57 protein-coding genes and 1 pseudogene are annotated in these 55,640 nt (G+C 63.8%); 43 read left to right on the top strand and 15 right to left on the bottom strand.

All coding sequences use genetic code 11. The features are described 5' to 3' along the window. From FFS45_RS28805 to FFS45_RS28845, 9 genes are all read left to right on the top strand, one after another. Positions 1 to 494 (top strand): CoA-transferase (locus FFS45_RS28805; protein ID WP_137958039.1); only part of this gene is annotated, 494 nt, incomplete at its 5' end. A gap of 130 nt (positions 495 to 624) precedes the next feature. Next, positions 625 to 2,016 carry a lysine 2,3-aminomutase gene (locus FFS45_RS28810; protein ID WP_249362972.1) on the top strand — a complete coding sequence of 464 codons (1,392 nt, stop codon included), beginning with the start codon at positions 625 to 627 and terminating at the stop codon, positions 2,014 to 2,016. Next, on the top strand, positions 2,013 to 2,885 hold the full coding sequence (locus tag FFS45_RS28815; RefSeq protein WP_137958040.1) for an N-acyl homoserine lactonase family protein: 873 nt from the start codon (positions 2,013 to 2,015) through the stop codon (positions 2,883 to 2,885). Before FFS45_RS28810 ends, FFS45_RS28815 begins: the two co-directional genes overlap by 4 nt. Beyond that, complete coding sequence (locus FFS45_RS28820) at positions 2,882 to 4,795, top strand: FAD/NAD(P)-binding domain-containing protein (RefSeq protein ID WP_137958041.1); 1,914 nt, start codon at positions 2,882 to 2,884, stop codon at positions 4,793 to 4,795. Before FFS45_RS28815 ends, FFS45_RS28820 begins: the two co-directional genes overlap by 4 nt. A 2-nt stretch (positions 4,796 to 4,797) precedes the next feature. Further along, complete coding sequence (maiA, locus tag FFS45_RS28825) at positions 4,798 to 5,454, top strand: maleylacetoacetate isomerase (protein ID WP_137958042.1); 657 nt, start codon at positions 4,798 to 4,800, stop codon at positions 5,452 to 5,454. 2 nt (positions 5,455 to 5,456) lie between these two features. Further along, positions 5,457 to 5,975, top strand: coding sequence for a cupin domain-containing protein (locus FFS45_RS28830; protein ID WP_171029786.1), 519 nt, complete (start codon positions 5,457 to 5,459; stop codon positions 5,973 to 5,975). A gap of 65 nt (positions 5,976 to 6,040) precedes the next feature. After that, entirely contained in the window at positions 6,041 to 6,862 is an 822-nt protein-coding gene (locus FFS45_RS28835; RefSeq protein WP_137958044.1) for an acetoacetate decarboxylase family protein, read from the top strand. Between the two features lie 105 nt (positions 6,863 to 6,967). Next, the gene (locus FFS45_RS28840; protein ID WP_137958045.1) at positions 6,968 to 7,402 is read left to right on the top strand and encodes a thioesterase family protein; all 435 of its coding nucleotides are present in this window, start codon (positions 6,968 to 6,970) and stop codon (positions 7,400 to 7,402) included. A gap of 66 nt (positions 7,403 to 7,468) precedes the next feature. Then, complete coding sequence (locus FFS45_RS28845) at positions 7,469 to 8,797, top strand: MFS transporter (protein WP_137958106.1); 1,329 nt, start codon at positions 7,469 to 7,471, stop codon at positions 8,795 to 8,797. Positions 8,798 to 8,835: 38 nt separating this feature from the next. Here the strand turns inward: FFS45_RS28845 and FFS45_RS28850 are convergent, their stop codons facing one another. Next, entirely contained in the window at positions 8,836 to 9,291 is a 456-nt protein-coding gene (locus FFS45_RS28850) for a carboxymuconolactone decarboxylase family protein (RefSeq protein WP_137958046.1), read from the bottom strand. Positions 9,292 to 9,316: 25 nt separating this feature from the next. Next, positions 9,317 to 9,457: pseudogene (locus FFS45_RS28855) on the bottom strand (cupin domain-containing protein); the annotation flags it as partial. Between the two features lie 134 nt (positions 9,458 to 9,591). Here FFS45_RS28855 and FFS45_RS28860 point away from each other — a divergent pair. Then, positions 9,592 to 11,013 (top strand): PLP-dependent aminotransferase family protein, encoded by a 1,422-nt coding sequence (locus tag FFS45_RS28860; protein ID WP_249362973.1) that lies wholly within the window; start codon positions 9,592 to 9,594, stop codon positions 11,011 to 11,013. A 381-nt stretch (positions 11,014 to 11,394) separates the two neighbouring features. Further along, a complete protein-coding gene (locus FFS45_RS28865) occupies positions 11,395 to 12,006 on the top strand; it encodes a 2'-5' RNA ligase family protein (protein WP_137958047.1) in 612 nt (203 codons plus the stop codon). A gap of 51 nt (positions 12,007 to 12,057) precedes the next feature. Here FFS45_RS28865 and FFS45_RS28870 read toward each other — a convergent pair whose 3' ends face one another. After that, entirely contained in the window at positions 12,058 to 13,410 is a 1,353-nt protein-coding gene (locus tag FFS45_RS28870) for an epoxide hydrolase family protein (protein WP_137958048.1), read from the bottom strand. Positions 13,411 to 13,926: 516 nt separating this feature from the next. Here FFS45_RS28870 and FFS45_RS28875 point away from each other — a divergent pair. Then, positions 13,927 to 14,253, top strand: coding sequence for a DUF4148 domain-containing protein (locus FFS45_RS28875; protein ID WP_137958049.1), 327 nt, complete (start codon positions 13,927 to 13,929; stop codon positions 14,251 to 14,253). 173 nt (positions 14,254 to 14,426) lie between these two features. On the opposite strand, the gene FFS45_RS28880 is transcribed toward FFS45_RS28875, so the two are convergent. Then, positions 14,427 to 15,785: an MFS transporter gene (locus tag FFS45_RS28880; protein ID WP_137958050.1), complete on the bottom strand. Its 1,359-nt coding sequence runs from the start codon at positions 15,783 to 15,785 to the stop codon at positions 14,427 to 14,429. Between the two features lie 243 nt (positions 15,786 to 16,028). Between FFS45_RS28880 and FFS45_RS28885 the strand changes: the two genes are divergently transcribed. From FFS45_RS28885 to ligD, 4 genes are all read left to right on the top strand, one after another. Continuing rightward, positions 16,029 to 16,580, top strand: coding sequence for a ferritin-like domain-containing protein (locus tag FFS45_RS28885; protein ID WP_137958051.1), 552 nt, complete (start codon positions 16,029 to 16,031; stop codon positions 16,578 to 16,580). Between the two features lie 147 nt (positions 16,581 to 16,727). Then, the gene (locus FFS45_RS28890) at positions 16,728 to 16,889 is read left to right on the top strand and encodes a DUF1328 family protein (RefSeq protein ID WP_137958052.1); all 162 of its coding nucleotides are present in this window, start codon (positions 16,728 to 16,730) and stop codon (positions 16,887 to 16,889) included. An 18-nt stretch (positions 16,890 to 16,907) separates the two neighbouring features. Beyond that, on the top strand, positions 16,908 to 17,852 hold the full coding sequence (locus tag FFS45_RS28895; RefSeq protein ID WP_137958053.1) for a Ku protein: 945 nt from the start codon (positions 16,908 to 16,910) through the stop codon (positions 17,850 to 17,852). Positions 17,853 to 17,885: 33 nt separating this feature from the next. Next, on the top strand, positions 17,886 to 20,492 hold the full coding sequence (gene ligD, locus FFS45_RS28900) for a DNA ligase D (RefSeq protein ID WP_137958054.1): 2,607 nt from the start codon (positions 17,886 to 17,888) through the stop codon (positions 20,490 to 20,492). Here the strand turns inward: ligD and FFS45_RS28905 are convergent. Beyond that, entirely contained in the window at positions 20,489 to 21,814 is a 1,326-nt protein-coding gene (locus FFS45_RS28905) for a cation:proton antiporter (protein ID WP_137958055.1), read from the bottom strand. The two genes, ligD and FFS45_RS28905, sit on opposite strands and share 4 nt — an antisense overlap. A gap of 70 nt (positions 21,815 to 21,884) precedes the next feature. Next, on the bottom strand, positions 21,885 to 22,475 hold the full coding sequence (locus tag FFS45_RS28910) for a TetR/AcrR family transcriptional regulator (RefSeq protein ID WP_137958056.1): 591 nt from the start codon (positions 22,473 to 22,475) through the stop codon (positions 21,885 to 21,887). A 76-nt stretch (positions 22,476 to 22,551) separates the two neighbouring features. Here FFS45_RS28910 and FFS45_RS28915 point away from each other — a divergent pair, with 76 nt between their 5' ends. Next, complete coding sequence (locus FFS45_RS28915) at positions 22,552 to 23,814, top strand: FAD-dependent monooxygenase (RefSeq protein WP_212745773.1); 1,263 nt, start codon at positions 22,552 to 22,554, stop codon at positions 23,812 to 23,814. 107 nt (positions 23,815 to 23,921) lie between these two features. Here the strand turns inward: FFS45_RS28915 and FFS45_RS28920 are convergent, their stop codons facing one another. After that, entirely contained in the window at positions 23,922 to 24,749 is an 828-nt protein-coding gene (locus FFS45_RS28920; RefSeq protein WP_137958057.1) for a helix-turn-helix transcriptional regulator, read from the bottom strand. A 158-nt stretch (positions 24,750 to 24,907) separates the two neighbouring features. Here FFS45_RS28920 and FFS45_RS28925 point away from each other — a divergent pair, with 158 nt between their 5' ends. Then, on the top strand, positions 24,908 to 25,606 hold the full coding sequence (locus FFS45_RS28925) for a class I SAM-dependent methyltransferase (RefSeq protein WP_137958058.1): 699 nt from the start codon (positions 24,908 to 24,910) through the stop codon (positions 25,604 to 25,606). On the opposite strand, the gene FFS45_RS28930 is transcribed toward FFS45_RS28925, so the two are convergent. After that, positions 25,595 to 26,857, bottom strand: coding sequence for a DUF6596 domain-containing protein (locus FFS45_RS28930; RefSeq protein WP_137958059.1), 1,263 nt, complete (start codon positions 26,855 to 26,857; stop codon positions 25,595 to 25,597). The genes FFS45_RS28925 and FFS45_RS28930 overlap by 12 nt on opposite strands. Beyond that, positions 26,854 to 27,225: a YciI family protein gene (locus FFS45_RS28935; RefSeq protein WP_137958060.1), complete on the bottom strand. Its 372-nt coding sequence runs from the start codon at positions 27,223 to 27,225 to the stop codon at positions 26,854 to 26,856. Before FFS45_RS28935 ends, FFS45_RS28930 begins: the two co-directional genes overlap by 4 nt. A gap of 254 nt (positions 27,226 to 27,479) precedes the next feature. Between FFS45_RS28935 and FFS45_RS28940 the strand changes: the two genes are divergently transcribed. The 14 genes from FFS45_RS28940 (at position 27,480) to FFS45_RS29005 (ending at position 39,369) form a co-directional block, all read left to right on the top strand. Beyond that, positions 27,480 to 28,166 carry a GntR family transcriptional regulator gene (locus tag FFS45_RS28940; RefSeq protein ID WP_171029787.1) on the top strand — a complete coding sequence of 229 codons (687 nt, stop codon included), beginning with the start codon at positions 27,480 to 27,482 and terminating at the stop codon, positions 28,164 to 28,166. A 284-nt stretch (positions 28,167 to 28,450) separates the two neighbouring features. Then, positions 28,451 to 29,038, top strand: a complete 588-nt coding sequence (locus FFS45_RS28945; RefSeq protein WP_137958061.1) for an amino acid synthesis family protein — start codon at positions 28,451 to 28,453, stop codon at positions 29,036 to 29,038. After that, on the top strand, positions 29,028 to 29,909 hold the full coding sequence (locus tag FFS45_RS28950; RefSeq protein WP_137958062.1) for an alpha/beta fold hydrolase: 882 nt from the start codon (positions 29,028 to 29,030) through the stop codon (positions 29,907 to 29,909). The genes FFS45_RS28945 and FFS45_RS28950 overlap by 11 nt, the downstream gene beginning before the upstream one ends. Beyond that, entirely contained in the window at positions 29,902 to 30,870 is a 969-nt protein-coding gene (locus FFS45_RS28955; protein WP_137958063.1) for a flavin reductase family protein, read from the top strand. Before FFS45_RS28950 ends, FFS45_RS28955 begins: the two co-directional genes overlap by 8 nt. Before the next feature lie 78 nt (positions 30,871 to 30,948). Beyond that, the gene (locus FFS45_RS28960; RefSeq protein ID WP_137958064.1) at positions 30,949 to 31,992 is read left to right on the top strand and encodes an LLM class flavin-dependent oxidoreductase; all 1,044 of its coding nucleotides are present in this window, start codon (positions 30,949 to 30,951) and stop codon (positions 31,990 to 31,992) included. Between the two features lie 40 nt (positions 31,993 to 32,032). Then, positions 32,033 to 33,505 (top strand): aldehyde dehydrogenase, encoded by a 1,473-nt coding sequence (locus FFS45_RS28965; RefSeq protein WP_137958065.1) that lies wholly within the window; start codon positions 32,033 to 32,035, stop codon positions 33,503 to 33,505. A 92-nt stretch (positions 33,506 to 33,597) separates the two neighbouring features. Continuing rightward, entirely contained in the window at positions 33,598 to 33,912 is a 315-nt protein-coding gene (locus tag FFS45_RS28970) for an NIPSNAP family protein (RefSeq protein WP_137958066.1), read from the top strand. 66 nt (positions 33,913 to 33,978) lie between these two features. After that, positions 33,979 to 35,010: an ABC transporter substrate-binding protein gene (locus FFS45_RS28975; protein WP_137958067.1), complete on the top strand. Its 1,032-nt coding sequence runs from the start codon at positions 33,979 to 33,981 to the stop codon at positions 35,008 to 35,010. Between the two features lie 50 nt (positions 35,011 to 35,060). Then, positions 35,061 to 35,945, top strand: coding sequence for an ABC transporter permease (locus FFS45_RS28980; protein WP_137958068.1), 885 nt, complete (start codon positions 35,061 to 35,063; stop codon positions 35,943 to 35,945). 86 nt (positions 35,946 to 36,031) lie between these two features. After that, entirely contained in the window at positions 36,032 to 36,826 is a 795-nt protein-coding gene (locus tag FFS45_RS28985) for an ABC transporter permease (protein WP_137958069.1), read from the top strand. Positions 36,827 to 36,842: 16 nt separating this feature from the next. After that, positions 36,843 to 37,934, top strand: a complete 1,092-nt coding sequence (locus FFS45_RS28990) for an ABC transporter ATP-binding protein (RefSeq protein ID WP_137958070.1) — start codon at positions 36,843 to 36,845, stop codon at positions 37,932 to 37,934. Between the two features lie 17 nt (positions 37,935 to 37,951). Continuing rightward, positions 37,952 to 38,656 (top strand): GntR family transcriptional regulator, encoded by a 705-nt coding sequence (locus FFS45_RS28995; protein WP_137958071.1) that lies wholly within the window; start codon positions 37,952 to 37,954, stop codon positions 38,654 to 38,656. Between the two features lie 75 nt (positions 38,657 to 38,731). Continuing rightward, the gene (locus tag FFS45_RS29000; protein ID WP_137958072.1) at positions 38,732 to 38,977 is read left to right on the top strand and encodes an AbrB/MazE/SpoVT family DNA-binding domain-containing protein; all 246 of its coding nucleotides are present in this window, start codon (positions 38,732 to 38,734) and stop codon (positions 38,975 to 38,977) included. Further along, the gene (locus FFS45_RS29005; protein WP_137958073.1) at positions 38,974 to 39,369 is read left to right on the top strand and encodes a type II toxin-antitoxin system VapC family toxin; all 396 of its coding nucleotides are present in this window, start codon (positions 38,974 to 38,976) and stop codon (positions 39,367 to 39,369) included. The genes FFS45_RS29000 and FFS45_RS29005 overlap by 4 nt, the downstream gene beginning before the upstream one ends. A gap of 104 nt (positions 39,370 to 39,473) precedes the next feature. Here FFS45_RS29005 and FFS45_RS29010 read toward each other — a convergent pair whose 3' ends face one another. Beyond that, complete coding sequence (locus tag FFS45_RS29010; protein ID WP_137958074.1) at positions 39,474 to 40,589, bottom strand: hypothetical protein; 1,116 nt, start codon at positions 40,587 to 40,589, stop codon at positions 39,474 to 39,476. 411 nt (positions 40,590 to 41,000) lie between these two features. On the opposite strand from FFS45_RS29010, the gene FFS45_RS29015 reads away from it, so the two are divergent. Beyond that, positions 41,001 to 41,315 carry a DUF4148 domain-containing protein gene (locus FFS45_RS29015; RefSeq protein ID WP_137958075.1) on the top strand — a complete coding sequence of 105 codons (315 nt, stop codon included), beginning with the start codon at positions 41,001 to 41,003 and terminating at the stop codon, positions 41,313 to 41,315. 622 nt (positions 41,316 to 41,937) lie between these two features. Further along, positions 41,938 to 43,155 (top strand): PepSY-associated TM helix domain-containing protein, encoded by a 1,218-nt coding sequence (locus FFS45_RS29020; protein ID WP_137958076.1) that lies wholly within the window; start codon positions 41,938 to 41,940, stop codon positions 43,153 to 43,155. A 112-nt stretch (positions 43,156 to 43,267) separates the two neighbouring features. Here FFS45_RS29020 and FFS45_RS29025 read toward each other — a convergent pair whose 3' ends face one another. Then, the gene (locus FFS45_RS29025; RefSeq protein WP_137958077.1) at positions 43,268 to 44,146 is read right to left on the bottom strand and encodes a LysR substrate-binding domain-containing protein; all 879 of its coding nucleotides are present in this window, start codon (positions 44,144 to 44,146) and stop codon (positions 43,268 to 43,270) included. 146 nt (positions 44,147 to 44,292) lie between these two features. On the opposite strand from FFS45_RS29025, the gene FFS45_RS29030 reads away from it, so the two are divergent. The 3 genes from FFS45_RS29030 to FFS45_RS29040 all read left to right on the top strand — a co-directional run bounded on the left by FFS45_RS29030 (position 44,293) and on the right by FFS45_RS29040 (position 46,633). Then, on the top strand, positions 44,293 to 45,336 hold the full coding sequence (locus FFS45_RS29030; protein ID WP_137958078.1) for a nitrilase-related carbon-nitrogen hydrolase: 1,044 nt from the start codon (positions 44,293 to 44,295) through the stop codon (positions 45,334 to 45,336). Positions 45,337 to 45,439: 103 nt separating this feature from the next. Beyond that, positions 45,440 to 46,120 (top strand): HAD family hydrolase, encoded by a 681-nt coding sequence (locus FFS45_RS29035; protein WP_137958079.1) that lies wholly within the window; start codon positions 45,440 to 45,442, stop codon positions 46,118 to 46,120. 33 nt (positions 46,121 to 46,153) lie between these two features. Next, complete coding sequence (locus FFS45_RS29040; RefSeq protein ID WP_137958080.1) at positions 46,154 to 46,633, top strand: hypothetical protein; 480 nt, start codon at positions 46,154 to 46,156, stop codon at positions 46,631 to 46,633. Positions 46,634 to 46,660: 27 nt separating this feature from the next. Here the strand turns inward: FFS45_RS29040 and FFS45_RS29045 are convergent, their stop codons facing one another. The 3 genes from FFS45_RS29045 to FFS45_RS29055 form a co-directional block, all read right to left on the bottom strand. After that, a complete protein-coding gene (locus tag FFS45_RS29045; RefSeq protein WP_137958081.1) occupies positions 46,661 to 47,752 on the bottom strand; it encodes a phosphoserine transaminase in 1,092 nt (363 codons plus the stop codon). After that, a complete protein-coding gene (locus tag FFS45_RS29050) occupies positions 47,749 to 49,146 on the bottom strand; it encodes a hypothetical protein (protein ID WP_137958082.1) in 1,398 nt (465 codons plus the stop codon). Before FFS45_RS29050 ends, FFS45_RS29045 begins: the two co-directional genes overlap by 4 nt. Positions 49,147 to 49,264: 118 nt before the next feature. Beyond that, a complete protein-coding gene (locus FFS45_RS29055; RefSeq protein WP_137958083.1) occupies positions 49,265 to 49,522 on the bottom strand; it encodes a hypothetical protein in 258 nt (85 codons plus the stop codon). Positions 49,523 to 49,760: 238 nt separating this feature from the next. Here FFS45_RS29055 and FFS45_RS29060 point away from each other — a divergent pair, with 238 nt between their 5' ends. From FFS45_RS29060 to ldcA, 3 genes are read left to right on the top strand one after another with little or no spacing between them, the layout of a single operon-like run. Further along, a complete protein-coding gene (locus FFS45_RS29060) occupies positions 49,761 to 50,189 on the top strand; it encodes a DnaJ family domain-containing protein (protein ID WP_137958084.1) in 429 nt (142 codons plus the stop codon). Positions 50,190 to 50,230: 41 nt separating this feature from the next. Continuing rightward, positions 50,231 to 50,806, top strand: a complete 576-nt coding sequence (gene tadA / locus FFS45_RS29065; protein ID WP_249362974.1) for a tRNA adenosine(34) deaminase TadA — start codon at positions 50,231 to 50,233, stop codon at positions 50,804 to 50,806. A 27-nt stretch (positions 50,807 to 50,833) separates the two neighbouring features. Further along, the gene (gene ldcA, locus FFS45_RS29070; protein ID WP_137958085.1) at positions 50,834 to 51,760 is read left to right on the top strand and encodes a muramoyltetrapeptide carboxypeptidase; all 927 of its coding nucleotides are present in this window, start codon (positions 50,834 to 50,836) and stop codon (positions 51,758 to 51,760) included. Positions 51,761 to 51,831: 71 nt separating this feature from the next. Here the strand turns inward: ldcA and FFS45_RS29075 are convergent, their stop codons facing one another. Continuing rightward, positions 51,832 to 52,044 (bottom strand): hypothetical protein, encoded by a 213-nt coding sequence (locus tag FFS45_RS29075; RefSeq protein WP_137958086.1) that lies wholly within the window; start codon positions 52,042 to 52,044, stop codon positions 51,832 to 51,834. A 32-nt stretch (positions 52,045 to 52,076) separates the two neighbouring features. Between FFS45_RS29075 and FFS45_RS29080 the strand changes: the two genes are divergently transcribed. The 3 genes from FFS45_RS29080 (at position 52,077) to FFS45_RS29090 (ending at position 55,467) form a co-directional block, all read left to right on the top strand. Further along, positions 52,077 to 52,790, top strand: a complete 714-nt coding sequence (locus FFS45_RS29080) for a GntR family transcriptional regulator (protein WP_137958087.1) — start codon at positions 52,077 to 52,079, stop codon at positions 52,788 to 52,790. Between the two features lie 382 nt (positions 52,791 to 53,172). Next, positions 53,173 to 54,648 (top strand): NCS1 family nucleobase:cation symporter-1, encoded by a 1,476-nt coding sequence (locus FFS45_RS29085; protein ID WP_137958088.1) that lies wholly within the window; start codon positions 53,173 to 53,175, stop codon positions 54,646 to 54,648. 45 nt (positions 54,649 to 54,693) lie between these two features. Continuing rightward, on the top strand, positions 54,694 to 55,467 hold the full coding sequence (locus FFS45_RS29090; RefSeq protein ID WP_137958089.1) for an aspartate/glutamate racemase family protein: 774 nt from the start codon (positions 54,694 to 54,696) through the stop codon (positions 55,465 to 55,467). The last annotated feature ends 173 nt before the right edge of the window (positions 55,468 to 55,640 follow it).

Genomic DNA, 55,640 nt, shown 5'->3' on the forward strand with positions numbered 1-55,640 from the left:
TGCTCGGCATCGGCCCGTCGCCGACCGAAGAGGAAGTGGACGCGGACCTGATCAACGCCGGCAAGCAGACGGTGACCACGCTGCCGGGCTCGTCGATCTTCTCATCGGCGGACGCGTTCGCGATGATCCGCGGCGGCCATATCAACCTGGCGATCCTCGGCGCGATGCAGGTCAGCCGCAACGGCGATCTGGCGAACTGGATGATCCCGGGCAAGATGATCAAGGGCATGGGTGGCGCGATGGATCTGGTGGCCGGCGTCAAGCGCGTGGTGGTGCTGATGGAGCACGTCGCCAAGGGCAATCAGCACAAGATTCTCGAACAATGCACGCTGCCGATCACCGGCGTCGGCGTGGTCGACCTTATCATCACCGACCTCGGTGTGATCGAGGTGAGCCCGGCCGGGCTTGTCGTGACTGAGCTGGCCGACGGCGTGAACGCCGACGAGATTCGCGAAAAGACCGGCGCGCGGCTGGATCTGCACCGCGTGAGCTGAAGAGGTGTAGAGGGGCCAGGGAAGTACCTGAGAGAGCGACTCGCGAAGAAACTTCGCAGTGCGAATCATAAAAAGTGGTAGAGCGTAGGCGTTTTTCCATACGAACCATCTAAAACTTGAGAGAGTCACCATGACTGAACCTCAGATTCCGAAGTTCAAGCCGTTGACGCGACACACGATCACCCAGGTCCCGCAATGGGCAACGTTGTCCGCTGAGCAGCAGGAAGCGGTCGACATCGTTTCGAGGGTGCTGCCGTTCCGCGTCAACGCCTATGTCCTTAACGAGCTGATTGACTGGAACAACATCCCCGACGATCCGATCTACCGGCTCACGTTTCCGCATCGTGACATGCTGCATGAGGACGAGTACGCCTCGCTGCGTGATCTGATCCGCGCAGGTGCGGCAGAGACCGAGATCGAGGCGGCGGTGACCGGCATCCGGATGCGCATGAACCCGCACCCGGCAGGCCAGTTGACCCACAACGTGCCCTACCTCGACGGGGTGCCGCTCGCCGGCCTCCAGCACAAGTACCGCGAGACAGTGCTGTTCTTCCCGAGCGCGGGCCAGTCGTGCCATGCCTACTGCACGTTCTGCTTTCGCTGGCCGCAGTTCGTCGGCATGGATGAGCTCAAGTTCGACGCGCGCACCTCTGGCGATCTGGTGGCCTACCTGCGCCGCCATCCGGAGGTCACCGACATTCTCGTGACAGGCGGCGACCCGCTAGTAATGAACGCGCGCTCGCTGGCCGAATACCTGGAGCCGCTGCTCACGCCCGAGTTCTCGCATATCCAGAACATCCGGATCGGCACCAAGTCCGTCGCATACTGGCCACACCGCTTCGTCACGGACAAGGATGCCGACGACCTGCTGCGCGTGTTCGAGAAGGTGACGGCCTCGGGCCGCAACCTCGCGCTAATGGGCCACTACAACCACCCGCGCGAGATCCAGCATCCGGTCGCCGAGAAGGCGGTGCGCCGCATCATCGGCACGGGGGCGAGCCTGCGCATCCAGGCGCCGCTGATCCGTCACATCAACGAGAATCCGGCCGACTGGGCCGATCTCTGGACCACCGGTGTGCGGCTCGGCGCAATTCCCTATTACATGTTTGTCGAGCGCGACACGGGGCCGAGCCACTATTTCAAGCTTCCGCTCGCACGCGCCTACGAGATCTTCCAGGCCGCCTACAGCCGAGTGTCGGGGCTCGCGCGCACGGTGCGCGGCCCGTCGATGAGCGCGTTCCCGGGCAAGGTTATGGTGGACGGCATTGTCGAGCTGGGTGGCGAGAAGGTGTTCGCGCTGCAGTTGCTGCAGGCACGTGATCCGTCGTGGGTGCGCCGGCCGTTCTACGCGAAGTACGACCCCGAGGCCACCTGGTTCGACGAACTGGTGCCGGCTTTCGGCGAGAAGCAGTTCTTCTTCCAGCAGGCGCTCTACGAGATGGAGCACCGGCACACGGCGCGGCACATCCCGATCCGCCCGGCGGGTGCAGTCGACGAGAACCTGCTGGAGGTGATCGAATGAATCTCGCCACGCAATCCGCGAGCCCGGTCTACGAGGTCTTCGCCCTGCGCTATGCCACGCACGATACGCGGCGCAGTGGCGAAAGCTATCTGGGCGACGATCCGCACGACGACATCGCGATGCCGCTCGATTTCTACGTCTGGGTGATTCGCGGCAGCGGCCGTGTCGTTCTTGTCGACACAGGCTTCGACGCCGCGACCGCAGCACGGCGCGGGCGGCGCTATCTGCAATCGCCGCTCGCGCTGCTCGGTGAGCTTGGCATTGCCGCGCGCGACGTGGACACGGTCATCATCAGCCACATGCACTACGACCACGCGGGCAACATCCGCGCGTTTCCCGACGCGACGCTGCGCTTGCAGGAAGCCGAGATGGCGTACTGTACCGGCCGCTGCATGTGCCACGAGGTCGTGCGCAAGCCGTTCGAGGCGCACGACGTTTGCGCCGCGATTGAAAAGCTGCATGCGGGGCGCGTCGTGTTCACCAACGGTGACGAGGCTATCGCGCCCGGCATCGACGTGCACCTGATCGGCGGCCACACCGCCGGGCTGCAGGCCGTGCGCGTGCGCACGGCGCGCGGCAACGTCGTGCTTGCGAGCGACGCGGCCCACTACTGGGACCACGTGCGCGCTGGCCGCCTGTTTCCGATTGTCCACAATGTCGCCGGGATGCTCGACGGGCACCAAACACTCAGGCGGCTCGCCGACGGGCCCGACCATGTGATTCCGGGCCACGATCCGCTGGTGCGCGAGCGCTTTGCGCACTGGAACGGCCATCCCGACATCGTCGCGCTGCACATGCCGCCGCTGGCCGGGGCCGAAGTCGAGGTCGAGCAGGGCGAGGCGGTGCTCGAGACGGGAGACGCCCAATGAACCCGATCATTCCAATCGCCATCGTCGGTATGGGCCCGCGAGGCGTGACCGTGCTCGAACGCCTGCTCGAATACGCGGAGCGCATCCCGGCCCACGTCACGCTCGACATCACCGTCTTCGATACGAATGCGTGCGGGGAGGGCGTGCATCGCGCGACCCAGCCCGATCACCTGCTGATCAACACCGTTGCCGCGCAGGTGACGATGTTTGCGCCGCAGAGCCGGCTTGGCCGCGACGGCTCGCCGTCGCTGGTCGAGTGGGCGCAGCTCGACGGCTACCGCGTCGTGGACGGCGCGTTCCGCCGTGTGTCAAATGGCGAGGGCCGCGCGATCAACGACGCCGACCACCTGCCGCGCAGCCTGCTCGGCGAATATCTGGGCTGGATCCATGCGCGCATCGTCGCTGCGCTGCCGCCCAATGTGACGCTCACGCACCGGCGCGCGACGGTGGTCGACATGGTCCCGCTGCCGGGCGGCTACGAGGTGATCCAGCAGGACGGAGCCTCGCAGACCGCCCAGTTCGTGTTCCTGACGACGGGGCACGGCCAGCGCCGGCCCACCGGCGCCGACGAGCGTTTCGCGCAGTTTGCGAAGCGGCACTTCTTCAACAATCCCGACCTTGCCTACCTGGCGACGCCGTATCCGATCGAGACGCTCGATGACGTCTCGGCCCGCGCGATCGTCGCGATTCAGGGTTTTGGGTTGACCGCGCACGACGTGATCTCGGCGCTCACGCTCGGGCGCGGCGGCCGTTACGTCGAACACGGTGGCGAGCTGATCTATGAGAAGTCGGGACTCGAGCCGCAGATGCTGCTGGTGTCGCGCCAGTGCCTGCCGTTCGCGGCGCGCGGCATCAACCAGAAGGGGCTGACCGGCCGCCACGAAGCGCGCTTCTTTACGCCGGCGGCGGTCGCGAAGCTGCACGAGGCCGCGTTCGAGGCGACCGGTGACCCGCGCATCGATTTCCGCGTGCAGGTGCTGCCGCTCGTGATCAAGGAGATGGCATACGCGTATCGCGTCGCCGTGCGGCGCGGCGGCGTCGATGCCGATACGTTCGAGCCGGCGCCCGACGAACTGCAGGCGGTGCACGAGATCCTCTGGCCGCTTGGCGATCGCGAGTTCCAGTCGTTCCAGGACTTCCACGCGTTCTTCCACCGCCTGTTCCGCGAGGATCTCGAGGAGGCCCTGCGTGGCAATCTCGTGAGCCCCGTAAAGGCCGCCACCGACGTACTGCGCGACACGCGCGAGGCGCTGCGCACAGCCGTCGAATACGGCGGGCTCACGCCGGCGTCGCATCGCTACTTTATCGAGGACTTCAATGCGATCACCAACCGCGTGTCGTTTGGGCCCCCGCTGCGTCGCAACCGCGAATTGCTCGCGCTACATGCGGCCGGCCTGATCGATGTGGCGGGCGGCCCCGGCGCTCAGGTGATCGACGACGATGCGAACGCGCGTTTCCGGATCGAGGCGCGCTACGGCGAACGCGTCGAGCGCTGGTACGCCGACGTGCTGGTGTCGGCGCGGCTTGACAGCTACAGCCCGCTGACCGACGCGTCGCCGCTGTCAGCCGCGCTGCTCGAGCGGGGTATCGCCCGGCCCTTCATGAACGGCGATTACCACCCGGGCGGTCTCGACATCGATGCTGGCCTGCATCCGCTCGGACCCGACGGCGAGAGCCGCACGCGGCTCTGGGCAATCGGCTTCCCGGTCGAGGGCGCGCACTTCTACACGCATGCGCTGCCGCGCCCCGGCATCGCTTCTCGTCAGACGCGCGACGCCGACTGCTGCGTGCAGGAACTGCTCGACGTGATCGTGGCGCAGAGCGCACTGGCGCTGCCTGGCCACGCACGCAGCGCGGCGCGTACGCCAACCTGCGGCGATGCCGCGCTCGCAACGGCCGAGGAGGACTGAACATGGTGACGCTGCACGATTTCCACCGGTCCTCGGCCTCGTTCCGGGTCCGCATCGCGCTGAACCTGAAACGCCTGCGCTACGACCAGGTGGTCCACGATCTCGACACGGGCGCGCACCGGGCCAGCGCGTACCTGGCGGTCAATCCGCAGGGCCTGCTGCCCGCGCTGGTCACGGGGACGCAGGTGCTGACCCAGTCGTTGGCGATCCTCGAGTTTCTCGAGACGGCCTATCCCGACCCACCGCTGCTGCCGGCCACGCCGCTCGAACAGGCGCGCGTGCGCGCACTGTTCCAGGTGGTCGCAGCCGACACTCATCCGCTGACGACGATGCGCGCCGGCCACTACCTGAAGGCCATGCTCGGCGCCGACGACGCGGCCGTCAAGCGCTGGAAGCAGCACTGGATGATCGACGGCCTTGCCGCGCTCGAAACGTTGCTCGCCGCCGATCCCGCGACGGGGCGCTATTGCCACGGCACGCACGTGTCGTTCGCCGATATCGCGCTGGTGCCACAGGTGGTATCCGCGCAGAAGCTCGGCATCGTCATCGAAGAATTCCCGGCTATCGCGCGCATCGTGGAGCACTGCATGCAACTCCAGGCGTTCCAGGATGCGCATCCGGACGCCTGCTCACCTCAACCCACGCTGATCAAGGAATGACTATGCAGCCTATTGAAGGAGACATCCTCCGGTTCTCCGAATATCTCGAACTGACCGCCAAGCCGATCCCCGACCCGGTGCTCTGGCGATGGCAGTCGATCGAATCCGGAGCGGGTGCTCGCCCCCACAACCCGCAGGGCACGCTGGCGCTCTCCGGCGGCGACGTGAGCGAGCACGGCACCGTGGCGCCGGATCTTTCTCTCGTGATCCAGGTATTGAAGCCGGGCGAGACCACCGAGCGCCATCGACATTCTTTCTGGCACCTCTATATCGCGCGCTCGGGTTCGGGCGAGATCGCGTTCGGCGAGGATGGCGTGACCGAGCACATCGACTCCGGTGACACCGTGTTCGTGCCCGCGTGGTGCTATCACGCGATCGGCAATCGTTCGGGTACCGAACCGTTCGTGCTGTACCGGCTCCAGAACCTGCCGCAGAACGCGAGTAACGGCAACCTGATGCGCGAGATCGGCGGCAAGCTGCAGGTCATCTATGCGGATGCGGGCCTGGCCACGCATCGCTGATTCATTGGGCGGACCACAGCATTGCCGCTGCGGCCCGCTGCTATCTGTCGAAACGGAGGGATGAATTGAGCTATACCTTCGAGAAAGGGCGCATTTACCGGATGCCGACGCATTTTGGCCCCGCGCCTGGGCCGCGGCAACTGCCGGATGGACTGGCGGCCGACCCTGATCGTAAGCCGCAACGGATGACCGTTTCGGCTTCGTTCCTGACTGACGCGGCGAGCCTCGAGCGGCACCTGCCCGAGCATTTCGCCCTGGTGGACGAACCCGTCGTGACGGTCGAGTTCCACTACCTGACCGGGATCGACTGGCTTGCCGGGCGCGGCTACACGATGGTCCATGTGAGCTGGCCGGCCGTGTTCACCGGCCTGAGCGACCGCGCCAGCGGCAAGTTCCTGGCAGTCGTCTGGGAGAACCTCGCTGATCCGATCATCACCGGGCGTGACGAGATCGGCCATCCGAAGCTGTTCGCCGAGGTGCCCGCGCCGCGCAGCTTTGCCGGAAGGCAGCTGTGCGAGGCGGCCTGGATGGGCTTCCGCTTTGTCGAACTGGCCGTGGGCGAGCTGCGAGAGGTGCCGGCGCACGGCGCGCCGAACGGCTCCGACGGCACGCTGATGCTGAAGTACAAGCCGCGCACGGGCGATTGGGGCGAGGCCGATCTCTGCGAGGTCACGCTGACGCCGAGCCACGATCCGCACGTGACGATAGAGCGGCGCTTCACCGGCGACGCGCAGCTGCGTTTTCACCGCGCGAGCTGGTCCGACCTGCCGACCATGGCGCATATCGTCAACGCGCTTGCCGACCTGCCGGTGCTGGAGATGCGCGGCGGCGCAGTGATCCATGCGCACGGCGGCAAGTCCTATCTCGACCAGCGCATGCTGCGTTGAGCCGGCAGCGCTCTCAAAGCGACCCGCACCGCGATTCGCGATCGTTCGTTTTCATGTCCCGCCGGATGCGACGCGTCCGGCACCAACCGAGAAAGAGGTAATGAAATGCCCCGAGCCTTCACGCAGCAATTCGGTGTCTCCTATCGCGACCAGGACCCCGCTGGTCACGTCAGCGCGACCATGTACTACGTGTACATGCTGAACGCCTACATGGCCTATGCGCATGAACTGCTGGACGTGCCGCTCACCGACGGCATCCCGCAGATCATGCTGAAGACCGCCTGCGAATACGTGCATCCGGCCAAGTGGGGCGACACGCTCGAAGTGAGCGCGCTGATTACGCGCCTGGGCACCAAGAGCTTCGACATCGCTTACCGGATCACGATCGCGGGCCATCCCGAGCAGGTGATCGCAACGGGCAGTTCAACGCACGTGGCGTACGACTATACGAGCGAGCGGACCGTGCCGCTGTCGCTCGCGTTTCGCGAACGCGTGCGCGCCTATCAGGAAGAGGCACGCGAAGCCGAGCCGGTCGCATAACGAGCGACCCCGTCCGCGCGGTCCGGCGCGCCGGACCGCTTCATGACCCGATCAAGGGGAATCGGCATGTCCACTGTCGGCTCGGCCCCGGACGGCGAAACTGCGTCGCGCCTGTATCGACACATCGATCGCCGCTTGCTGCCCTTTCTGCTCGTGTGTTACCTGTTTGCCTGTCTCGACCGGCTCAACGTCGGCCTCGCGAAACTGCAGATGCAGGTCGATCTGGGCTTCTCGGACCTGCAGTACGGCATCGGCGCCGGGATCTTCTTCATCGGCTACGCGCTCTGCGAGGTGCCCTCGAACCTGCTGCTCGCGCGCACTGGCGCTCGCAAGGCGATCAGCCGGATTCTCGTACTCTGGGGGCTGACCTCGGCAGCGATGGCGCTCACGCGCGACGTTGGCACCTTTTACGCGCTGCGTTTCCTGCTCGGTGTGTTCGAGGCGGGCTTCACGCCCGGCATCCTGTTCTACCTGACCTACTGGTATCCGGAGTCGCGGATGGCCAACGCGATTTCCGCTGTGATGATCGGCGGGCCGCTCGCCGGGGTGGTGGCCGCCCCGGTCTCGCTGTGGGTCATGACGAGCTTCGCCGGTATCGGCGGGCTCGCGGGCTGGCAGTGGATGTTCCTGATCGAGGGGTTGCCCTGCGTCGTGCTCGGCCTCGCGGCGCGTGCGCTGCTGGTCGACCGGCCGGCCCAGGCGCACTGGCTGACGCCTGGAGAGCAGCGGCGTCTCGCGGCCGAGGTGCCGCCGCCGCAGGCCACGCTGCACGGCTTCGGGCGCGTTGCGGCCGACCCGCGCATCTACCTGATGGCGGCCGCTTACTTCTGCATCATCTGCGGCATCTACCTGATCAACTTCTGGCTGCCCGAGCTGCTGAAATCGCATGGCGTCACCGATCCGGCCCGGCTCGGCGCGTACTCCGCAATTCCGTTTGTCGTCGCGACGCTCGGCATGTTCGTGGCCGGCCGGCGCTCGGACCGCCGCAACGAGCGGCGCTGGCACAGTGCGGTGCCGGCCTTCGTCAGCGCGCTGTCGCTTGCGCTGACGGCGTCGAGCGCGTCCGGGCTCGGCGCCGTGCTGCTGTCGATCTCGGTGGCGACCGCGTCGATGTGGATGGCCTATACGGTGTTCTGGGCGATTCCGCCCGCCTATCTGAAGGGCACGGCGGCCGCGGGCGGCATCGCGTTGATCAACACGATCGGCGTGCTGGGCGGCTTCCTGAGCCCGATCGCGATCGGCTGGCTACGCACTATGAGCGGCGACTTCCGCGCGGGCCTCTGGATGATGGTTGGCGTGATGGCGACCGGGGCCGTGCTGCTCGCCGCGATCCGCAAGCCCTCGGTGGGGCGCGAGCCGCATGTGATCGTGGCGGTGGAGGTGGTTGAGCCGTGAGGGTGTCGTGGGCGGCCGGGCTTTCGGCCGCGACCAACCTAAATCTCCTGCACCGCCTGCGGTGTATTGCGGAAGCTGATCGCCATCCGGTTGTAGGTATTCATCAGGCCGATGGCAATCGTCAGGTCCACGAGTTCCCGTTCGTCGAACTCGGCGCGGACTGCTTCGTATGCTGCATCGGGCACGCCAGTCTGAGCGACGAGCGTGACCGATTCGGCCCACGCAAGTGCGGCGCGCTCGCGCGCGTCAAACAGATTGCCGGCTTCGGGCCATGCCTGTAGCAGCGCAAGTTTTTCAATCTTCATGCCTTTCTTGAGCAGATCGCGCGTATGCATGTCGAGACAGTATGCGCAGTTGTTGATCTGCGAGACACGCAGGTACACCAGCTCGACGAGAGCCGCAGGCAGGCTGCTCTGCGTCACGTAACCGTAGACTCCACCGAGAGCCTTGACGCCCGTGGGCGCGATCTGGTTGTAGTCAAGACGCTTGCTCATATGTGTGCTCCTTCTGGTTTCAGGTTTACTTGACGGGCGTCGTCAACATCGTGTCGCCGGTATCGACGACGAACACCGCAAGCAGCTTGGCGGGTTTTGTCCGGCTGGCGTTGCGGCTCACGTGGTGAAAGGAATCCGGATCCTCGAAAAAGCTTTCGCCGGCGTGGCGAGGGAAAGGGCCATGGCTGCACAGGTGATACCGAGGATGGATCGAATAGACATCGTGTGAGCTCTCCTTGAGATGTCTGTATTGTGGTTGCTCCGTAGATCAGCGGAAAGAACCAGAAACGAACATTTTTTATGTACCATGGCAGGATGAACAATCCGCTCGAAATCCAACTCGACCGGTCTGCGAAGACGCCGTTGGCCGAACAGATTCGCCGTGCAATTGGCACGGCAATTGAGAGTGGGGTGCTCACGCCGGGGGCCCGCCTGCCGTCATGGCTGGATCTCGCCTCTCAGCTCGGAGTGGCCCGCGGCACCGTACGTCTCGCGTACGAGCGCCTTTCCGACGCGCAGCTTATCGTGGCCGCCCGGGCGAGCGGCACGCGCGTTGCCGAACGACCGCCAGCGGCCGTCCAGGTGGACGAGGAACCCGACCCCGGCTCCTTCATGGAAACGTATCGGGAACTGACCGCCGGCCCGGCGACATTCCAGATGGGTGTCCCCGCTCAGGAAACGCTTCCTGCCAGGCTCTTCACAAAGGTACGCGCATTTGCGCTACGCGCGGAGTCGAGCGCGTCGATTGTCTATCCCGATCCTCGAGGCGAAGCGGAGCTGCGTAGGGAAATCGCCGCATATCTGGCGATCGCGCGGGGCATCACATGCTCCCCCGCACAGATCATTATCACGAGCGGGTTCAGTGGTGGCCTCGGCCTGGCGCTTCGCGTACTGGGTCTGGATGGGCAAAAGGCCTGGGTGGAGAATCCGGGCTTTCCGTTTGCCCGGCATGGTCTGTCGCTTGCTAGCCTGTCGCTGGCGCCGATTCCGGTTGACGTCGAGGGAATGGACGTCGAGTACGGCATACGACATGAACCTGACGCAGCGCTAGTGGTTGCGACCCCCGGTCAGCAGGCGCCGCTTGGCCCGACGCTGTCGCTCACGAGGCGCCTGCGGTTGCTCGACTGGGCAGCAAAGCAGGGCGTATGGATTATCGAGGACGACTATCTGAGCGATCTGCAACTGACGTCCCGCGCCGCGCCGGCACTCTGCTCTCTCGATCGTGCCCATCGCGTGGTTTATATCGGTTCGTTTAGCAAAACGATCAGTCCCGCTCTGAGGCTGGGATTCGTCGTTGCCCCCATGCCGCTTGTGTCGAGGTTCGCTGAAGTCGCAGCGTGCCTTGCCCCTGCACCATGGCCTTCCGTGCAACTCGCAACGGCACAGTTCATGCGGGACGGCCACTACTTGCGCCATCTCCGACGCTTGAAGCGTCTCTATACCGCGCAACGCGATGCGTTGCTTCAATGCCTGGAGCGACGCGCTTTCGAGACGACGACAGCCGGTTTGGCCGTGCTTTTAAGACTGCCCGATGGTGCGCCAGATGTATCCATCGCGAGGGAGATGCTGGCGTTCGGCTTGGGGCCCGCTGCGCTGTCGCCGTGGTATGCGGCGCCGGCCTCCGCCAGGTCGGGCCTTCTGCTGGGGATCGCGACTGCACCCGAAAGGAGTCTCGTTCGATCCTGTGACCGGCTGCAACAGGTGATACGACGCTTCACGTGACGAGTCCCCTTATCGCCTCCCGGACACATATTTGGGCTTTTACGCCTCTACCCGGACCGTGTTGGAATGGGCTCGGCGGCGCTGATACTTTCTCCGGAACGCTTCATTTACGCGTAGCGGGCATTGACGCCGCACAACAATTCCATGTTGCCACCAATACTGTATGGATGTACAGTATTGGTGGCAACCTCGCAAATCTGCAAAAACGAAGCTGACAGGGCGCGAACGGAGCAGCGATCTGGCGCGTGCCGCCTGACGGGCTACCCGCTGCCGGCCGCACGGAACAGCGCAATTGGCACGATTTTCAGGCACCTGGGCAAACCGGGTGCACCATTGAACGGAGATTCATCGACATGTCTGCTTCATCGTTCCGGATGCGCCATGGCTGACCAGCTCTGGTTGCCAGGGCTGGAGGCGCCGCCGGTCCCGACAGACGGCCTGTTCTTCGCCGTCTTGCCCGACGCCAATACGGCGGGCGGCATCGCGAAGTTCGCGCGCCAGATTTGCGGCGAGACCCGCTCGAAGAGCAAACCGCTCGCTGCCAACCGCCTGCACGTCACGCTGCAGCATCTTGGGAATTTCGCCGGCGGTTTGCCGCAAGGGCAAGTCGATGCGGCGATCAAAGCCGCCGAGTCGATCAGAATGGCGCCGTTCAGCGTCGAGTTCGACCATGTCCTGAGTTTTGCATTGAAACCTCGGCCCGGACCTCTGGTGCTGGGAGGCGGTGAAGGCGTGGTCGGCCTCCATACGCTCCACGAGGCGCTCGTGCGGGCACTGCAAGACGCAGGATTCGGTGATCCCGCCGCTTTGCCAAATGCCGTGCATTTCACACCCCACGTTACGCTCGCTTACGGCATGCCCTGGATCTCGGCACGTCCCGTTGACGCAGCCTGCTGGAACGTGCGCGAGCTTGTTCTGATGCACAGCCTGCTTGGGCGTACCCGGCATGTTGCGCTGGCGCGTTGGCCACTGGCGGCGAGACCCGGGTGCTGACCTGCTTCCCAGGTGCTGGAAGTCTCGACCGCCGGAACCTCCTGATACCGGTTACGTGCGTAACGGCCGCAAACCCGCCCGGACCTCTTCGGCAAATATTTGCGGCTGTTCCCATGCCGCAAAGTGCCCGCCTTTCTCCGGCTTGTTGTAGTAAATGAGGTTGTGATACGCCCGTTCCGACCAGCTACGCGGCGCCTGATAATTTTCGCCAGGAAACGCACTCACGGCGGCCGGGACGGAGACGTCGGCGGCGGCGTAAAAGTTGAAGTGCGACTCCCAATAGATGCGGGCGGCGGACACGCCGGTGTTCGTCAGCCAGTAGAGCGTGATGTCGTCGAGAACATCGTCTCGTGTCAGCTCGCCCGCGGAGAATCCGTTGACCGTACGTCCGTAGATAGCTGAGGTCATCGCCGCCGCCGGCTGGCCGTTACCGTCCGGGTGATCGATTAGCCAGCTTGCCAGCGCAATCGGCGAGTCTGACAGGCCGTAGAGCGTCTGCGGGCGCGTGCCCTGTTCCAATGCGTAGGCGCGCCGCTTCGACAGGCCCTGCAGTTGCTCGTATGCGTGCCTTTCGTCGCCCGTGAGATTGGCCGGAGGCGGACTATTGTCTTGCAGTGCCTTGACGATCTCGGGGGGAATCGTGGCAGGGAGGTTGACGTGAATGCCGAGCAATTCCGGCGGCGCCTGTTTGGCCATCACATTCGAAACGATTGCGCCCAGATCACCGCCCTGGGATGCAAATTTCTCGTACCCAAGGCGTTTCATCAACTGCACCCACGCACGCGCGGTGCGCTCCGGACCCCAGCCGGTCGTGGTGGGTTTGCCGGAAAATCCGTAGCCGGGCAGGGACGGAATAACCAGATGAAAGGCGTCCGACGCGCTTGCGCCATAGGCCGTGGGATTGGTCAACGGATCGATAATCTTGAACTGCTCGATGATCGAACCGGGCCACCCGTGCGTGACGATCAGCGGCATGGCGTTTTCATGTTTCGAACGAACGTGGATGAAGTGAATATCCAGCCCGTCGATCTCGGTGAGGAAGTTCGGCAACGAGTTCAGTTTCGCTTCGCACTTGCGCCAGTCGTAATCGGTGGACCAATGACGCGCGAGTTCCTGAATCAGTGCGAGCGGCACGCCTTGCGTGTCATCCGTGACCGTTTCGCGCTCGGGCCACCTTGTTGCCTTGACGCGCCGGCGTAAGTCGATGAGTTGCGATTCAGGCACGTGCACGCGAAGCGGACGAATGGCGGTCTTGTCGCCGCCTGCCGCAGGGGCCGCTTCGGTAATTGCCTGGTTCGTGTCTGCGAAAGCGAGCTGACTCAACGAGCCTGCGGCAACGGCAGCCGCCGCGACGCCAATGAACCGGCGGCGCGACGGAACCTGGGGAGTGGTGCTGTCTGACATAAGATCTCCTGGTTAGCGATAGAGCTAGGTTTCCATTCAATGGCCAAGTGATTTCACGAACCATTGACGGCAGTTTTCAATGCGAGGTGCGTTTGGCGCGACAAACTGGTGATGAAGCAACCGCTCAGGCGCGGCCCCAATGCACGATGGACGTATTGAAGCGCCTCGGTGTATCTGGTTTGTGTCTGAACAAGCCAGTTTGTGTAAGCGCGGGTATCAACCTGTCAGGCAGATACATAGCGATACAAAGAGGGCAGAGCGGTCAGACGTAAACCAGGTGCCAGGCGCGAACCAGGGTGAGATTTGTGTCGCAATGTATCTGGCGGCTGAGTGATACATAGCATTGCAAAAGACCGGCTTCTCAGACACAAACCAGATACCTCCGCGGGTTCCAATGCATCAACGCTGGAAATCGAACTGCAGGCCACCACGCAGATCCCAATCGGACTGCGTTTCGTGGCCCCGATATCCGGACGTCTTTCTGGTTGCATTGAACTCACTCTGGAGGTACTCATCATGAAATCGCTCGTTCAAGCCGTTGTTGTCGCCGCCGCGCTCGTTGCTCCGCTCGCTTCTTTCGCCCAATCGAACCAGCCGCTGACCCGCGCCCAGGTTCGCGCCGAACTGGTTCAACTCGAGAAGGCCGGCTACAGCCCCGGCGCCAGCGCCGACGCCTATTACCCGCGTGATATTCAGGCTGCTGAAGCCCGGGTGGCTGCGCAAAATGACGCTGCACACGACGTGGGCGGCACGCCTGGTGGTTCGTCGGTGTCCGGTGCACCTGCAGTAGCGGCGCACGCCGAAACGATTGTCGGTTTGAAGCCGGTGTACTTCGGCCAATAACACCTTGGGAACGTGCCGGTGGATCGCTCCCGCGGCCGCGCCGCGGGTCGCGGAACTCAGGCTGAGTGTGCCGCAAGCCGCTGCCGGCAACGCCGCTTCACGCGCAAGCTGATTGCTCGGTGCCTGAACAGGACGCCGCGATCGGCCCCGGCGAGGCCATGATCACAGCTCAGTCATTCCGGCATGCCATGGCCGCGCGTTTCCGGAAGGAACCAGGGAATGACGATACCCAGTAGGTAGCACGAGCTCATGATGAGCGCGGCATGCGAAACGCCGCCGAATGCCTTGATCATCGAACCGGAAATGATCGGGAAGACCCACGCTATCAGGCGTGCGGCGTTGAAGACGAAGCTGATCGCGGTCGAGCGCACCGTCGAAGTGAACAGCTCGCAGGGATAGATCGCCATCCATGCGTAGCCGCATCCCAGCGTGAAAAAACCGTTGATCGGCGCGATGACGACCATGCCACCCAGCGTCGCGGTGTACTGGTAGGTGATGATCGTCGTGATCAGTGCGCCGGCAAACGTCGCGCTCAGGAATGCGCGCCTGCCGATGGAGTCGACGATAAAGCCCGATGCCAGATAAGCGACAATCGCCCCCGCTGTATAGAGGATCGAAATGCGTGAACCCCACGCGACGGCGTCGATCACGCCGGTCGTTTTTGCAAGCGCAACGGTAAAGGTCGGCAGCCAGCTCGAGATCGCCCACCAGCCGGTGGTCGCGACGATCGACAGCACGGTCGTCAGCAGCGTGCGGCGAAGCGCCTCGCGTTCCGTGAACAGTTGCTTGAGCGTGAAGGGGCGGCTGTCCCGCTTGCCAGGTCGCGAGGCGCGCTGGACGGCGGCGTCGGAAGTGGCGTTCCAGCGCTGTTGCTTGACGGCTTCTTTCCACTTCTCCGATTCGTTCAGCCCGCGGCGCAGATAGAGCACGAAGAATGCGGGCAGCGCGCCCGCCACGAACATCAGGCGCCACGTTTCGCCACCCAGCGGCTGCACGGAAACCAGCCCGTACCATACGACGGCGGCGAGCAGCGTGCCCCAGCCGAAACCGGACTGCAGGAAGCCGGCGCCTTTCGCGCGAGCGTGCTCCGGCCAGGTCTCCGAAACCAGCGCGACCCCTGTACTCCATTCGCTGCCCATTGCAAGTCCGGTGAGAAACCGCAACAGGCACAGCATGGTAAATGTGCTGGAAAAGGCGGTCAGCCCCGAGAACAGCGCGTAGAGGAAGACCGACCACAGCATCATGCGTTTGCGCCCGACGTAGTCGGCGAGAATGCCGCCGATCATGCCGCCCGCGCCCCAGCCGAGCAAGGTGATGCCGATCACGCCGCCGGCGTAGATGGGCGTCGAGAGCGCCTCGCCCGGCGTCAGCAGCGACTTGAGCATCGGCGAGAGGACGACTACGAGTGCGAGCGCCTCGAAGCCGTCGAAGATCCAGCCGAGGAAGGCGCCTCGCAGCACGCGCCAGTGCGCGCTCGTGAGGCCGTCGTACCAGTGCATTTTCCGCGGCTGCGCGATATGGGTATCTTGCATGATGCCGTCTCCTGAAGGATGTCGTCGGTGTCCTCGCCGAGCTTCGGCGCAGGCGAGCGTATCGCCAATCGGGATGTTCCATGATTTCTGTGTGGAGGCGACGCGTAAACCCTGACAAAGCGTGCAACGCCCATTCCAGCAAAACCCCCAGGTACAGAGAATGCTAGAACACCCGTTGTGCGGCTGCGCCCCCAACGGCGCAGCCAGACCGATGTTCGACCTGTCCGACCTAGGGAGACCCTCATGTCACAGAAACCTTTCCTGACCGATATCGAAACCATTCGCAAGCGTGCCCGCGAACATATCGCACAAGGGGCCGTCACCGCCGGCTACCGCGCCGACCGCGAGGCCGTGGTGGCGCTGCTCAACGATGCGCTCGCAACGGAGCTCGTTTGCACGCTGCGCTATCGCCGCCACCATTTCATGGCGAAGGGCATTCAGTCGAAAAGTATTGCCGACGAGTTCATGGCCCACTCCAACGAGGAGCAGGGGCACGCGGATCAGATCGCGGAGCGCATCGTCCAGCTAGGCGGCGAACCGGACTTCTCGCCGGCCGGACTGCTGTCGCGCAGCCACGCGGAGTATGCCGAAGGCACCACGCTGGTCGACATGATCCGCGAAGACCTGATCGCCGAGCGCGTCGCGATCGACAGCTATCGCGAGATCATTCAGTTCCTTTCCGACAAGGATCCGACCTCGCGCCGCGTGATGGAGACCATTCTTGCCGTCGAAGAGGAGCACGCGGACGAGATGGCGGAATTGCTCGAAGGTCTGCCGGAAAAGATGAAGCACTAGCCTGCTGGTACACCGGCAGGTACGACGCTTGCTATTTGAGGAATGCAAACCGGTGGCGCGCCGCGCGCGCGAGCCGGATCCGCTTCAGCGCGCGGCGATGTGAAGCCGTGCTGCGAGAGTGTCTTCGGCCATAAGGAGGGAGGAGTCATGCTTCAATACGCGCTTATTTTCTTCATTGTCGCCATTATCGCGGCGGCGCTCGGCTTCGGCGGTATTGCAGCCGGCGCCGCGGCCATCGCGAAGATCCTGTTCTACATCTTTGTGGTGATTTTCCTGGTCACGCTGGTGCTTGGCATTGCCAGACGATGACGATGAAGCGGAGGCATCGTGGCACGCGCAATCTGGAAGGGCGGGATCAGCTTCGGCCTCGTTTATGTGCCGGTGCAGGTTTATCCGGCGACGAGGGCACAGCATACGGGTTTCAACCTGCTCGAGAAGCACTCGATCGATCCAATCGGCTACAGGCAGATCAACAAGCGTACCGGCAAGGAAGTCGCGCGCGAGAACATCGTGCGCGGCTTCGAGTACGAGAAAGGCCGATATGTGGTGTTGACCGATGAGGAGATTCAGGCAGCGAGCCCGGAGTCGACACAGACCGTCGACATCATTTCGTTCGTCGACGGTTCCGAGCTTTCCTTCGTCTATCTCGATACCCCGTACTACCTTGCGCCGGAGCGCCGCGGCGAGAAGACTTATGCCTTGCTGCGCGATGCGCTCGCGAAATCCGGCAAGATCGGCATCGCGAGCGTCGTGCTGCACAGCAAGCAACATCTGGCCGCCCTGATTCCCGCGGGGCCCGTACTCGCGCTCAATACGCTGCGCTGGTCCGATGAGATCCGTCCGCTCGATGAGGTGCGCCTACCAGAACAAAATGCAAAGAAATCCGGTGTGACCGCCCGCGAGCTCGAGATGGCAAGGAAGCTGATCGACGACATGACCGCCGAGTGGAATCCCAACGACTATCACGATACGTTCCATGACGACATTCTGGCGCTCGTGGACAAGAAAGTGCGTGAGGGCAGGACTGCGGAGGTCGGCGAGGCGGCAACGGCTGCGCCGTCGCGAACGCGTCGAACGGCGGACATCGTCGATTTGTCGGAACTGCTCAAGCGCAGCCTGGGACGCCGCAAAATGAAGGGCGGGGCGTCCGTGGCGGACGAGGAGGCAGAGCCCGACGAGCCGCCATCTTCGCGCGGTGGCAGCAAGGCCGCACGCAGCGCGCGCCGCTCTACTCGCCGGACGGCGCCGTCACGAAGCCGTCACGCCGCGTGATGGCGTGGCCGGGCGCGCAAAAGGCATTCGATCATGGCGCGGAAACTCGAGACATACCAGCGCAAACGCCGCTTCGACGGGACACCCGAGCCGTCCGGCACGCCACGGCGCAGCCGCACAACGGCGCGCGCAAAAGGCAATCGCAAGCGCAACGGCCATGTGCTTTCCTTCGTGATTCAGGAACATGATGCCCGCAACCTTCATTACGACTTCCGTCTTGAACTGGATGGCACGTTGAAGTCATGGGCCGTGCCGAAAGGGCCGAGCCTGGACCCTTCGGTCAAGCGTCTGGCCGTCCACGTCGAAGATCATCCGCTGGAATACGGATCGTTCGAAGGGGAGATTCCACAAGGCAACTATGGCGCCGGCACGGTGCTCGTCTGGGACCGTGGCACCTGGGAGCCCGCGGGCGGCGAGCGGGCAGCGCATGACGCTTACGAAGCCGGCAAGCTGAAGTTCCGCCTCGATGGCGAGAAGCTGCACGGCGGATGGACGCTCGTGAAGAGCCATATGCGCGGTGCCGGCCACAAGGAACAGTGGCTCCTGATCAAGGAGCGCGATGACGAGGCCCGCAGTGAGGACGAATTCGACGTGCTCACCGAACGTCCTGGCAGCGTGTTGTCGCCCCATGAGGGCGCGGCGAAGACGGGCTGCCCGGACATTGTATCCACACGCAGCCTTCAGTCGCTGCGGAAGCTGGCTGCCACGCCCACCATCGAGGGTGCCGTGAAGGCGAAGCTGCCGGCCACGCTCAAACCGCAACTCGCGACGCTTGTCGATGCCGCTGCGCAAGGCGACGACTGGTCGTACGAAATCAAGTTCGACGGCTATCGCGTGCTCGCGCGCATCGACCGGCAGGACGCGAGGCGGCCGGTACGCATCCACACCCGTTCGGGCCTCGACTGGAGTGCGAAATTCAGCATGCAATGCGATGCGCTTGCCGGACTGGACATCGGTTCGGCATGGCTCGACGGCGAGGCAGCCGTGCTGGACGAACGGGGCGTGCCGGACTTCCAGGCCTTGCAAAACGCGTTCGACACCGGTCGTCCGCAGGACATCGTGCTGTTTCTGTTCGACCTGCCTTACCTGAATGGTTACGACTTGCGCGCGGTGCCGCTCGTGCAACGGCGCGCTCTGTTGCGTGCGTTGCTGGATCACGCTGGCGGCGGCATGCTGCGCTTCTCCGAAGACTTCGCTGTCGCTCCTGGTGATCTCCTGCAAAGCGCCTGCGAGGTAGCGCTGGAAGGCATCGTCGGCAAGCGGCGTGACAGCCACTACGTTTCCAGGCGAAGCACGGCGTGGATCAAGCTACGCTGCCGGCGGCGCCAGGAATTCGTGATCGGCGGCTATAGCGAGCCTGCCGGCAGCCGCACGGGGTTCGGCGCGCTGCTGCTCGGCGTGCATGATGCAAAGCACCGGCTGCAGTATGCCGGCCGTGTCGGCACGGGTTTCGATTCGGTCACCTTGCGCCGCGTAAAGCAGGAACTGGCCGCACGCGAAACCGGACAGATGCCGTTTGCGAGCGCGCCGCGCGAACGCAGCCGAACTCGCGTTCATTGGGTGAAGCCGGAACTCGTCGCCGAATGCAACTTCGCACAGTGGACGAGCGACGGCCTTGTGCGTCAGGCTTCGTTCATCAGTCTGCGCGGCGACAAGCCCGCGCGTGAAATCGTGCAGGAGACGCCACGCATGACCACCGCAAAGCCAACGAGGCACGCGAGCAAGGCCGCGGCGCCCGGCGAATCGACCGTCGCCGGTGTGCGGATTTCGCATCCGGAGCGCGTGATCGACAAAAGCACCGGGACGACCAAGCTGGACCTCGTGCGCTACTACGAGTGGATCGCGCCGCGCATGCTGCCGCATCTGGCGGACCGGCCCGTTGCGCTCGTGCGCACCCCGGAGGGGCTTGGCGGCGAGTTCTTTTTCCAGAAGCACGCCAACAGGCTCGCACTGCCACACATCACGCAGCACAAGGGACTCGACCCCGGCCATGCGCCGCTCCTGACAATCGAGAGCGCCGAGGCGCTGGTCGGCGCGGCGCAGATGGATGCGATCGAATTCCACACATGGAACGGGCTGGCATCGGACCTGGAAAGACCCGACCGGATGGTGTTCGATCTCGACCCGGACGCCGCCCTGGGCTGGGACAAAATGATCGAAGCGGCGCAGCTTACGCGCGAGCTGCTTGCGGAGCTCGGTCTCGATTCCTGGTGCAAGACAAGCGGCGGCAAGGGGCTGCATGTGGTGGTGCCACTCGTAAAGAGTCTCGGCTGGGAGGACGTGAAGGCGTTTTCGCAGGCGGTCGCGCAACATATGGCCGGAACGCTTCCTGATCGTTTCAGCGCAAAGATGGCCAAGCAAAACCGCCACCAGAAGATATTCGTCGACTATCTGCGCAACAACCGGGGCTCGAGTACGATCACGGCATTTTCGGCGCGTGCGCGGGAGGGGCTCGGTGTTTCCGTGCCGCTTTCGTGGGATGAGGTCGAACACACGACGGCCGGCGATCAATGGAACGTCGGCAATCTGCGCCAACGCCTCGATGCGCTCAAAGCCGACCCGTGGGCCGGCTATGCAAAGTGCCGCCAGCGCATCACCGGCGCCATGCGCAAGCGTCTCGATTCATCGGCAAGCGGCTAACCGCGACTCACCGCTTGCCCGTTTCGCCGCTGGAAATATCTTCCGAGCGCGTATCCGGCCGTCGATCCGTGTATCAGAACCGACAGCACGATCGTGTCGAGCACGGCCGGCACCAGTGGGCGCAACGTGTGACCCGCTTCGTCGACACCCATCACGGCGTAATAGAACGCGCCCACGCCGCGAATACCCATCCACGCCAGCAATCCCCGCTGATCGAAGTCTGCGTCTGAACCCAGCATGGCCGCCAGCACGGACAGTGGTCGCGCAACAAGAAACAGCAGCAGTGCCGGAAAGACCGCGTGAAGATCGAGCATCTGACGCCAGTGCGCGGAAACGACGCAACCGATCACGAGCATCAACGACAGTTCTGCGATCCGTTCGATCTCAATTGTGAACCCGAGCATTGCTTCGGCGAGGTAGGCCTGTGCGCGCTTCGGATCTTTCGCGACATCGAGGCGCTCGCCGTGCTGTACGTCGTCAAGCAGTTGCGCGGGACTCGTCTCACCCGTGGTGCGCCGCTCCTGGTGGCGCAGCGCGACGCCTGCGGCAAAAACCGCAACGAACGCATATGCATGAACGAGCAGCGCGGCGCCATACGACGACGACATGAGACCGAGGGCGATGAAGCCATCCAGCCCGATCGCTTCGCCTAGACGCGTCCTCAGCAGGAACACGATCTTCGCGAATGCGACTGCAAAGAGCCAGCCGATCGCCAGCGCGCCGAAGACCCCCCATGCCAGCGAACCAATAAATGCGAGCGTGCTGCCGGTGCCGAACGGATGCGTGCCGCAGAGCCACAAGCCGAGCAGGGCGAACGGCCATGCCGCGCCGTCGTTGAGTCCGCCTTCGCCGGACAGTGCAAACCTGACAGGCTCGTCGTCGCCGGCCTCGGTTACACGTAGTTCGTTTGCGAGTACCGGATCGGTTGGCGCGAGCGCGGCGGCGAGAAATAGCGCGGCGCCCCATGTCCACTCAGTGGCGAAGCCCACGGCGGCTGTCATGAGCGCGACGGTAACGATCATCGCCAGAACGCCTAGCCGCAGTGGCGGATGCCAGAGGCGGCTGGTTAGTGGCACGCGCAGATGCATGCCTGTCGCGAACAATGAAATGACCAGGCCGATCTCCGCAACGATGCGCAGCAGCCGTGGCCAGCCGAGCAGATCCACGCTGACGAGGCCGCTCACAGCCGGCCCGACGACGACGCCGACGACGAGGTAGATCATCGCTCCGGTCAGCGGCAGACGCGCAATCGGTCCGCGCGCGAGCGCGACAAGCGTGACAAGACCGCCGATCAACAGGAACCAGATGGCTTCGGTGCTCATTGCCATGTTGTGCTGGTTGAATCGCTCACGAGTGAGCAAGTGCCGTTCCTCGTACGTACTTCTGGTCAATTCACAAGCTCACCAGCGGCAGGAAAACGTCCTCCACAATCTCCCTGATTGCCTCGTCCGACAGCGGCTCGAAGGTCATCAGAACCTCATGGCGTGCAAGGTCGGTCGGAAGCGCAACGATTCGCGGGGTAAGGCGGGCAGCGGCGATCTCACCACGATCAATCGCGCGTCCCAGGATGGTTTGCATGACGTCGGAGTCGACGATCTGCGACCTGATCTGCGCCCTCATGGTTGCCAGGTTGGAATGCTGGTCCGCCAGGTCCTTCTGCATGTCGAAAACCAGCCTGATCAGGTCAGGCCGGGCACGGTCGGACAAGCGGCGAAGCAGAAGGCTGATTTCGTCGCGGACGCTGCCGAGATCGGGGACGGTGATCGGGTTCTGTGCAAAATGCCGTGCTAACGCAGCCGTTGCGAGCGCGGTCCGGCTCGGCCAGCGCCGATAGAGCACAGGCCGGCTCGTACCCGCACGCTTCGCGACGCCCTCCAGCGTGAGCCCGCCGTAGCCGCGCTCGATCAGTTCTGCCCAGCCGGCGTCAAGGATCGCGTCCTCCAGCTGGGTGCCTCGCCGCCGTCCGGCTTTATCAGTATTCATGGTGCCCCATTTAAGATTCACTCTGCATCCTATTGAACTATTGATCCCGATCAAATAAGATGCACATCGTACCTTATTGATTGGGGAAATCCTATGTTCGAGGCGCAAGGATTTCAAATCCCGCTCGGTCCTGATCTCCGGGGCCAGCATCGCCGGGCCGGCACTGGCCTACTGGCTCGATCGCTATGGCTTCGATGTGACGGTGGTGGAGCGCTCGGACACCATTCGCAGCGGCGGCTACCCCATTGATGTACGCGGCACTGCGATCGACGTCGTCGAACGCATGGGCGTGCTTTCGCAACTGCGGGCGGCCCATATCGACACCCGAAAGCTGACGTTTGTCGACGCGGTTGGAAAATCGATCGCCACCCTCAAACCGGAGAACCTGGCCGGTGGGGTGACCACTCGTCACATCGAATTGCCGCGTGGCGAACTGACTTCGGTTCTGTACGATCTCACGCGAGACGGCCGGGTCCGTTACCGGTTCAACGACTCCATCGAGGCGCTGCACGATGACGGCGCCGGCGTAGACGTTCGCTTCAGAAGCGGGGTGGCGCAGCGGTTCGATATCGTAATCGGCGCGGACGGCATGCATTCCAACACGCGTGCCCTGGCGTTCGGACCGGAAGCGCCGTTTAACCGCTACCTTGGTTTTTGCTTCAACCTCTTCTCACTGCCAAACGAACTTGGCCTTTCGCACGAAGCCGTCGTCTATGGCGAACCGGGCCGCGTCGCAGGCGTGTATGCGGTTGGCGACAGTCAGACGCTGCACGGCTTCCTGAACTTCGCTGCTGATGAACCGCCTTTTCATGCGCGCCCGGACGTCGACAGGCAGCGCCAGCGGACGGTGGAAATTTTCAGCGAGGGCGGCTGGGAGGTGCCTCGGTTGATTGCGGCCATGCAGCGCGCAGATGACCTTTTCTTCGACACGGTCAGTCAGATCCATATGCCGTGCTGGTCGTCCGGCCGGGTGGCGCTGGCCGGCGACGCCGCTCACGCACCTTCGTTCCTGTCCGGACAGGGTTCCAGCCTCGCACTGGTCGGCGCCTATGTGCTTGCCGGAGAACTGGCAGCGCATGCGGATCCTGTCGAGGCCTTTGCTTCTTATGAACGAATCGCCCGGCCGTTCATGGAGGCAAACCAGGGGCTGGCCACCAGGAAGGGCGGGACCCTTCTCATGCCACGTACCCAGGAGGAAGTCGATGCGCGCAACGCCGCGCTCGCCGCAATGCAGCGTTCGGGAGAAGGCCCCTCGTATGGCGACCACGCAAGGCAGGTACACAACGCGCTGACGCTGCCCGATTACACCGGCTGGCTTCGCGAGCAACACCGGGGGTAAGCGGCGTGGGACCGCAAGGCCGCCGTCGCTTGCCGGGCAGTGGGAGAGGTGCGCCCGTTTCACTGACTGGGTCCTGCGCGTCAGTCGCTACAAACGCAGCCAGTCAATCAGGCGTGTCCTACACGCCGTTGCGCCATGTAGCGACCCGGTGAGGTGCCGAGCGCCTTGCGGAACATGGTCACGAAGCTGCCGGAGCTTTCATAGCCCAGGTCATCCGCGACCTGCTGGACCGAAGATCCGCTGCCCAGCCATTTCACGGCAAGCATGAGGTGGAGCTGCTGACGCCAGCGGCCGAAGCTCATGCCCGTCTCCTCGGTGAGGCGGCGCGCCAGCGTGCGTTCGCTCAGTCCAACACGCAGTGCCCACGTCTGGATCGTTCCGCGTTCGGCGGGATTGTCCATGATCATCGCGGCGATTTTGCGAAGCCGGGCGTCGGTCGGCATTGGCAGATGGAGGTTCCCGGTCGGCGCCAGCGCCAGTTCATCCAGCAGGAGGGTCATGAGATGCGACGCCATGCTGTCCTCGGCATAGAGCACAGGCAGGCTGGCGGAGCGGATCAGAAGCTCGCGCAGCAGCGGGGTCGTGGAAAGCGCACAGCAGTTCGACGGCAGATCCGACGCGACGCTCGGGTCGAGGAAGACGATGTAGCACTCGAGCATGCCCGTAGCTTTGACTTTGTGCACGACGTCACCCGGTATCCAGAGTGCGCTCAGGGGTGGCACGATCCAGAGTGCGCCTTCCACCTCACAGGTGAGAACGCCGCGAAGCGTCAACAGAAGCTCACCCTTGCGGTGGCGATGGAAGTCCGTTTCCTGCTGGTCGAGCTCGAGGCTGGCCACCACGATGCCGGCGGCGCCGATGGTCACCACCGGGCGAGGCACGAGATCCGGGTCGATCCACCCGACGGGAGGCGAAAGCTCGGTCAAGAGAGGCATGGTCGTCGATCGGTCCTCGCGGCAGCGCGATGATTGGCAAGAAATCCGCATATTCTGGCGATATTGCCCAATGCTGCCAAGCTTGCCAATCCCTACCATGCTCTGAGGGCGGCACACGGAATTCCCCGTCGCCGTTGTCCTTCGGAGCACACTCAACCATGGATTCATTGAGCACGGGGCGCGTTGCGCATACATTACATCGGCTCTTCAACGAAGCGGAGCAAGCCGATCGGGCCTTGATGGAGCAGTTCATCAATGTCGAGGAGCCCGAACAGTTGATTGCCGACACCCTTGCCGAGCACTTCGCCGAGGAAAGACGCGACCTCCGCGGTTTTTATCACGGCTACGCCGATAACTTCCTGAATGTGGCGCCGGAGTATGGGCGGTTTCTTTACCAGTGTGTCCGCGCCCGCAAGGCGCAGCGGATCGTCGAGTTCGGCACGTCGATGGGAATCTCCACCATCTACCTGGCAACGGCACTGCGCGACATGGGCGGTGGCCAGTTGATCGGTACCGAGCTGGAAGCCGGCAAGGCGGCGCGCGCACGCGCCAACCTCGAGGCGGCAGGGCTTGCCGATCTGGTCGAAATCCGGGTGGGTGACGCGCGGGAGACGCTTGTCGACGTCGGCGGCGCGGTTGACCTGGTTTTGCTCGACGGTGCGTTCAGCCTTTATCTGCCCGTGCTGAAGCTGCTTGAGCCGCATTTGACGCCCGGCACGCCCATCCTCGCGGAAAACGCGTTCGATCACGACAACGAGTACCTGGCCTATGTCCGCGATCCCGCGAACGGCTATCTCTCGCAGTCGATTCCGATTAGCGCGGGCCGGGGCAACGAGTTCACCGTTTTAACTCGATGACAGCGCCATGCGCTTGCGCTGCAGGAATCGGCGCGCAGCCGGATCGCGCTCGAGGCCGATCGCGAGATCGTATGCACCGAGCGCTTCGGCTGTCGCGCCGGCACGTGCAAGCAGATCGGCGCGCGCGGCCCAGTACGGCTGGTAGTCGGCCAGCCGCGGATCGTCCGCGTAAGGTTCGAGCGCGTCGAGCGCCGCCTGCGGGCCGTCCCGTTCCGCCAGCGCGAGCGCACGGTTCACCGCGACCACCGGCGACGCGGCAATCGCGAGCAGCGCATCGTAGAGCTGCACGATCTCGTCCCAGTTCGGACGGCGCGTCCGGCAGCGGTGTATGTGCGCCGACTGCAGCGCGGCTTCGAGCTGAAAGCGCCCGATTGCATTGAACGCGCTCGCCCGCCGCAGCAGGACGTCGGCTGCGTCGATCATCGGCGCGTTCCATGTGGCCGGATCCTGGGCCGATAGCGGCACGTACTCGCCGGCCGCATCGCGGCGCGCGTCGCGTCGCGCCTGCGCGTACAGCATCAGCGCGAGCAGACCCAGCGCCTCTGGTTCCCCGGGCAGCAGTTCGACGAGCAGTTGCGCAAGAAACAGCGCTTCGCCAGCGAGATCGCGCCGGCCGCTGTCGCTGCCGAGCGGGTCGGTCCATGCTTCCGCATAGGCGGCGTAGACCGCTTCCAGTACCGCGGCTAACCGGCCGGGCAGCTCCTCGCGCTCAGGCACGCTGAACGGAATGCCCGCTTCGTGGATCTTGCTCTTCGCCCGCGCGAGGCGCTTGCTCATGGCGGCGGGCGACGTCAGGAACGCTGACGCGATCGTCTTCGCTTCGAGCCCCAGCACCACCTGCAGCATCAGCGGGGTGCGAATCGCGGCGTCGAGCGCGGGGTGCGTGCATGCGAACAGCAGTGCGAGCCGCCGGTCGGGCAACGCACCGGCTTCCCGCTCGTCGATTTCGTCGGCGAGGATGGCGAGCTGGTTCGTCACCTCATCGCCCACTTGCCGATGACGCGCGCCGTCGATCGCCCGGCGGCGCGCAACCGTCATCAGCCACGCTTCAGGATTCGCCGGGCAGCCGCGCTGCGGCCAGTCCGCGAGCGCCGCCGCAAACGCGTCGGCCAGCGCGTCCTCGGCCGCGGCGACGTCGCGCGTGCGCATCGCCAGCAGCGCGACGAGCTTGCCGTAACTGCGGCGCGCGGCCGCCTCGGCAATCGAGTGTGCGAGGCTGTCGGCGTCGCGGTCGGCGCCGGGCAGGCTCATGTGCAGGTTGGCCCTTCATAGGGGGCGGTCCAGACCGGGCGCACCTCCATGACGCCATGCGTCGCACCGGGACAACGCGACGCCCACGCGATCGCCGCGTCCAGGTTGGGCACGTCGATCAGGTAGTAGCCGGCGAGCTGCTCCTTCGAATCGGAGTACGGTCCGTCGAGCACCTGCGGTTTGCCGTCGACGAGCCGCACCGTGGTGGCCGCCTGCGTAGGCTGCAGGCGGTTGGCGCCCACCAGCGCCTGCGCCTTTTGCAATGACTCGGTGTACGCCTGATACGCAGCGACACCTTGCTGCCGCTCGCTGTCGGTCATCTGGCTCCAGCCGTTTTCTTGCGAATAGATCATCAACAGATATTGCATGTGAACCTCCGTCATAGGGTTAGGGCGGGGAAGGGCATCGGGCCGCCACTACAATGACGCGCGGTCCGCACGCTGACGGACAGGTGGCGTCAAAAAAATCGCGGATGGGGCGCATCCGTCTCGTTCGTTCACCTGCGCAAAGCCAGCCCTATAGGTACATCAGCAGATCAACGATAATATGGCATTCCAGAGCCCGCGAGTCTCGCCATTTCGGGCGCGCGGGAACGCCAATGTTCACTTCTTTTTTGCTGCCCATGTCAGACCTCAGAATCGACCGCAATGCCAAGACGCTTCGGGAACTTACTCTGGACAAGCTCCGCGGCGCAATCGTGCAGGGCTATTTCCGGCCGGGCGCGCGGCTCGTCGAGCGCACGCTGTGCGATGAACTGGGGGTCAGCCGCACAGTTGTGCGCGAAGTGCTGCGGCATCTCGAGACGGAAGGGCTCGTCGAGATTGTCGCGCGGCAAGGCCCGATCGTCGCGCGACTCGATCCCGAACAGGTCGGCGAAATCTACGAATTGCGCGGCCTGCTTGAAGCCAACGCCGCGCGCGCGTGTGCGGAGCAGTCCACGCCGGAGCTCGTCAGCCAGTTGCGCGAGATCCGCGCGATCATCGAGGAGGCGTTTGAGAAACGCGATCTTCCGCGTGTGCTCGAATACACCGAGCGCTTTTACGATGCGATGTTCGAGGGCGCGCAAAAGCATGTATCGCTGGCCGTGGTCAGAACGCTAAATGCACGCATCAACCGGTTGCGTGCGCTGACGATTGGCATGCCGGAGCGCGCTGGCGAGTCCAATCGCGAGATGAACAGCCTGCTCGACGCGATCGAACGCCGTGACGGCGATGCGGCCTCGAAGGCCTCGGCCGCGCATATCAGCCGGGTCGCCGAACTCGCGCTCAGCGCGCTCGCGCAGCAAAGCGAGAGTAGCGGCAACGCCTAAGCCGTACTTCTCGTGTTTCCTGAAAGGCCGCCGGTAACCCCGGCGGCCTTTTGTTTTGCCGGCGTGCTTTTCCTCAGACTCTCCTTCCAGCCCCTACGCCGTGGAGATGCTGCGCTGCGCAAACCGGCTCGTTAGCCGATCACGCATGCTGAAACCGTGCCCGAACCGGCGCTCTCCATATCATGGTATTCCATAATATTGATCGCCTTGTTGTGGGCCATAAGATGGAATACCATAATCTCAACACCCGATATTTACGGCCTCGGCCCCGTCTGGAGAACGATATGAAGCTGGAAGTGCGCAAGCTGGTCACTTACGTCGAAGAGACTTTCATCGAGGGCGGCAAGGAAGCGGCGAAGCCGCTAAAGCTGTTCGGCGCGGCGGCCGTGCTGCGCAATCCGTGGGCCGGGCGCGGCTTTGTCGAAGATCTGAAGCCCGAAATTCATGCGCTGGCGCCGCAACTGGGCGAGTTGTTGACGGCGGAAGTGCTGCGTGTCGCGGGTTCCGGCGAGGCAGTCGAAGGCTACGGCAAGGCGGCGATTGTCGGCACGTCGGGCGAGATCGAGCATGCGTCGGCGCTGATCCACACACTGCGTTTCGGCAACCACTATCGCAATGCGGTTGGCGCGAAAAGCTATCTGAGCTTCACGAATCTGCGCGGCGGCCCGAACTGCCCGATCTCGATTCCGCTGATGCACAAGCACGACGAAGGCATGCGCTCGCATTACCTGACGGTGCAGTTTTCGATCGTCGACGCACCGGCTCCCGATGAACTCGTGATTGCGCTGGGCGCATCGATCGGCGGCCGTCCGCATCATCGCATCGGCGATCGCTATCAGGATCTGAAGGAGCTCGAGTCCAATGAAGCCTGAACGCGCGGCCGGGCCCGCCGTGTCGCGTGGCGAGGCCGCGGGCACGAGCTACAGCCTCTATACGCCGCAGCCGGAGGAGGCGCGTGCAACGGTCGTGCTGATTCACGGCGTGGGCATGAACCAGAGCGTGTGGTCGTCGCAGATCGAGCCGCTGACGGCGGCGGGGTATCGGGTCGCGGCATACGACATGCTCGGTCACGGCGAGAGCGCGTTGCCGACCGCCGCGCCTACGCTTGACGAATACGCGTCGCAACTGAACGCGCTGCTCGATGCGATGGGCGTTGAACGTGCGCATGTGGTCGGGCATTCGATGGGCGCACTCGTTGCGCTCGAGTTTGCGCTAACGCATCCGCAACGCACGCTGAGCGTGGTGGCGCTAAACGCGGTGTACGACCGCACGCCGGCGCAGCGCGAGGCCGTGATGACGCGCGCTGCGACGCTTGGCGATCCACCCTTCGACACAGGCATCGACGCTACCCTGTCACGCTGGTTTGGCGATCCGGTTCCCAGGCATCTGACGCAGGCAGCGCAAGCCGTGCGTGCTCTGCTGCTGTCGGTGGATCCGATCGGTTATGCGCGCACCTACCAGCTGTTCGCCCGCTCGGATGACGCACACGTGGGCCGTCTCGCCGGCCTTGCCGTGCCCGCGCTGTTTCTCACGGGTGAGTGCGATCCGAATTCGAGCCCGGCGATGTCGCGTGCAATGGCCGCGGCCGCGCCGCTCGGCCACGCGGAAATCATTGCGAACGAGCGTCACATGATGAACGTCACCGATCCCGGGCGCGTCAACGAACGGCTGCTCGCGTTTCTCGATCGGGCGCCGGTAGAGGAAGCACCGCATGCCTCGATCAACGGAGAATGCCATGACTGAGCGGACTATTGATCAACCCGCGGAACAGGCCTTCGACATCGCCGGGTTTCGCCGCGCGCTGGGCGCGTTCGTGACCGGCGTGACGGTTGTCACGACGATTCAGCCGGACGGCTCGCCGCGCGGATTTACGGCCAACTCGTTCACGTCGGTGTCGCTCGATCCGCCGCTGATACTCGTGTGCATCGCGAAGACTGCGTCGAGCTACGAAGTGTTTTCGCAGACGCGTCACTTCGCCGTGAGCGTGCTTGCCGAAGACCAGAAATCCGTGTCGGGCGTGTTTGCCTCGAAAGCGGCCGACAAGTTCTCACAGGTCGCCTGGCAAACGCGCGCAACCGGCGCGCCCGTGATGGATGGCGCGGCGGCGACATTCGACTGCACGACGCACGAAGTCGTCGATGCCGGCGATCACATCATTCTGATCGGGCGCGTGGTCGACTTTCTTCATACCAGCTCGTCGCCGCTCGGCTACTGCCGCGGCGCGTATGTGAACTTCAGCTTGTCCCAGGACGCGCTGGCTGCCGCCGGATCACGCGCGCAAGTGGGCGCGATTCTCGAGCATCGCGATGGGCTCGTGTTGCTCGACACACCCAAAGGCCTGCAATTGCCGACGGGCGCCAGGCTCGAACCCGCGACGGATGCGGCGAGCCTGCGCGGCGCGCTGGCGAAGCTCGGCCTCAAGGCGCATCTCGACTTTATTTTTGCCGTGTTTGAATCGGGCAGCGGGCAGGCATCGAGTGTACAAATCTACTATCGGGGCCGCGTGATCGACAGCGGCGCGGCGTGGATGGACAGCACGATCCGCATTGTCCCGTTGGCGCAGATTCCATGGAACGAGTTGCGCGACGACGCGGTGCGCTCAATGCTGGAGCGTTATGTACGCGAGCGCAGTGAAGACGCGTTTGGCATCTATGTCGGCGACACGGAAGCGGGCATGGTGCAGACGCTGGCGCTCGCGCACTGAAGACAGCACGGCTCAATCCGCCGACGAATCCTGCTGCGCACGGCGCGCAGCCGCAGTTGCCACGGGAGAGGAAGCATCATGAAGTTTTCGTTGTTCCTGCATATGGAGCGGTACGACAACACGACGTCGCATCGCGAACTGTTCGACCAGATGACCGAGCTTGTGCAGATTGCCGAGCGCGGCGGGTTCGAAACCGCGTGGATCGGCGAGCATCACGCGATGGAATTCACGATCGCGCCGAACCCTTTCGTCAACCTGTCGTATCTGGCCGCGAAGACCGAACGCATTCGCCTCGGCACCGGCACGGTGATCGCGCCGTTCTGGCATCCGATCGCGCTGGCGGGCGAGGCGGGCATGGTGGATGTCGCAAGCAACGGGCGGCTCGATCTGGGCATCGCACGCGGCGCCTATTCGTTCGAGTACGAACGCCTGTTGCCGGGACTCGACGCGATGGGGGCGGGTGCACGCATGCGGGAACTGGTGCCGGCGCTGCACAAGCTCTTCAAGGGCGATTACGCGCATCAGGGCGAGTTCTGGTCGTGGCCGTCGACGACGCCCGTGCCGCGTCCTGTCCAGCAGCCGGCTCCGCCGCTGTGGCTCGCCGCACGCGACCCGAACTCGCATGCGTTTGCCGTCGCCAACGGCTGCAATGTGCAGGTGACGTCGCTGGCCCAGGGCGACGCCGAGGTCGTGAGCCTGATGGAGCGCTTTAACGCCGCCTGTGCCGCACATCCCGGCGTGCCGCGTCCGCAGGTGATGATGCTGATGCATACGTTCGTGGGCGCGAACCCTGCCGAAGTGGATGCGGCGGTGGAAGACCTCGCGCGTTTTTATCGCTACTTCAGCAAATGGTTCAAGAACGAGCGGCCGATCGAGCAAGGCTTCATTGAGCCGCTGACGAATGCCGATGTCGAGATGTTCCCGCAGTACTCGTCCGAAGCGATTCGCAAGAACCTGGTGATCGGCGAGCCGAAGCAGGTGATTTCGCGCCTCAAAGGCTATGAGGAGCTTGGCTACGACCAGTACAGCTTCTGGCTCGACAGCCATATGAGCTTCGAGCGCAAGCGCAAGTCGCTGGAGCTGTTCATTGCCGAGGTCATGCCCGCGTTCGACGCGCGCTGATACGAACGGCTTACGCTTATTAACTCCCGGAGCGGCTGACATGGTCCAGCGGTTTCAGCAATACGTCGACGGTGCCTTCGAAGATACGCGCGAGCATTTCGACAGCGTCGATCCGTCCACGGGCGACGTGTGGGCGAGCATGCCGGCCGCCGGTGCCGACGACGTCGACCGCGCGGTGCGTGCGGCGCATCGCGCGTTGAACGATCCGGCATGGGCGAATCTGACGGCGAGCGCGCGCGGCAAGCTGCTGTACAGGCTGGCCGATCTCGTCGCGCAACACGCGCCGCGTCTTGCCGAACTTGAAACGCAGGACACCGGAAAAATTATTCGCGAGACGCGCGCCCAGATCGGCTACGTCGCCGAGTACTACCGCTATTACGCGGGCGTCGCCGACAAGATACAGGGCGCGTGGCTGCCGGTCGACAAGCCCGATATGGAAGTCACGCTGCGGCGCGAGCCGGTGGGGGTGGTCGCAGGCATCGTGCCCTGGAACTCGCAACTGTTCCTCTCGGCGGTGAAGATCGGTCCTGCGCTCGCCGCAGGGTGCACGATCGTGCTCAAGGCTTCGGAGGACGGCCCTGTGCCGTTGCTCGAATTCGCGCGGCTCGTGCACGAAGCCGGTTTTCCGAACGGCGTCGTCAACATCGTGACCGGCTTCGGCAACGATTGCGGGCGCACGCTGACGAGCCATCCGCTGGTGTCGCGCATCGCCTTCACGGGCGGCCCGGAAACCGCGCGCCATGTGGTGCGCAATTCGGCGGAGAACCTGGCGGCGACGTCGCTGGAACTCGGCGGCAAGTCGCCCGTGCTGGTATTCGACGATGCTGATCTCGACAGTGCCTGCAACGCGGTCGTCGCGGGCATTTTTGCCGCGACGGGACAAAGCTGCGTGGCGGGCTCGCGCCTCGTCGTGCAACGCGGCATCCACGATGCGCTGCTCGAGCGGCTCATCGCGAAAGCGCAGACGATTCGCATCGGCAATCCGCAGGATATGGCCACCGAGATGGGACCGCTTGCCACCCGCCGTCAGCTCGAACACATCGAGAAAGTGCTGCGCGCGAGCGTCGAAGCGGGTGGACGCATTGTCACCGGTGGCAGGCAACCGGACAGCGTTGGCAGGGGCAACTACTTTTTGCCGACCATTGTCGATTGCGCGAATGCTCAGGTACCGAGCGTGATGGAAGAACTGTTCGGCCCCGTGCTGAGCGTCGTCACGTTCGATACGGAGGCCGAGGCCATTGCGCTCGCCAACGACACACGTTATGGCCTTGCATCAGGCGTGTTCACGCGCGACCTGACGCGGGCGCACCGGCTTACGCGAGCGTTGCGCGCGGGCATCGTATGGGTCAACACGTATCGCGCCGTGTCGCCGATCGTGCCGTTCGGCGGTTACGGGCTGTCCGGCCTCGGCCGCGAGGGTGGCCTTGAAGCGGTGCTTGAGTACACGCGCACGAAGTCGGTGTGGATCCGCACGTCGGATGAGCCGATTGCCGATCCGTTCGTGATGCGCTGACGCCGCGTCGCGTATATCGCCCGCAATCATCTTGCATGGGGCCGCAGTAAGGGGCTTAAGCCCACATTCTGGCCGACAGGAGAAACACCAGCATGTTCTACGAAATTCGCACCTACCGTATCAAGACGGGCGCCGTGCCTGCTTATCTGAAACTCGTGGAGGAAGAGGGCATCGAGTTGCAGAAACGGTATCTGGGTCAGCTGGTCGGCTACTTCTTTTCGGAGATCGGACCGCTGAATCAGATCGTGCATATCTGGGCCTATCCGAGTCTCGACGAACGCGAACGCCGCCGTGCCGCGCTCGCTGAAGACCCTGCATGGCAAGCCTTTGCGCCGAAGATCCAGGCGCTGATGGAAGAGATGGAAAACAAGATCATGAAGCCAACGCGATTTTCGCCGCTGGCCTGAGACAGAGCGTTCAACTGGCCGCCTTACACGTTGCCACGAGACCAACCCACAGTCATGGAGACAGACATGAGCAGCAGAACTACCTTCCCAATCGCACCGCTGATCGCGTTCTGCGCAGCGGCGCTCGCGGCGGCGCCTGCGCTGGCCGCCGACCCGATCGTCTTCACGAGCTGGGGCGGCACGACCCAGACGTCGCAACAGAAGAACTGGGCGCAGCCGTTCACGCAGGCGACGGGCGTCAATGTGCTGATGGACGGCCCGACCGATTACGGCAAGCTCAAGGCGATGGTCGACAGCGGCAACGTGGACTGGGATGTGGTCGATGTCGAAGGCGATTTCGCCTACGCCGCGCAGCAGGCGGGACTGATCGAGCCGATCGACTATTCCGTGGTCAAGAAGGACGAACTGGACCCGCGCTTCACGACACCGGACGCAGTGGGCAGCTTCTACTACTCGTTCGTGCTCGGCTACAACAAGGCGAAGTACACGGGCGCGCAGCCGGCCACCTGGGCCGATCTGTTCGATACGAAGAAATTCCCCGGCAAGCGCACGTTCTATAAATGGTCGGCCCCCGGCGTGCTCGAAATCGCGCTGCTCGCCGATGGCGTGCCGCCCAGCAAGCTCTATCCGCTCGACCTCGACCGCGCTTTCAGGAAACTGGACACCATCAAGGGCGATATCGTCTGGTGGAGCGGTGGTGCGCAATCGCAGCAGTTGCTCGCGTCGGGCGAGGCGCCTATTGGCATGTTCTGGAATGGACGCCTGCATGCGCTCGAACAGACCGGCGTACCGGTCGGGATTTCATGGAACCAGAACCTGACGGCCGCTGACATGTTGGTGATTCCGAAAGGCGCCAGGCACAGGGACGAAGCCATGAAGTACCTCGCCACCGCAACGAGCGCGCAGGCGCAGGCAAAGTTCGCGACGGACACGGGCTATGCGCCGATCAACGTCAAGTCGGCCTCGCTGATGTCGCCTGCTATCGCGAAGACGCTGCCCGATCAGTACAAGTCTTCGCAGATCAATCTCGACATGAAGTACTGGGCCGAGAATCGCGATGCGATCGCCAAACGCTGGTATGCGTGGCAGTCGAAATGAGTGCGCGCGAGGCGAGCGCCGCATAGCAATCGGAGTGGATGGGAGAGACCATGCCTAATGTTCTGAGTACCGTCGCGCATGCACCCGCGACGGCCAAGCGCCGGCGCCGCGACTGGCGCAGCATCCGCCTGCTCGTGCCTGCGCTGTTGCTGCTGGTGATCTTCTTTCTGCTGCCGGTGCTTTCGCTGCTGTTGCGCAGCGTGCTCGAACCCACGCCGGGGCTGAGTAACTACGCGCAACTGCTCGGCTCGACCACTTATCTGCGCGTGTTCGGCAATACGTTCCTGGTGGCGACGGTCGTGACGGTGGTGACGCTTGCAATCGGTTTCCCGACCGCGTGGCTGCTCGCCATCGCGCCGCGCAAGCTGAGTTCGGTGCTGTTCTCGATCCTGTTGCTCTCGATGTGGACCAACCTGCTGGCGCGCACGTTCGCCTGGATGGTGCTGCTGCAACAGACCGGACCGATCAACCGTGTGCTGATGGCGCTCGGGGTGATCAGCGAGCCGCTGACGCTCGTCAATAACCTGATCGGCGTGACCATCGGCATGACCTACATCATGTTGCCGTTTCTCGTGATGCCGCTGCACGCGACGCTGCGCAGCATCGATCCATCGACCTTGCGTGCCGCGGCCATCTGCGGTGCGAGCCGCTGGCAGGCATTCTGGCGCGTGCTGGTGCCGCTCGCGATGCCGGGCATTGCCTCGGGGGCGTTGATGGTGTTCGTGATGGCGCTCGGTTATTTCGTCACGCCATCGCTGCTCGGCGGCGCATCTTACATGATGCTGGCGGAACTGATCGCACAACTCGTGCAACAACTGCTGAACTGGGGGCTGGCCGGCGCGGCCGCCTTCGTGCTGCTCGCCGTGACGCTGGGGCTGTATTCGCTGCAACTGCGCTTCACAGGCGCAGCGCGTGCCAATCCGGGAGGCCGCTGAGATGAAACAACCCCCAAGCTCACCAGGTTCGCTGTCCTTCGAGGGGACGTCAGTCTCCCTTGCGGCGGCCCACAGGGAGGCCTGACATGCTGCTCGATTTCGATCGCCTGGGCGCGCTGCGGTATCTGTTGCTTGCCGTCGGCGCTGCGGTTGCACTGTTTCTTTTGTTGCCGATCGTGTTTATCGTCGCGCTCTCATTCGGCGACTCCCAGTGGCTGATCTTTCCGCCGCCGGGCTGGACGCTGGAGTGGTATCGCCAGCTCTTCACCGACGCGGGCTGGATCGACTCGCTGCTGACGAGCGCGAAGCTCGCGGCCATCGTCACCGTGCTGTCGGTGCTGATCGGCTTTCTCGCGTCGCTCGCGCTCGTGCGCGGCAAGTTTCGCGGCCTTAACGCCGTGCAGGCATTCTTCCTCACGCCGATGGTGCTGCCCGTCGTCGTGCTGGCGGTCGCACTGTATGCGTTCTTTCTGCGCATCGGCCTGAACGGCACGATGACGGGCTTCGTGATCGGCCATCTGATCATCGCGTTGCCGTTCTCCATCATTTCAATCAGCAACTCGCTGTCGAGCTTCGACACGGCACTCGAAGACGCTGCGCTGATTTGTGGAGCATCGCCGCTTGAAGTGAAATTGCGCGTCACCTTGCCCGCGATCCGGCTTGGGTTGTTTGCCGCCGCGATCTTCTCGTTCCTCGCGTCGTGGGACGAGGTAGTGGTGTCGATCTTCATGTCGAGCCCGACCTTGCAGACGCTGCCCGTGCGGATCTGGGCAACGCTGCAGCAAGACCTGACGCCGGTCGTGGCGGCGGCGTCTTCGCTGCTCGTCGGATTGACGACCGTATTGATGTTGGCGGGCGCCGTATTGCGCCGCGCACGATAACCGAGGTAAATGAGCCATGACTGCCGCATTCCTGCAAATCCAGCGCCTGCGCAAGACCTATGACGATGTCGTCGCCATCGACCAGGTGTCGCTCGATGTCCGCAAGGGCGAGTTCATGACCTTTCTCGGGCCGTCGGGCTCGGGCAAGAGTACGACGCTGTATATCGTCGCGGGCTTTCAGGAGCCGAGCGAAGGGCGCGTGCTGCTCGACGGCAAGCCGCTGCTCTCGGTCGCGCCGAACAAGCGTCACATCGGGATGGTGTTTCAGCGCTATACCCTGTTTCCGCATCTGACGGTGGGCGAGAACGTCGCCTTTCCGCTGCGTGTGCGCCGCCGTCCCGACGCGGAAGTGAAGGCCAAGGTCGAACAGATGCTGAAGCTCGTGCATCTGTCCGAGTGCCGCGACCGCATGCCCGCGCAGTTGTCGGGCGGGCAGCAGCAGCGCGTCGCGATTGCACGGGCGCTCGCTTACGATCCACCCGTGCTGTTGATGGACGAGCCGCTTTCCGCACTCGACAAGAAACTGCGTGAGGAAATCCAGCTCGAACTGCGCCGCATTCACCAGGAGACGGGCGTCACGATTCTCTACGTGACGCACGATCAGGAGGAGGCGCTGCGGCTGTCGGACCGCATCGCTGTGTTTAACAAAGGACGTATCGAACAGGTTGGCACCGGCGAGGAACTGTATGCGAATCCGGCGTCACGCTTCGTCGCGAGCTTTATCGGCAATTCGAATTTCCTGCCGGTGCGTGTGACGTCGAACAACGACGGCCGGATGAACGGCGTGTTTCCGAACGGTCATTCTGTGAGCTCGGGCAGCTTCAATCCGGTGCTCACGGCGGGCGACGAAGGAACGCTGATGATCCGCCCTGAACAGATGCGCATTCAGGCGCTGCGCAACGCGAGCGGCACGGCGGGATTGCCCGTCACGGTGCGCGATATCACCTATCTCGGCGACGCGATGCACTACGCCGTTGCCACACCCTGGCAACAGGAGATTTCGATTCGCATGCCGGCGGGGCAGCGTCATGACAGCGGCTTGTCGGTCGGCACGGAGGCGCTTGTCGATTGGGACACGCGTGATGTACGTCTGTTCGCTCAGGCGTAAGCACGGCAAGGCACACCATGAGTGACACGCTGCCTTCGCTGAAAGTCGAACGCCACACCACGACGTTGCGCGAACTCGCGCTGGAGAAGATGCGCATGGCGATTCTGGATGCGCATTTTCGTCCAGGTGAACGGCTGGTCGAGCGTTCGCTGTGCGAAGAACTGGGCGTGAGCCGGACCGTTGTGCGCGAGGTGTTGCGGCATCTCGAAACGGAAGGGCTGGTCGATTCGATTCCTAACCAGGGGCCGATTGTCGCCAGGCTCGATGCCGATACGGCGGCCGAAATCTACGAAATTCGCGCGCTGCTGGAAGGCGATGCGGCGATGGCCTGCGCGCAGCATGCGGATGAAGCGGTGACGGCACGGCTGGCCGGATACATTGCACAAATCCAGCAGGCGTTCGAAGCCCATGCGCATCAGACGGTGCGTGAGCTGACGACGACCTTCTATGAGGCGATGTTCCATGGTGGCGGCAAGAACGTCTCATGGGAAATCGTGCAGACGCTCAATGCGCGGATCAACCGCTTGCGCGCCATGACGATTGCCTCCGATGACCGTGGCCGGCAGGCCGTGCAGGAGATGAACCGCATTCTCGATGCGATCCGCGCACGCGACGCGCGGCGCGCGCGCGATGCCGCGACGGCTCATGTGGCCCGGGTTGCGGATATTGCGGCGCGGTTGTTGCAGCAGACGGTGGGGGAGGTGGCTGTTTCGCGTCAGTAATCTGGCCGGCCAGCATCATCTTGCGTCTCACTCTCCTTACTTTAAAGTAAGGAGAGTGAGAACCGGGAGATGAAAATGGCTTCTGCTACCGTAACATCAAAGGGACAGGTCACGATCCCCGTGGACGTGCGGACCCGCCTCGGGCTGGAGACGGGGGACCGGATCGAATTCGTTCTGAACGAGAGCACCGGCCGGTACGAGGTGGTGCCCGCTACGCGCTCCGTCACCGCGCTCAAGGGCATCATCCGTAAGCCCGCCAGGCCGGTGACAATTGAGGAGATGAACGCGGCGATTGCCGAGCGCGGGGCCTCGGCTCGATGATCGGTCTCGATATGAATGTGCTGGTGCGATACTTCGCGCAGGACGATCCGGTACAAGCAAAAAAAGCGGGCGCACTCATCGAGTCACTGACGCCTGAGTACCCCGGCTATCTCACCCAGGTGGCACTCGTCGAGGTCGTCTGGGTGCTTGGTCGAGCCTATAGCGTCGAGCGCGTCGAGATCGCACAGGTGATTGAGACGCTGCTTCGCACGAAGGAAGTGGTCGTCGAAGCGGCGGAGACAGTATGGAAGGCGCTGCGACTCTACGCGGGCTCGTCCGCGGATTTCGCTGACTGCCTGATCGAGCGCGCGTGTCACGAGGCGCAGTGCGAATACACGGCAACGTTTGATATCAAAGCATCCAAAGCGACCGGTATGCGACTGATCAAGTAAGAAAAGCGAGGCAGATTCGCAAAGACTTAGCCACGGACTGACAAAGGGCGCCGAACGTCTCCAGTAGCTCCAGTAGCTCCAGTAGCATTAGCCACCCCACGAAACTACAGCGCCGGCAACTCCACCCCTTCCTCATTCGACATCGTCCGGATCGCCGCATCGAATTCGATCTCGTGATCGTTTGCAGTCGATTGTGCAGCCAGCGCCGCGTATAGCTCGTCCTGTTCAAGCAGGAAATCCCTCCCATCACGCAAGCGCGCATAGGCGGCCCAGGGAACGAACTTGGTCAGCGGAAACAGCAGACCCTGGCGCGGCGACACATCCACGTTAAGCCCAGACACGAACAGCAGGTTCTTGCCTTCAAAGGCGGGCTCGCGCTGCAACGTGCGATAGGTCCGGTCAAACTCGATCTGCGTGTGATAACGCGCGGCGTCCAGCATGGGATTAGCCGATGTGACAAGCGACGGAATCGCCGGTGCGATCGCTTCTTCAAGCAGGTCGGGGCCCTCTGCGCCCGGCACAGGCTGGCGATGGAAAAAGAACATCGCTGCGTCAAGCCTGCGCCCGATGGGCTGCCTGACACCCCCCCAGTCAAAGTCGCCCAGCGCCGCTTGCAGCCATGGCGAAGCCTTGAATGCCTTCGATGTACTCATCACCTGCAACGGGGTTGGCTCTGCAACATCGATCAGACGCTCCAGATGCAGGAAGAGGCCCTCAGCCCGATGTGAATCGAGTAGCGCATTGTCGATGAATACCGCGGGTGTTCCGTCAATCGATCCCAACTGGACGTCATTGCAGGCGTGACTGTATTCACGCTCGTACCAGTCCAGCACGCCCGACAGTTTGCCGCAGCACGCACCGAACTCGTTATGTGCGGTGCGCTGGCGCTGATAGACGCCAAAACGGCGCTGTTCCGGCACGTAGCCGACATGGCTCGCCTGGACGATCACCAGGTCTTCGCCATGGTGTGCGTAAGGACCGTGGCGATCGGTGGCCACCCGGCCGCCCACGACGCCGTGGTCGAAAGGGAAGGTGCCGAAATGGCGGGTCAGCAGAATGACGGGATAGCCCTGGTTCTCGTCGGAGCAGAAGGCGCGCGAAGGCATGACGCGGCCAGGTTCGAACCCCAGCGAGAGGCAGTAGTTATAGAGCTTCGGCACGAACTGGCTGTAACGGATCGCCATGCCGCCGAGTCGCATATTGCCCATGATGTGATTCATCTCGCACCTTTCACCGGTCGCAATGTCCTGAATGGCTGTCGACTTGCCGTGAGTGGGCCGAGACGTCTCGCGTGACTGCTTGAAGCCGACCCCTCGCGAAGGGCGCGCCGCCGCCGCTTGCGGTGAAGCGGCGGCGAAACGTCCCGACGCTCCGCAACTTTGGCGCCCGAATATGACTCCCGATTGACTTCCGATTGACTTCCGATTGACTCCGGGACGATGAAACGATTCGGCTTGTTGCGTCGAACTGGCATTCACCCTTCCAGGGCCATCGTCATTGTCCCGGTTATGTGAAAAGTGATTTCATAACTTAGGTATTTACCCTAGGTCGCTACCTTCCTAGACTGTGTTCACCGGCTGCAGATAAACGTGTTTGCAGCTCCCGCAAGACAATCTCTGGAGGTAATGATCATGAACTCGCTTATCAAGGCTGTTGCTATTGCTGTTGTTCTCTCCGCTCCTGTTGCTGCGTTTGCCCAATCGAATCAACCTCTGACGCGCGCGGAAGTTCGTAGTCAACTGGTTCAACTCGAAAAGGCCGGTTACAACCCCGCAGACGCCGACAACACGACCTATCCGGCGGACATCCAGTCTGCGGAAGCCCGTGTTGCTGCCCAGAATGGCTCGACGAGCGGCGTTGGCGGTGTGACCAGCGGCTCGTCGGAATCCGGCGCTCCCGCAGCGTCGGTATTCACCGGCTCGCGTTCGCTTTACTCCGGTCACTAAGCTGCCACTAAGCAGCCACTAAGCAACCGGACTGGCGACCGGTTGGCGATTCACCAGTCGCCGACTTCGCCTGAGGGGCGCGCGATATGCCTTGCGTGCTCCGATCCACTTCATCGGCCCGCTACCGTCCATCAAGACAGTAGCGGGCCGATGCCATCAGGAATCCGGTAGCCCGTATCCCCCGTTCTGCCTCCCCGCCTCCGAAAGCTCGCCGCAAGATTTATGTTGCAGATGCGAATTAGTCGCATTATCATTCGCGTTGATAAATATCCAATCCGCCTAAACATCGCCGCTCGCTGCGAGCGCTTTCGTCCCGCTTGGTGTCTTGCTGCACGGGCGTTTGCTTGCGCCTGTGCTCAATCCGAACAAGATGCATATCCTGTCTATCGCCAGTCATCCGGCGTTTGCCCACGGCGAAAACCGTTCTTCCTCGCTTTCCAGTGTCGCGCTGTTGGCAAGTGGCGGCCTTTTGCTCCCTGCGCTGCCGGCATCCGGCCCGGCTCATAGCGGCTTGAGCGCCGTGGTGAGCGCGACGATGCAGTTCTAGGATGCAGGCGCCGACGATGCGTGACACACGGACCCAGGCGCCGCGCGGCGCCCGCATGCCTGCACCGGTACGCCCATGAGATCGATGCTTGTCCGCCTGCATCGCTGGTTCGGCATCGGCACGGCGCTGTTTCTGTTCGTCTCCGGTCTCACGGGCGCCATCATCGCGTGGAATCAGGAGCTCGATGCGGCCTTGAACCCGGAGTTTTATTACGCGCGCTCGGCGGCTCCCGCGTTGTCGGCGCTGGAGCTGGCCAACCGGGTCGAAGCCGCCGACCCGCGCCTGCACGTGACCTATCTGCCGCTGGGTGTGGTGCCGGGCCGAACCCTGCTGATGCGGGTGCGCGGGCGGCCCGATCCCGCCACGGGCCGGCCCTATGCGCTGGGGTTCAACCAGATCGCCGTAGATCCCGCCACCGGAAGCATCCAGGGCCGGCGCGAATGGGGTGCGTTGTCGCTCACGCGGCTCAATCTGATGCCGTTCCTTTATCAGTTCCACTACACGCTTTATTTGCCGACCACCGGCAGCGGTGTTGCGATTGGTGTCTGGTTGCTGGGGATCGTCGCGATCGTCTGGTTGTTCGATAGCGTGATCGCGCTGGTGCTGGCGTTTCCAAACCTCAAGGCCTGGCGCAAGTCGTTTGCGTTCCGCGTCCAGCGCGGCGGCTATGCGCTGGTGTTCGACCTGCATCGTTCGGGCGGGGTATGGGTGTGGGGGCTGCTGGGCGTGATTGCTCTGACCTCGATCGGGATGAACCTCGAGCGGCCTGTCATGCGACCTCTCGTGTCGCTCTTTTCGCAACTGACCCCCGGGCCCGAGAGCAATCCTGAACTGCGTGCGCCGCATCCGGCCGGTGCCGTCATGTTGAGCCGCGAGCGCATCGTCGCATTGGCGGCGGACGGCGGGCAGAAGATGAAACTGAACGCCGGGCCGGGCTCGCTTTTCGAAATCGCTTCGCTCAACCTGTACGGCGTGGGCTATTTCAAACCAGGCGGCGACTACGCCGACCGTAGCCTCGGCAATGCCTGGATCTACTGGGATGCGTGGACCGGGCGCCAGGTGGGCGCTGCGGTGCCCGGTCGCGGGACTGCCGGCGATACCTTCATGCAGGCGCAATTCCCGCTGCATTCAGGACGTATTCTGGGGTTGCCGGGGCGTATTCTGATCAGCTTCATGGGTGTGATGGTGGCGCTGCTGAGTGCGACCGGCCTCGTGATCTGGTTCAAGAAGCTCAAGGCGCGCCGCACCGCTACACGGCGCGTGAAGACGCCTAAAGCCGCGGCGCTGCCATAGTTCTGGAGGGGGCGCTTCGCGCGAAGCGGTTCAGATCAGATCGGCTCGGCTCGACGCGGTTCTTCCCGGTTCGGTTCGGCTTCACGCTATTGAGCCTTCACGCGCCGCTCTTTCAAGCCGGGTACTTTGCGGCGGCTCTCGCAAACTCGACGAAGCGCCTCACCACCGCATCATCCCGTCCACGCTGCCACGCGAGTCCGACCTGCCACTGGGCGCCGTCACCGCGCAACGGCAACACGCGCGCGTCGCGCAACAGGTATTGCGTGCGCGAGGGCAGGAACGCCGCGCCGACGCCGGCCGCCACTGCTGCAAGCACCGTCTGGATATCATCGGCCTCCTGGGTCACGCGTGGCACAAAGCCGCGCAGGCCGCACCAGCGGTCGATCTGCGCAGCCAGTCCGGGGCCACGGCCGCGCCCGACGCCAACAAATCCCAGTTCGTTCAACTCATTGAGGTCGGCAGGAATGCGCTTCCAGCGCGCGTGCCTGGGTATCGCCAGCGCCAGCGCCTCATCGAGCACCGGGAAGGCTTCCAGCCCCGCGTCCGCCGGCAGACGCATGAAACCGACGTCAAGCTTGCCGGCGAGTAGCCGGCGGCTTTGCTCGGCCGATGACAGGTCGTTCAGCGTGACGCTGACGTTCGGATGGCGCCGGCGGAACTCGGCGATCAGTTGCGGCGCGAGGGTCAGCGTGGAAAGGCCGAGACCCACGCGCAAATAGCCGCGCGTGCCGCTGCTCGCCTCGCGCGCACGCGCATGAATCTCGTCCGCATCGCGCACCAGCGTCTGGGCGTCGGGAAGAAAGCCGGCGCCGAAGGCGGTGAGCTCGGCGCCATGCCGGCCACGCTCGAAAAGCCTCCCGCCAAGACTGTCCTCCAGCGCGACGATCTGCTTGCTAAGGGCCGGCTGGCTCATGGCCAATACCTCGGCGGCGTGGCCGAAGTGACGCAGTTCCACTACGGCTAGAAAGGCGCGCAAGAGCTTCAGTTCCATTTCTCTATTTCATTTCCGCAGTTTCGTTCCGGCGGTTTCACTCCCGCAATTTCATTCTAATAGGTAATCGAATCGATAAGAATATTCATTTTACTTATCGAATAGCCGGAGGTCCAATAGGGCTGTTCTTTCGATCAGGTTGCGCGATGTCATCCTTACCCGTTCCCTCGCTTCGTGTCGCCAGCGTGCCGCTGCGCTCCTGCCGCGGCGAGGCTGCACAAAACGCCGCTCGAATTGGCGAGTGGCTTGCGCTGGCGGCGCGCGAAGAGATCGGCTTCGCCGTGTTTCCGGAGACCTGTCTGGCAGGTTATGGGAGTCTTGCGAAGCTGCATCGCGACGAGCTCGAATCGCTGGCGGAAACCCTCGACGGCCCGACGCTGGCCGCAGTAGCCGGTGCTGTGGAGGACACAGGCGTGGCGGCCGGGGTAGGGTTGATCGAGCGGGCGCCGGATGGGCGCCTCTTCAACAGCTACGTGGTCTGTATGCCTGGCGGCGTGCGGCATTGCCATCGCAAGCTGCATGCGTTCGAGCATCGGCGCATTGGGAGCGGCGACCGCTTTACGGTTTTCGATACCGTCTGGGGTGTTCGCATCGGAGTCCTGATTGGTGGCGATACGTATCTGATCGAGAATGTGCGGATGACGGCGCTGATGGGCGCCACGCTGCTGGTCGCGCCGCATCGGAGCTATGCCACGCAGCGCGGTGGCGGCCGTGCGATGCAGCCGGTGTCGGCGCAGCAGTGGGCGCATCGGCCGAGCTCGGTGGGCGTGCCGGGCCGCGCTGAAAAAGCCGGCGTGGGTTCCACGGCAGGTCTGCCCATGGGGCACGACGCAACGGACTGGTTGCGGGCCTGGATACCCGCACGGGCTGCCGATAACGGCATGTTTGCCGTACTCAGCGACGGCATGGACAGTGTTGACGGCGATGCGGCGCCGGGCGCCGGCATGATCGTCGATCCGTGCGGCGCGATTCTCGCCGAGGGGGCCGGCGCGCAGGGCGCCATCGTCGCGGCCAGCCTCGACCCAGGCCTCGTGGGGACCAGCGCAGGACAGCAATGGCTCAAGGCCCGCCGTCCGGACCTGTACGCGCCGCTGGGGCAGGCCGAGTTGCAAACGGCCGGCTTCGAGCCGCGCGGGGTGTCCTCGCGCGGCTCCATTGCGCTCAGTTTTGCTCAGGTTAGGCGCAGATGATGCGCCGTCGAGGCACAAGCGTGCGCTGAGGAGCGCCGCCACTCGACAGAGAGATCCGGATCCCCCACCATAGCGGCCTCGATTTCGTGATCCGGACGAAGCCATGACGCTCAAAGCGGTCTTTTTCGATGTCGGCGAGACCTTGATCGACGAGACGCGCGATTGGGGCGAATGGGCCGACTACCTCGGCGTGAGTCGCCTGACGTTTTTCGCTGCGCTAGGCGCTGTAATTAGCCGGGGACAGCACCACCGCGAGGTCTTCAACCTGTTTCGCCCGGGCTGCAATTTCGCTGCGCTGAAAGCACAGCGTGAGGCGCACGGGCGGACGTATACGGTGAAGCAGATAGACCTGTATCCCGACGCCGTCCCGTGCCTCGGCGAACTGAAGGCACGGGGGCTCCGCGTCGGCATCGCTGGAAACCAGCCAGCCGCAATCGAAGGCGCGCTGGCCGCGCTTGGCGTACCGGTCGATATCCTCGCGTCCTCGGAAAGCTGGGGCGTCGAAAAACCGTCCTCCGCGTTCTTCGACAAGGTAATCGAAGCCGCCGGCGGCCTCGTTCCCGCCGAAATCGCCTATGTCGGCGATCGGCTGGACAACGACGTTTTGCCTGCCACCAAAGCGGGCATGGTCGGGATCTTCCTTAGACGCGGGCCATGGGCGGCGATCCAGTCGTCCGCGCAACCGCACCTCGCGTTCGAACATGCAATCGGCAGTCTGAGCGAGCTGCCGGCGTTGCTGAACGCCATCTCCACAACTGCGACCGGCTCCCGCAGTTGTCTATAATCTCCGTCGACTTCGACTCGGGATCTTCATCCAGTGAAAACGACTATTGCCGCCGCGCTCGCTGCCCTCTCTGCTCTCGCTGCGCTTACGCTCACCGCCTGCGCGTCATCGGCAGACAAAGAGGCGCAACGAGACAACGACTTTGCCCGTTCCGAACGTCGTCTGGAGGCCGCTCAGACGGCCGCCACGGCGACCTGCCGCGATCAGGCGCAATGCGATCAGGCCTGGCAGCTGACGAAGGACTATGTGACACAGCATTCGGAAGAGCCGGTGGTGCGCTCAGACGCGGTTGCGATCGAATCGGATGTGCCGGGCCGCTCCGGCCATGCGGTGTATTCGGCGAACCGGACGGCGAACGGCAATGGCGCGACCATCACGCTGTACGCCCAGTGCCGTGGCATGTACGGCCCTGAGCGCGCGATGGGTTCGGACTACGACGAGTGCGTGAAGAAGATCGTCACGACGCAGAACGGTTTCGTGCCGTTCCTCGAGCAGCATCTGTCCGCTCATTGACCGTATACCGCCGCTGCGCCGCGCGCGCTAGCCCTCGCGGCGGCGGAACTCGCCCAGCCAGCCGGCGAGTGCAGTGACCGCGTCCAGCGTCACCGCGTTGTAGAGCGACGCGCGCAGGCCGCCAATCGAGCGGTGCCCTTCGAGCCCGTGGAACCCTTCACGCGCGGCGGCTTCGAGGAAGCGTGCCTCCATATGCGGGTCCGGCAGGCGAAACGCCACATTCATCGTCGAGCGGCAAGCGCGTGCGCCATGTACGGCGTAGAACGCGGGATCGGCATCGAGCGCGCTGTATAGCTGCGCGGATTTGGCGCGATTGATCCCGGCCATCGCCGCCACGCCGCCCACCTCGTCGCGCAACCAGCGCGTCACCAGCATCAGGACGTAGATGGCGAACACCGGCGGCGTGTTGTAGACCGAGCGCGCGGCGATATGGGTGCGGTAGTCGAGCAGGGTGGGCAGGTCGTGGCCGGCCTGTTGCGCGAACTCGTCGCGCAGGATCACCACGGTGACGCCAGCCGGTCCGAGGTTCTTCTGCGCATGCGCGTAGATCATGGCGTAGCGCTCGATATCGAGCGGCGCGGCCAGCAGGTTCGACGACATGTCGCACACCAGCGGCACGTCGCGCAAGCCGGGGGCGTCGGAGAATTCGAGTCCTTCGACGGTCTCGTTGGATACGTAGTGCAAATAGGCCGCCTGCGGCGAGAGCTGCAACTCGTCCGCTGCCGGCAGGCGGCGATAGCCTTCGCTACGCCCATCCCAAATCACCCGCGTCTCGCCTTCGAGCCGTGCTTCCACCGGCGCCTTGGCGCTCCAGTAGCCCGACACGATGTACTCGGCATGACGCCCGCTCGCCCGCAGGAAATTCATCGGCAGCATCGAGAATTGCAGGCTGCTGCCGCCTTGCATGAACAGCACGTGATAATGATCAGGAATGCCGAGCAGCGCGCGCAGGTTGTGCTCGGCTTCATCGAGCACACTGCGGAACCACGCCGAGCGGTGGCTCATCCCGAGCACTGAAAGACCGGTCTCGGGCAACGCCTCGATGGCATTGCGCGCCTCGCGCAGCACCGTGGCCGGCAGGGCGCCCGGGCCGCCGGAAAAATTCATTGCATTGTTCATTCAGCCGCCGTGCGACGCTTCATCAACCGTTCGAACGCGTCGACGATATGTTGGACAAAAGGATTCTTGTGGGCCAATGGTCCCGTGCTGCGTTCATAGTGCGCAAGCATGGTCGCGTTGGCCTCGAAGACGAAAACCTGCCTGTCGGGCAGGAGCGTGAAGTCGATCCCGGCATAGTCGAGTTCGAGCCGTTGGCCGATCGCAGCAAGCGCCTGCAGTGCGCGCTCGCCCAGCGCCGCGGCGGGGTCTTCCAGGAAACGCCGCTCCTCGTCCAGCTTCCACGCATGGCCTTCCATTTCCGCGGAGAAGTAGTGGACCATCCAGTGCGGCGAGATGGCCAGATGATAGGGAAACGGCTCGCGGTCGACGAAAATCATCCGGTACTTGCGGTAGTAGCCGTCCGCCGCGCGGGTGTCGCGATACGCACTCAGGTAGTGCGGACCGGTGGATTCGTGCAGCCGCGCGAGCAATGCGTTCGGGTCGTCGCAGCGGGCAAGGCCTTCGCCGCCGTGGGTCGCGGCGGGGCGCGCCAACACCGGCAGCGCGATGCCGCCGTCGGCCAGCAGGGCAGTGAGCGCTTCGGGTGAGGCCGGCGCAGCGTCGACGCGGATACAGCGCGCGACTTGCACGTCGCGCAGGTCGCCCAGCAATGCGGGGATTCGGTGGCGCGCGGTTCGCGCGACGGCAGCGGGTGCGTTGAGCAGCACGCGGGCATCGCAGGCCGCAGGATGCGACTTCAGACGGGTGGCGAAACGTTCGAGCCGCGCGGCGAGCGGCCCCGCCACATCGGGTTCGCCGATGGCATTGAACACCAGGTCGAAGGGTGGGAGCTGCGCGTCCTCGGTGTCGTCCGCGTAGTCGATGGCGTATTTGATCCGGCAGTTGACCGCGCCGGGCAGCAAAGCGTCGAACGGCACGTTGCCCGCGGCGCCGCCCGCGCACAGTATCAGCACGCGGCGCGTCTGGCCGGGCGCCTGCTCGACGAACACGCGCTGCAGCCGGTACGCGCGTTCGCGCCACGCGTCGGCCTCGGCGAGGCGTCCCGCGCCGGCGTGAATCGCGGCGAGGTTCTGGCAGGCAGTCGCGACGGTGGGGTCGAGCGTCAGAACCAGTTCGTACCAGGCCGCGGCAATCTCATGATCGCCCTTCATGAAGTAACCGGTTGCGACGTCGCAGAGGTTCGAGGCGTGCGCGTCGGCGGCGCCGCTCGCGTAGGCATCCAGCGTCTGGGCAGCGATCAGATGGGCGACGGCGCCGAGCTCGTCACCGGTAGCGCGCCTTGCGGCGGCCAGCGCCCGATGCCGGGCCGGGTCGAGCGGGAAAGCCTGGGGGCTGGCATGGCCGGGTGAGCCGTGGCTCTGCTGCCCGGATGAATGGTCTGGATCTCGAGTCATAGTCCTGCGGGATGGGCGTCGTGGCGATGCGCCAGCGCGCGCCCGAAGCATAGTGGGTGCGCGCGAGATCCAGATTACAGCGGTTCGCGCACCCATTACAGAAATTTACGTGGAAGCGTCAGAAGCGCACCCCCGTCGAGCAACCGGCGGCGAAACCGCCCCCGCTGCCACCGCCGCCGCCGCAGAAAACGCCGCAGCCCGAGAGCGCGACGGACATTGCGAGGATCATCAACGCCGCGCGCAGGAAAGAAGGCCGGTTCTTGCGACGGCCCGGGAAGTGAGGTTTGATGTCATGCCATGTCGCTTCTTCTTCGGCATCGGTCAGGGCGCCGGATGAATAAATCAGCACGGATGAGCAAGGCGGGTCAGCACGCATAAGCACTCGGAATTCACCAACTGGGATAAAGATCGGGGTAGGCCGATGGTCATCAACCGAAAGCAGATCGTAAAAATAGGGCTTTCGAAGTGGCCGGGAGAGCCATGACCCTAACGCAGTGGCCTATGGCCCTCAAATACGCGGAATCTGAAAATCAGAGGGAATTGTCAGCCTCATGGTCGAACCTTACACCTGGCTCCCTGATAGAATGCGTGGGCCGCAACGTAGTGGACTGCAGATGAGATTGCTTGATGCGTTAGTCGAACAACGTATAGCCGCCGCGGCAGCGCGCGGGGAGTTCGACGATTTGCCGGGAGCGGGTGTCGCGCTTGCGCAGGAGGACGATGTCCAGGTGCCTCAGGAAGTGCGCGTTGCGAACCGGATCCTGAAGAACGCGGGTTTTGTGCCGCCGGCCGCTGAACAGTTGCGGGCGTTGCGCGACCTGCAGGACGAACTGAGCGCGGTCAGCGACCGTGCCCGCTGCCGCCTTCAGGCGCGGATGCTGGCGCTCGACATGGCGCTGGAATCGTTGCGCGGCGGTCCACTGGTCTTGCCGCGCGAGTACTGCCGGCGCATCGCGGAGCGTCTCTCCGAGCGCACCGCCGATGCAGGCGTTCACCCGGGCGACTCGCCCGATGCCGCAGCCGCTCAGCCGGGGCCGCAGTGAGCGAGCAGGTCAGCGCAGCCGGCACGGCCAGCATTGACAGCGTGCCGTCGCATGATGCGCCCCCCGATGCACCGCAAGTCGTTCCCACTGCCTTCACGGAACGCGATCTCCATTTCATGAAGCTGGCCCAGGCCGCCGCCGAAGAAGCGCGGGCGGCCGGCGAAGTGCCTGTGGGCGCCATACTGGTGCGCGGTGACGAGGTCATCGCGAAAGGCTTCAATCATCCGATCGGCGCACATGATCCCTCCGCGCATGCCGAGATGGTCGCGCTGCGCGCCGCTGCGCAGGCGCTGGAGAACTACCGTCTGCCCGGCTGCGAACTGTACGTGACGCTCGAGCCCTGTCTGATGTGTGCCGGCGCCATCATGCACGCGCGCATTGCCCGGGTCGTATTCGGCGCCCATGATCCGAAGACCGGCGCGTGCGGCAGCGTGGTGGACGCCTTCGCCAATCCGCAGCTCAATCATCACACCACGGTGGTGGGCGGCGCGCTGGAGAGCGAGTGCGCCGCGGCGCTCAAATCCTTCTTCGCCGGACGGCGGCGCGCGCTGCGTGAGGTCCGTGACGCGGCCCGTGACGCGGCCCGCGGCGAACCCCCGCCAGCCGAACCACTCTAAGAACCATCACCTCCCTCTCTGGCGATCATGATTGCCCATCGCACGTTCGAACTGATTGCGCCCTCGGGCTATCCCCATGATCCCGAGGCGATTCACCGTGCGCTGCATCGGTTGCGCGCGCAAGGACATCACGTCGAGGGCATCAACGCAACCGAGCGCCGCTTTCAGCGCTTTGCCGGCACGGACGGCGAGCGTGCCGCCGAGCTGAACCACCTGGCCGATCCGTCACGCAAGCTGCCGGATATCGTGCTTGCGGTGCGCGGCGGCTATGGCGCTGTGCGCATCCTGCATGGGCTCGACTACGAGGGCCTGCAACGGCGGCTGACCGATCAGCCTGTCGCGCTGGTCGGACACAGCGATTTCACGGCGATCCAGTTGGCGCTGCTTTCGCGGGCCGGGCTGAAAACGTTCGGTGGCCCGATGCTGCTGGGCGACTTCGGCGCGGAGGAGCTCAGCGAATTCACCATGCAGCACTTCTGGGGTGCGCTGACGAAACCGGGTTTCACCGTTACGGGCAGCGCCCCCCAGGCGCAATCCGTCGACGTCAGCGGCATGTTGTGGGGCGGCAATCTGGCTGTGCTGGCTTCGCTGGTCGGCACACCCTATATGCCGCCGGTCGAAGGGGGCATCCTGTTTGTCGAGGACGTCAACGAACAGCCGTTCCGCATGGAGCGGATGCTGTATCAACTGCATCTGGCGGGTATTCTCGAGCGGCAGCAGGCTCTGGTGATCGGCGATCTGTCGGGTGGCAAGCCGTTCGAGTACGACAACGGCTACGACCTCAACACGATGATCGAGCACGTGCGCTCGGTAATCGGCATCCCGGTGATCACGGGCCTGCAGTTCGGTCATATCCCCAACATGGTGACGCTGCCGGTCGGCGCGGACGCTCATCTCGTCTCCGATGCGCATGGTTTCAAGCTGACGATGTCCGGGTATCCGCATCTCGGCTAATGAGCGGGGCGGGGAAGAGGACGAAGCGGGCGTTGCCCGCTTTATTTTTGCTTAAAAAACGCAACTAACGGTCAGTCTTTCGAGCCGCCGCAAGACACCTGAGCGAGTTTGATCCGGAAATTTTGTTGACAAAACAGCTCGGCAAAAAGGTGGATCATCTGCATGAATTGAAACCGAAGCCACGCCCAGCGGGCTTCTGCGGGCAATTCCGGCGATGCTTCGGGCCGCTCGGTCGCGATCGTCGAAAATTCAATATTGAAATTGTTGACAATCTTTGTGTCCATCCTAAGATGGGCAACATAACGGAACGCATATCATGTCGACCCTCTCCTTAGCCACCTCGAATGGTTCGAAACCCGACGCGATTGCCGAGCGCATTCGTGCCGCGATCCTTGAGCACCGGCTGGCGCCAGGGGCGAAGTTGACTGAAGCGCAGTTGTGCGAAGTATTCGGCGTCAAGCGCGGCCCGATCCGCCAGGCGCTCGCTTTACTGGCGACAGACCGGCTCGTCGATCTCGAGCCCAATCGCGGCGCTTTTGTTGCGAGTCCGTCGCTGCAGGAAGTCCATGAAGTGTTCGAGATGCGCCGCATCATCGAACTGGCCGTGGTGGAGCGGATCTGCTCCGGGCATGGCCCACGCCGCCTGAAGCATCTTGGCAGCATGATCGGCCGCGAGCGCAAAGCTTTTGAAACACGCGATTTTTCGGCCTGGATCCGGCTCTCGGGCGAGTTCCATACGGAACTGGCATCGCTGACGGGCAATACCGTTTTATGCGACTGTCTGAACGGACTGGTTGCGCGCTCCACCTTGATTTCGGCTTTGTACGAGTCGCTGGGCCGCAATCCGTGCTCGTTTGACGAGCACGAAGCGATTCTCACCGCGCTCGACGCCGGCGATGCGAAGGAGGCCGCGGCCCTGATGTCGCGCCACCTGCAAAGCGTCGAACTGAAGATGCTGGACCGGCCCGCACGCGGCGCCGCGGATCTGCACGAAGTGTTCGGCACGTGGCCGGCAAAGGCGGCGTCCTGATTGACCTGCCCGCGTGCGTCACTCGACGCACGCAAGCACATACGGGCAATACGCCCGTAATGAATGCGCGCATGGGCGCGCTGCACTGAACTTGAACTGACAAATCATCGCGAACCGGCGGTGTGGCGAAGCTTGCCCACACGGCCTGCATGCGGCCGCCCCTATGGGCCGCGTGGGCGAGAACGCTTCGGCACAAAGGCGCGGCTAGTGGCGAGGCGATAACAATAAGTGCTTAGTTGTACATACAAATGTGCAGCTTGGGACAGAGACAACCGCGGTGCCGTCATGCCTGCATCGTCTTCCCGGCCGGGAAGGGGCTGCGTGTGATGGATGCAGTGCCCGTCAATGCTCAATCGCCAGTCCCTACACTCAAGGAGCAGTCATGGCTCAGTTCAGTGCAGCACCGCATAATCCCGGCTTCAGCAGCGAGAGTTCGTCGGACGATTCCGATGTGCCCGCCGGTTACAGCGAGCGTCTCTATAACGAAGATCTCGCGCCGCTGCGCCACCAGACGTGGAGCGCCTACAACATCTTCGCGTTCTGGATGTCGGACGTGCACAGCGTGGGTGGATACGTATTTGCAGGCAGTCTGTTCGCCCTCGGTCTCACCAGCTGGCAAGTGCTGATCGCGTTACTGGTGGGCATCTCCATCGTCAACCTGTTCTGCAATCTGATTGCCAAGCCGAGCCAGCAGAACGGCGTGCCTTATCCGGTCGCGTGCCGCGCGACCTTCGGCGTGCTTGGGGCGAACCTTCCCGCGGTCATACGCGGCCTGATCGCCGTTGCGTGGTACGGCATTCAGACCTATCTCGCGTCGAGCGCGCTGGTAATCGTCGTACTGAAGTTTTTCCCGCAATGGCTGCCCTATGCGGATGTGCACCATCATGGCTTCATGGGGCTTTCCGCGCTCGGCTGGGGCGGTTTCATGCTGCTATGGGTGCTGCAGGCGCTGGTGTTCTGGCACGGCATGGAGACGATCAAGAAGTTTATCGATTTCGCCGGACCGGCCGTGTACGTGGTGATGTTCGTTCTCGCGGGCTATATGGTGTGGCGCGCCGGCTGGCAAAACATCGGCATCAATCTGGGCGGCGTGAAATATCACGGGCTCGGCGTCGTACCGGTGATGATCACGGCGATCTCGCTAGTGGTGTCCTATTTCTCGGGGCCGATGCTGAATTTCGGCGACTTCTCGCGCTACGGCAAAAGCTTTCGCAGCGTGAAGGCGGGCAATTTCTGGGGCTTGCCGGTCAATTTTCTGGCGTTTTCGCTGGTGACCGTGGTGACGACCGCGGCCACGCTGCCGGTGTTCGGCCAGTTGATCACGGACCCGGTGGAAACGGTCGGACGGATCGACTATCCGAGTGCGGTGATTCTCGGTGCGCTGACCTTTACGATTGCAACGATCGGGATCAATATCGTGGCTAACTTCGTCTCGCCGGCCTTCGATTTTTCGAACGTTGCGCCGCGCCTCATTAGCTGGCGCATGGGCGGGATGCTGGCGGCGGTCGCGTCGGTTTTCATCACGCCGTGGAACCTGTTCAACAACCCGGCAGTGATTCATTACACCCTCGACGTGCTCGGCAGTTTTATCGGACCTTTGTATGGTGTCCTGATCGTCGATTTCTATCTGGTGAAGCGCCAGAAGATCGTGCTGCACGATCTTTATACCGTCTCCGAAACGGGCACGTACTGGTACCGCAACGGTGTGAATTACAAGGCGGTTGCCGCCTTGCTGCCCGCTGCGGCGATTGCGGTGACCTGCGTGATGGTGCCGTCGCTCGACGGTATGGCGAATTTCTCGTGGTTTATCGGCGCGGGCCTCGGTGCTGTGTTTTACCGCGTGCTGACCTTGCGCTGATTGTTTGCCGATCGTCCAGTAAGCCAGCTGTAACAGGAGCTCGAGATGCGTATCAAACTGATCAACCCCAACACGACTCAGCGGATGACCGATGCGATGGGGCGCTGCGCAAGAGAGGTGGTCGCGCCCGGTACCGAAGTGATAGCGGTCAGCCCGACCATGGGGCCACCGTCGATTGAAGGCTATTACGACGAAGCACTCGCCACGCCGGGTCTGCTCGCAGAGGTCGCTGCGGGCGAGCGTGAAGGCTGCGACGGCTATGTGATTGCCTGCTTCGGCGACCCCGGGCTCTACGCGGCCCGCGAACTCGCACGCGGTCCGGTGATCGGCATTGCCGAAGCGGCGATGCACGTGGCGAGCGTGCTGGCGCCGTCGTTTTCGGTGGTGACGACGCTCTCGCGCACCTGTGGCATGGCCTGGCATCTGGCCGAGCGCTACGGCATGACGCGGTTCTGCAGCAACGTGCGCGCAACCGACGTGGCGGTGCTCGAACTCGATCAGCCAGGCTCGGAGGCGCGCAGGATCATTACCGAGGAGTGCCGCCGGGCGCTCGAGGAGGACGGCTCGGAGGCGATCGTGCTCGGCTGTGCGGGGATGGCCGGACTGTGCGCGCAGATTCAGGCCGAACTGGGCGTGCCGGTGGTCGAAGGCGTGACGGCGGCGGTGAAGTGGGTGGAGGCGCTGGTTACGCTGCGGCTTGGCACGGCCAAGCGCGGCGACTACGCGCGCCCGCTCCTGAAGCGCTATGACGGCGCCTTCGAGGCGTTTAGTCCGACGGAGGCGCATCCCGTCCGTCCGCCGTCGCGCTTTGGGCTTTAAAGGCCGGGTAAACGCCAAGCAAGCAGCAGGCAAGCGCCAGCTCGCCCGGGCCGGAAACCCCCAGCCGCCCGGCCCGGCACATACTTCTGCTCTGACACGCACTATCTGGCCGTGTGTATGGGCGCACCCAGGCGTTTTCGCTACACTGGCTTCACCAGACGCTGGGCGGACGA

This window comes from Burkholderia sp. 4M9327F10, assembly GCF_005503145.1.
Taxonomy (GTDB): Bacteria; Pseudomonadota; Gammaproteobacteria; order Burkholderiales; family Burkholderiaceae; genus Paraburkholderia.

Coding starts and splice junctions, on each gene's coding strand:
- FFS45_RS28945 (WP_137958061.1), top strand. CDS start 28,451: ATGAAGCTGGAAGTGCGCAAGCTGGTCACTTACGTCGAAGAGACTTTC.
- FFS45_RS29090 (WP_137958089.1), top strand. CDS start 54,694: ATGCGTATCAAACTGATCAACCCCAACACGACTCAGCGGATGACCGAT.
- FFS45_RS28950 (WP_137958062.1), top strand. CDS start 29,028: ATGAAGCCTGAACGCGCGGCCGGGCCCGCCGTGTCGCGTGGCGAGGCC.
- FFS45_RS28830 (WP_171029786.1), top strand. CDS start 5,457: ATGCAGCCTATTGAAGGAGACATCCTCCGGTTCTCCGAATATCTCGAA.
- FFS45_RS28930 (WP_137958059.1), bottom strand. CDS start 26,857: ATGAGCCTGCCCGGCGCCGACCGCGACGCCGACAGCCTCGCACACTCG.
- FFS45_RS29085 (WP_137958088.1), top strand. CDS start 53,173: ATGGCTCAGTTCAGTGCAGCACCGCATAATCCCGGCTTCAGCAGCGAG.
- FFS45_RS28980 (WP_137958068.1), top strand. CDS start 35,061: ATGCCTAATGTTCTGAGTACCGTCGCGCATGCACCCGCGACGGCCAAG.
- FFS45_RS28870 (WP_137958048.1), bottom strand. CDS start 13,410: ATGTCAGACAGCACCACTCCCCAGGTTCCGTCGCGCCGCCGGTTCATT.
- FFS45_RS29010 (WP_137958074.1), bottom strand. CDS start 40,589: ATGAATCACATCATGGGCAATATGCGACTCGGCGGCATGGCGATCCGT.
- FFS45_RS28815 (WP_137958040.1), top strand. CDS start 2,013: ATGAATCTCGCCACGCAATCCGCGAGCCCGGTCTACGAGGTCTTCGCC.
- FFS45_RS28850 (WP_137958046.1), bottom strand. CDS start 9,291: ATGAGCAAGCGTCTTGACTACAACCAGATCGCGCCCACGGGCGTCAAG.
- FFS45_RS29045 (WP_137958081.1), bottom strand. CDS start 47,752: ATGAACAATGCAATGAATTTTTCCGGCGGCCCGGGCGCCCTGCCGGCC.
- FFS45_RS28965 (WP_137958065.1), top strand. CDS start 32,033: ATGGTCCAGCGGTTTCAGCAATACGTCGACGGTGCCTTCGAAGATACG.
- FFS45_RS29055 (WP_137958083.1), bottom strand. CDS start 49,522: ATGCGTGCTGACCCGCCTTGCTCATCCGTGCTGATTTATTCATCCGGC.
- FFS45_RS29005 (WP_137958073.1), top strand. CDS start 38,974: ATGATCGGTCTCGATATGAATGTGCTGGTGCGATACTTCGCGCAGGAC.
- FFS45_RS28865 (WP_137958047.1), top strand. CDS start 11,395: ATGGCTGACCAGCTCTGGTTGCCAGGGCTGGAGGCGCCGCCGGTCCCG.
- FFS45_RS28940 (WP_171029787.1), top strand. CDS start 27,480: ATGTCAGACCTCAGAATCGACCGCAATGCCAAGACGCTTCGGGAACTT.
- FFS45_RS28810 (WP_249362972.1), top strand. CDS start 625: ATGACTGAACCTCAGATTCCGAAGTTCAAGCCGTTGACGCGACACACG.
- FFS45_RS28890 (WP_137958052.1), top strand. CDS start 16,728: ATGCTTCAATACGCGCTTATTTTCTTCATTGTCGCCATTATCGCGGCG.
- FFS45_RS28955 (WP_137958063.1), top strand. CDS start 29,902: ATGACTGAGCGGACTATTGATCAACCCGCGGAACAGGCCTTCGACATC.
- FFS45_RS28970 (WP_137958066.1), top strand. CDS start 33,598: ATGTTCTACGAAATTCGCACCTACCGTATCAAGACGGGCGCCGTGCCT.
- FFS45_RS29020 (WP_137958076.1), top strand. CDS start 41,938: ATGAGATCGATGCTTGTCCGCCTGCATCGCTGGTTCGGCATCGGCACG.
- FFS45_RS28820 (WP_137958041.1), top strand. CDS start 2,882: ATGAACCCGATCATTCCAATCGCCATCGTCGGTATGGGCCCGCGAGGC.
- FFS45_RS29030 (WP_137958078.1), top strand. CDS start 44,293: ATGTCATCCTTACCCGTTCCCTCGCTTCGTGTCGCCAGCGTGCCGCTG.
- FFS45_RS29035 (WP_137958079.1), top strand. CDS start 45,440: ATGACGCTCAAAGCGGTCTTTTTCGATGTCGGCGAGACCTTGATCGAC.
- FFS45_RS29050 (WP_137958082.1), bottom strand. CDS start 49,146: ATGACTCGAGATCCAGACCATTCATCCGGGCAGCAGAGCCACGGCTCA.
- FFS45_RS28875 (WP_137958049.1), top strand. CDS start 13,927: ATGAAATCGCTCGTTCAAGCCGTTGTTGTCGCCGCCGCGCTCGTTGCT.
- FFS45_RS28920 (WP_137958057.1), bottom strand. CDS start 24,749: ATGCCTCTCTTGACCGAGCTTTCGCCTCCCGTCGGGTGGATCGACCCG.
- FFS45_RS29075 (WP_137958086.1), bottom strand. CDS start 52,044: ATGGACACAAAGATTGTCAACAATTTCAATATTGAATTTTCGACGATC.
- FFS45_RS28840 (WP_137958045.1), top strand. CDS start 6,968: ATGCCCCGAGCCTTCACGCAGCAATTCGGTGTCTCCTATCGCGACCAG.
- FFS45_RS29025 (WP_137958077.1), bottom strand. CDS start 44,146: ATGGAACTGAAGCTCTTGCGCGCCTTTCTAGCCGTAGTGGAACTGCGT.
- FFS45_RS29015 (WP_137958075.1), top strand. CDS start 41,001: ATGAACTCGCTTATCAAGGCTGTTGCTATTGCTGTTGTTCTCTCCGCT.
- FFS45_RS28990 (WP_137958070.1), top strand. CDS start 36,843: ATGACTGCCGCATTCCTGCAAATCCAGCGCCTGCGCAAGACCTATGAC.
- FFS45_RS28935 (WP_137958060.1), bottom strand. CDS start 27,225: ATGCAATATCTGTTGATGATCTATTCGCAAGAAAACGGCTGGAGCCAG.
- ldcA (WP_137958085.1), top strand. CDS start 50,834: ATGATTGCCCATCGCACGTTCGAACTGATTGCGCCCTCGGGCTATCCC.
- maiA (WP_137958042.1), top strand. CDS start 4,798: ATGGTGACGCTGCACGATTTCCACCGGTCCTCGGCCTCGTTCCGGGTC.
- FFS45_RS28880 (WP_137958050.1), bottom strand. CDS start 15,785: ATGCAAGATACCCATATCGCGCAGCCGCGGAAAATGCACTGGTACGAC.
- FFS45_RS29000 (WP_137958072.1), top strand. CDS start 38,732: ATGGCTTCTGCTACCGTAACATCAAAGGGACAGGTCACGATCCCCGTG.
- FFS45_RS28860 (WP_249362973.1), top strand. CDS start 9,592: ATGTACCATGGCAGGATGAACAATCCGCTCGAAATCCAACTCGACCGG.
- FFS45_RS29060 (WP_137958084.1), top strand. CDS start 49,761: ATGAGATTGCTTGATGCGTTAGTCGAACAACGTATAGCCGCCGCGGCA.
- FFS45_RS29080 (WP_137958087.1), top strand. CDS start 52,077: ATGTCGACCCTCTCCTTAGCCACCTCGAATGGTTCGAAACCCGACGCG.
- FFS45_RS28960 (WP_137958064.1), top strand. CDS start 30,949: ATGAAGTTTTCGTTGTTCCTGCATATGGAGCGGTACGACAACACGACG.
- FFS45_RS28845 (WP_137958106.1), top strand. CDS start 7,469: ATGTCCACTGTCGGCTCGGCCCCGGACGGCGAAACTGCGTCGCGCCTG.
- FFS45_RS28925 (WP_137958058.1), top strand. CDS start 24,908: ATGGATTCATTGAGCACGGGGCGCGTTGCGCATACATTACATCGGCTC.
- FFS45_RS28975 (WP_137958067.1), top strand. CDS start 33,979: ATGAGCAGCAGAACTACCTTCCCAATCGCACCGCTGATCGCGTTCTGC.
- ligD (WP_137958054.1), top strand. CDS start 17,886: ATGGCGCGGAAACTCGAGACATACCAGCGCAAACGCCGCTTCGACGGG.
- FFS45_RS28995 (WP_137958071.1), top strand. CDS start 37,952: ATGAGTGACACGCTGCCTTCGCTGAAAGTCGAACGCCACACCACGACG.
- FFS45_RS28885 (WP_137958051.1), top strand. CDS start 16,029: ATGTCACAGAAACCTTTCCTGACCGATATCGAAACCATTCGCAAGCGT.
- FFS45_RS28985 (WP_137958069.1), top strand. CDS start 36,032: ATGCTGCTCGATTTCGATCGCCTGGGCGCGCTGCGGTATCTGTTGCTT.
- FFS45_RS28910 (WP_137958056.1), bottom strand. CDS start 22,475: ATGAATACTGATAAAGCCGGACGGCGGCGAGGCACCCAGCTGGAGGAC.
- FFS45_RS28905 (WP_137958055.1), bottom strand. CDS start 21,814: ATGAGCACCGAAGCCATCTGGTTCCTGTTGATCGGCGGTCTTGTCACG.